Origin of the sequence: Micromonospora sp. NPDC049204 (genome assembly GCF_040647935.1) — a bacterium.
Classification (GTDB): domain Bacteria; phylum Actinomycetota; class Actinomycetes; order Mycobacteriales; family Micromonosporaceae; genus Micromonospora.
On the sequence record NZ_JBEZDC010000001.1, the window covers coordinates 111269 to 168453 of the forward strand.

Genomic DNA, 57185 nt, shown 5'->3' on the forward strand with positions numbered 1-57185 from the left:
GACGAGCTGACCGACACCTCCGAGGTGATCGACACCGGGGACGTGATGGTGCTGCTCGGAGACCGGTTCGCCATCACCGTGCGGCACGGCGCCGCCGGGGCGCTGCGCAGCGTCCGCGCCGACATCGAGCGTCGTCCCACGCTGCTGGCCGCCGGCCCCTGGGCGGTGGCGTACGCGGTCTGCGCCCGGATGGTCGACTCCTACCTGGAGGTGGCCGGGCACGTGGAGCGGGACCTGGAGCGGGTCGAGGAGGAGGTGTTCGCCCGCGACCGCAGCGCCGACATCCAGCACATCTACCAGCTCAAACGGGAGGTGGTGGAGTTCAAACGGGCGGTGTTGCCGTTGCAGGCGCCGATGCGGACGCTGCTCGACCCCGACGGGCCGCCACGCGCCCTGCACCGCTGGTTCGTCGACGTGGACGGCCGGTTGAGCCGGGCCGTCGACCGGGTCGCCGCGTACGACGATCTGCTCACCTCGATCGTGCAGTCCCGGCTGGCGCAGCTCGCCGTCGAGCAGAACAACGACATGCGCAAGATCGCGGCGTGGGCGGCCATCGCGGCCACCCAGACCGGCATCGCCGGCATCTACGGCATGAACTTCGACCACATGCCGGGGTTGGCCTGGCGGCACGGCTTCGCCGCCTCCCTGACCCTGATGGCCGTGGTCGCCCTGGCCCTGTACCGCCTGTTCCGCCGATCCGGCTGGCTCTGACCGCCTCGGGCGGCTCTGACCGACTCGGCCGGTCTGATCGACTCGGGTTCCTTGAAGTCGGGGTGTCGGACCCTTTCGGATACCGCGACTTCCAGGAAGTCGAGTGGATCAGGCAAGGGCCGCGCGCCACAGCGACCGGCGGGAGCCGTTGCCCGGCGATGGGGCAGGATGACGATGTGGGTAAGGGTGCGGGACGCCGACGGGCGAACACGACGACCGGGCGGGCCTGCCCGTGCGGCTCCGGCCGGGCGTACGCGGACTGCTGCGCCCCGGCGCACGGCGGCGACAGCCCGGCGGCGACGGCCGAGGCCCTGATGCGTTCCCGGTTCAGCGCCTTCGCCCTCGGCGACTCCGGTTACCTGCTGCGCAGCTGGCACTCGTCGACCCGGCCCGCCTCCCTGGACCTGGACCCCGGGCAGCGGTGGACCCGGCTGGAGATCGTGGACACCGAGCGGGGCGGCCTGCTCGACGCCGCCGGCACCGTGACGTTCCACGCCCACTACCGGGCTGCGGGGAGGCCCGGCACCCTGACCGAGCACAGCCGGTTCGTCCGCGAGGACGGCCGATGGGTCTACCTCGACGGTGACCAGACCTGACGGTCGAATTGGCGTAGGATCTCCTTGGCGTCGTCCTACGCCGCACCTCCCTCCCGGCGCTCACGCCGCCGGCCACGCGGAGGCAAAGGGGGCCTGGAGCCCTCGGGACGTGGTGCCACATGCCCCACTCCGGCGGGGTCGGCGGGAGCGTGAGTCCCGGTGACCGTGCCGTTGACCGGGAGCATGTGATGACCAACCAGAGATCGTTCAAGACCCGGGTCCGCACCCGGATGGAGAAGACCGGCGAGAGTTACACCGCCGCTCGTCGGCACCTGATCAACAAGGCCGCCGCGCCGGCCACCGAGGTGCCCGCGGCCCCATCTCCCGCGTCCGCCGCCGCGCAGACCGAGCGGATCACCGACGACCTGATCCGCGCCCGGACCGGCCGCGGCTGGGACGAGTGGTTCGCCCTGCTCGACGCCGTGGGCGCCACCGAACGGACGCACACCCAGATCGCCCGTCACCTGGTGGTCGAGCACGAGGTGCCGGGTTGGTGGGCACAGACCATCACCGTCGGGTACGAGCAGGCGCGCGGCCTGCGCGCGCCCGGTCAACGGCGCGGGGGCGGCTTCGAGGCCAGCGTCAGCCGGACGGTGGCGGTCCCGGCGACGCGGCTGTTCGCGGCTTTCGCCGACGAGACGGTACGCGCCCGTTGGCTGCCCGACGTCGAGGTGCGCGTCCGCACCGCCACCGCGCCGCGCAGTTTCCGGGCCGACTGGGCCGGTGGTCCCACCCGGATCGTGGTCGGCGTCGACGCGGTCGGCGAGTCGAAGGCCCGGGTCGCCGTCCTGCACGAGAAGCTGACCGCAGCCGAGCAGGCCGCCGAGCTGAAGGCGTACTGGCGGGAGCGGCTCACCGCGTTGAAGGCACTGCTCGAGTCGAACGGAGACCACCGATGACCATGACCTTCATCAACCTGCCGGTGCGCGACCTGACCACCGCCGCCGAGTTCTACCAGGCACTCGGCTTCACCAGCGACCAGGCCGAGCCGGACGGGGACTCCATGGTCCTCACCATCTCCGACAGCACCCGGCTCGTGCTGCACCTGCGCTCCGGTTTCGAGTCGTACACCGGGGTCGCCGCCACCGACACGGAGACCAGCCGGGAGGTCGTCGTCGGGCTGTCGGCGCAGAGCCGCGAGCAGGTCGACGAGCTGGTCGACAAGGCGACGGTCGCCGGCGGGCAGCCGCTCGGGCCGGGGATGGCCAACGGGCCGATGTACATGCGCGGCTTCCGCGACCTCGACGGCCACCAGTGGTCGTTCCTGCACCTGGCCGGCTGACCGTGCGGCCCGGCGGCGGCCTCCTCGGGCCGCCGCCGGGCACCTCGTCGATTCGGGGTGATCAGTCCGGCAGGTCGGCGGCCAACCGGGCGAGGCCGGGCAGGATCTTGTCCCGCCAGCCGGGCCCCATCCGCGCGAAGGCGTCTCGGGCCCGGGGGTCGTCGAGGTCGAATCCCGAGTGGTCCAGGAACAGTCGGGTGCCGTTGCCCTCGGGAACCAGCCGCCAGGTCAGCGTCCAGTTCTCGTTGAACGTGTAGACGAGACGCCGCTCGGGCTCGACCTCGGTGACCTCGCAGGCCACCGCTCCCCAACCGGGCATCTGTAGGTGGAAGCGGTGGCCGACGACGGCGGCGACGTCGCCCGGCACCCACCAGCGGGCGAGCAACTCCGGCTCGGTGAGGCTGCGCCAGACCTTCGACGGTGGCGCGGCGATGAACTGGTCCACGGCGATGGTGGCGGTATCTGTCATGGTCTCCTCCAGGAGCATGTCGGCGAGGGTACGGAGGCGGTGGCGCCAGAACCGCTCGAAGGGGTGGAGCCAGTCGCCCACCTGGGCGAGCGGCTCGGCGGTCAGGTGGTAGTGCCGTTGTCGCCCGGTGGGCTGGTCGTGCACGAGCCCGGCCCGCCGCAGGATCTGCAGGTGCTCCGCGACGGCAGGCCGGCTCAGCTCGAAGCTGGCGGCGAGGTCACCTGCCGTGCGGGGCCCGTCGCTCAGGATTTCCAGCAAACGTCGGCGGACCGGATTCGCCAGTGCGAGGAAGAGGTCGTCGTCGGGCACGTCAGGAATGATGCGTCGGAACCTCCCGACACGTCAAGAACTCCCGACATAACCGTACGTGACGGTGTCTCAGATCACTGCGACTCTCAGTCATCAGCACTTCCGGCACGGAGGGCGAGTTCGGCAGGCGACCGGCGGCGGGTCAGTAGCACCAGCGGCATCACGAGGTACGCCCCGGCGATCAGCGCGAACGCCACCGCATTGCCGGCCACCGTGGCGAGCAGACCGTAGACGGCGTACGTCACGATGATCAGCACGTCGGTGGCCATCCCGGCCAGGGAGGTGACGGTGGCGCGGCTGGTGCCCGTGATCCGAGCCTGGAGCCGCGCGTCGGCCAGCACGGTGGCCAACTGCGCGGCGCCGAAGGCCACCGCGAGCAGCACGAACCCCGCCGGGTGCCGAAGCAGGGCACCTCCGGCCAGCGCGACGCCGACCAGCCCCAACAGTGCGGCGTACCCTCGACGGCCCAGCCGCTCCCCCGCCGGGGCGAGCAGCCCGCCGACTGTCACCCCGGCCCAGAGCAGCAGGAGCAGCAGGGGTACGGCCCGCGCCCCGACGCCGGTGTCCAGGGCCAGCAGCGGTGTGTACTCGTCCAGGGCACCCCAGTCGGCGGCGACCACCGCCACCAGCAGCACGGCGGCCCGTACCGGCGGATGGGTGCGGACCTGCGCCACTCCGGCGCGCAGCGTGTCCCACCACCCCAGGTCACGATCGTCGTCCGGGTTCGCGGGTGGGGCGGTGTCCGGCTCGTCCGGTCGGAGCGGTGCGGCACCCACCGACCGAGCGGCCAGCGCCGACTCGGGGACCGGGACGGGCACGGCGGCCGGTGGACGGTGCTCCGGCATCCGGGCGGCGACGAGCGTGGCGAGTAGGCAGGCCAGCACGCTGGCCGCGCCGACCGCCGGATATCCGCCGGCGGCGAGCACCGGGCCGGCGAGCACTCCGGAGAGCACCACGCCCAGCACGCCCGCCGTCCGCGCGCGCCCGAGCACCCGGGCGTACCGGTCGACCGCGCCGAGCCGGTCCAACTCGGTCCACACCAACGCCTCCAGCGCACCGGAGACCAACGCTCCTCCGGCGCCCCAGAGCAGGAACCCGACCGCGAACGCCGGGTACGACGGCAGCAACACCCAGAGCGCGAAACCGGCGGCGGCCACCAGCGGCGCGAGGCACAGCAGCAACCGTCGGGACACCACGTCGGCCCACGCGCCGGAGGGCACCTCGAACAGGATGCCGGCCGCCGACCAGACGACGAAGAGCGACGAGATCTGCCCCACCGACAGCCCGGTGTCGGCGAAGAACACCACGTACAGCGGGTAGAGCAGCACGAGGTCACTGAGGAACGCGTACCCGTAGAGGGTGATCGTCAGCCGGCGGGCCGCCGGGTCGGGCACGCGTGCGGCGATGTGGATCATTAGGCCTTCCCGTGGGAGTGGAGACGGACACCGGACGTGCGGTGCCCGTGGCGGCCCACGGTTTCGGCCTACGGTGCGGGATCAATGTCGCCAGGTCATGCCGGCGATGCTAGCCGCGTCCCGCCGCGTCGGCGAGCGCTTTCGGCGTGCCGGGCGAGACACCGCGGGGTGGGGTCGCTTCCGGACCCCACCCCGCTGGCATCGTGGCGAATCAGCGGCGGTTCGGGTCGACCGGCGGGATGACCGTGGTGGTCTCGCTGTCGTCGCCGGCCCGCTGTCCGGGAACCGGGCCGCCGGCACCGGTGCCGACGACCTGGGTGGTGTCGGCGTCGCGGCTGACCACCTGGGTGGTGTCGGCGTCGGTCCGCGCCGATGGCAACCGCTCGGTGTCCAGGTCGGCCGGTCGGGTCACGATCTGGGTCGCCTCCGGGTCGGCCGAACGGGTCACGATCTGCGTAGCCTCCGGGTCGGTCGGGCGGGTCACGATCTGCGTGGCCTCCGGGTCGGCCGGGCGGGTCACCACCTGCGGATCGGCCGGCACGGTCACCACCTGGGTGGCCTCCGGATCGCTGACCGCCTTCGACGGGCGGACCGGGTCGGCGGTGGGGGTCGACCGCCGGGCCAGCTCGGCCTCGGCGTCGCGGCGACCAGCCCGGTAGGCGCGGGTGTGCGAGGCGATCACCTGCGACTCCTGCTCCGCACGGCTCAGCCACCCCTCCCAGCGGCTCTGCATCGGACGGATCAGGCCACCACCGACACCCACGACGAGGATCCCGCCGACGGTGGCCAGCACGGCGATCAGCACGGGCGTGGTGACCGCGGTGGCCACCCCGATCTGGTTCAGCGCGGCGATGACGCCGAGACCGAGAATGAACACCGAGGCGATGTTGGCCAGCACCCGGCCGTACGACAGCCCGCCGAGCGCGCCGCTGATGATGTCCTTGACGGCGTTGGCGATGGCGGCGGCGACCACGACGATGACGATCGCGACGAAGGCTCGGGGCAACCACGAGATCACCGCGGCGAGCAGGTCGGAGATCGGGTTCGGCCCCCAGATGCCGAAGGCGAGTTGGAGGGTGAACAGCAGCACCGCGTAGTAGACGAGCTTCGCGACGATGTCGCTGGCGTCGTACCGGGAGCGACTCAGCGCCCGACGGATGCCGCCGCGCTCGACGGCGCGGTCGAAGCCCACCCGCTCCAGGACCTTCTCCACGATCTTCAACACAGCCTTGGCGATCAGCCAACCAGCCACCAGGATCGCCAGGAAGGCGACGGCCTTGGGCAGGAAGAGCATCACCGAGCGGAGGGCGTCGCCCACCGCGTCGCTGACGTTGTCACTCATCTGGTCATTCCTCTACGCGCAGCCGGGGATGGTCAGTTCCCGACCTACCCTCGACCCGGCGTGGGGAAACGCCTGCCGCTGACGGCCCGACCGGCTGGATCATGGGCTCCGCCCTCTAGCGCGCGGGCAAGTCTTGGCAATATTCTCCGGAGTGCGTGCGGCCACTGGAGCTACTTTTCATCCCCGCCGTCGGCCGCAGGAGGAGATGTCAATGCACGTCGATCATTCCGAAGTGGACCGCCGGACACTGCTGCGCGCCGGTCTCGGCGCCGCCACGGTCGCCGTCGTCGGGAGCGAACTCGCCTTCCCCACCACGGCACAGGCCGCGCCCGGCACCGACCTGGACTGGATCATCAGCTGTGACGAGTGGGCCGCCCGCCCGCCGAAGGACCCGCTGTCGGTGAGCGCCATCGCCACCAACAAGATCATCGTGCATCACATGGCGTTCCCGAACGTCACGGACTACTCCCGCGAGCAGGCGGTCAAGCTGGCCCACGACTGCCAGGACCTGCACATGGACGGCAACGGCTGGTCGGACACCGGCCAGCACTTCACGGTGAGCCGCGGTGGCTACGTGCTGGAGGGCCGCCGGGGCAGCCTGGAGCGCCTCGAAGCCGGCGACCGGCAGATGGTCTCCGCCCACTGCCCGGGTGAGAACGGCCGGGCCATCGGCATCGAGAACGAGGGCACGTACGTCACCGAGACGCCGCCGAAGGCGCTGACCGACTCGCTGGTCACACTCTGCGTCGCCATCTGCCGGCAGTACGGGCTGCACGCGTACGACATCTTCGGCCACTGGGACTTCCGCACCACCGAGTGCCCGGGGGCGGCGTTCTACCGGCAGTTCCCCGAGCTGCGGCGACGCGTCCACGCCGCCCTGGGCACCAAGCTCGGTGACGTGCCGGCGCGCCGCTGGCCGGACCTGTGGCGCTTCGTCAACTCCCCCTCGGTGCGAGTGGTGCAGCACCTGCTCGCCCATCGGGGCTACGCGGTGACGGTCAGCGGCACGTTCGACGCCGCGACCGTGGCGGCCGTGCAGGACTGGCAGGCCCGAAACGGCATTGCGGTGGACGTGGACGCCACCCTCACCACGCCGACCTGGGAGACCCTCGCTCCGGAACTCGACCAGCACGCCACCGGCGCGCCGGTCACCGCGGTGCAGGAGATCCTCGCCACCAAGGGGTACGCGGTCACCGCGACCGGGGCGTACGACCACGCCACCCGGGCAGCCGTGCAGGACCTGCAGGCGCTGCACGGGCTTCCCCGCAACGGCAAGCTCAGCACGAGCACGTGGTGCGCGGTCGTCGGCGGGTCGGTCCGCCAGTCGTTCCAGCACCGCTGAGCGGTGGTGGCGGTGCGGGTACTCCCGCACCGCCACCCGGGCTGCCACCAGCGCGTTGCTTCGGCCGGGCGGTTTGGCGCACGGCGTGGCCGGAAAGACTGCCGGTATGAGATGGGCCCGTCGAGCCGTACCCGCCGTCGCCACCGCCGTCGCGGCGCTCGCCGCGCGGGATCTGATCCAGCGCGACCACGCGTTGCTGCGCAACTTCCCGGTGCTCGGCCGCGCCCGGTACCTGTTGGAGGCGATCGGGCCGGAGCTTCGGCAGTACATCGTGGCCGGCAACGACGAGGAGCGGCCGTTCACCCGTGACCAGCGCCGCTGGGTGTACGCGTCGGCGAAGCAGGAGAACAACTACTTCGGCTTCGGCACGGACAACGACATCGAACACACCCGCGGATACCCGATCATCAAGCACCGCACGTTCGGCCGGGCGGTGCCGCCGTCCACCCCGACCGCCGGGCACGACGTGCGGTTGCCCTGCGCGAAGGTGCTCGGCGCGGCCCGGGGGCGAGCCCGCGCCTTCCGCCCGGAGTCGGTGGTCAACATCTCCGGGATGAGCTTCGGCTCGCTCTCCGGCAACGCCATCACCGCGCTGAACAAGGGGGCCGCGCTCGCCGGTTGCCTACAGAACACCGGCGAGGGCGGCCTGTCGCCGTACCACCGCAACGGCGGGGAGTTGGTCTTCCAACTCGGCACGGCGTACTTCGGCTGCCGCGACGAGCACGGCCGGTTCAGCCTGGACCGACTGAAGGACCTGGTCGCCGGCGCGCCCGTGCGGGCCTTGGAGATCAAGCTGAGCCAGGGCGCCAAGCCGAGTCTCGGTGGGCTGCTGCCCGGGGCGAAGGTGTCCGCCGAGATCGCCGCCACCCGGGGCATCCCGGCTGGTGAGGACTGCGTCAGCCCCTCCCGGCACGCCGAGTTCTCCGACTGTGACAGCCTGCTCGACTGGGTGGAACTGTTGGCCGCCGAGACGGGCCTCCCGGTCGGCATCAAGTCGGCGGTCGGCGACCTCGGTTTCTGGCAGGAGCTGGCCACCCTGATGCGCGACACCGGCCGGGGCGTCGACTTCGTGACGATCGACGGCGGCGAGGGCGGCACCGGTGCCGCGCCGCTGATCTTCAGCGACTCCGTGTCGCTCCCGTTCCAGCAGGGCTTCTCCCGGGTCTACAAGGTCTTCGCCGAACACGATCTGCACGAGCGGGTGGTCTTCGTCGGCGCCGGCAAACTCGGCCTGCCGGACAACGCCGTCGTGGCGTTCGCGCTCGGCTGCGACATGGTCAACGTGGGTCGGGAGGCGATGCTGTCGATCGGCTGCATCCAGGCCCAGAAGTGCCACACCGACACCTGCCCCACCGGCGTGGCGACGCAGAACGCCTGGCTGGCCCGAGGCCTGGACCCGACGCTGAAGTCGGTCCGGGCGGCAAACTACCTGCGGACGTTGCGCCGCGACCTCACCAAGGTCGCCGAGGCCTGCGGGGTGGAACACCCCGGCCTGATCGGCACGGACGCCGTGGAGATCCTGGACGGCCGCACCGGCTCCACCCCACTGCACGAGGTGTACGGCTACCAGCCGGACTGGGGGATGCCCTCGCCGGCCGACCAGGCGGAGATCATTCGGCTGATGGCCCCCGAGGCGCCCAGGGGCGGCAGCGCCCCGCCCTCGGCCACCGCCGTCGGCTGAGCCGCGCCCACCCCGCCCGCGCCGATCTTGCACTTACCGTCGCGACAAACAGCGGCACTCTAGGCATATCGGCGACCGAAACTGCAAGATCGGCGCGGGCGGGGCGGGGTGGGGGTAAAGGCGTGGAGTCATTGTCTGGTGTGCCCGTATCGTGGCGCGGTGCTGATCAGACGCGAGACGTCCGCCGACGTCGATGCCATCCGGGCGGTACATGCCGCCGCCTTCGCCAAGGCCACGGGCGACGGCGCGGCGGTCGAGGCAACGCCCGACCAGGCCACGCCCACCCAGGCCACGCCCACCCAGGCCACGCCCGTCGAGGCGACGCTTGTCGACGCGCTGCGCGCCGACGAGGGCTGGCTGCCCGCGTACTCCCTGGTGGCGACCGATTCGGACGGCCGGGTGGTGGGGCACGTGGTGGCCACCCGCGGCCGGGTGGCCGGTGAGCCGGTCGCGTTGGGCCTGGGGCCGCTCGGGGTGCTGCCGGAATGGCAGCGGCGCGGCGTCGGCAGCGCGTTGATGCACGCGGTGCTCGGCGCGGCCGACGCCCGTGACGAGCCGCTCGTCGTGCTGCTCGGGCACCCCGACTACTACCCACGCTTCGGGTTCCGGCCGGCCGTCGAGCTGGGCGTCACCCCGCCCCAACCATGGGGGCCGCGATACTTCATGGCCCGACCGATGAACGCCTGGCGCGAGTCGATCCGGGGCGAGTTCCGCTACGCGTCCCCGTTCGACGACCTGTGATCCCACCGCGGATCCGCCGGCGGCGCGCCACCGACCTCGACGGATGTGTCGCTGCGCTCGCCGAGGTCCACCGGGTCGACAGGTACCCGCTGAACTGGCCCACCGACCCGCACCGCTGGCTGCGCGAACCACACCCGGCGCGCGCCTGGGTCGCCATCGCGGCTGACGCCACCGCCGAAGACGCCAACGCCAACGCCAACGCCAACGCCAACGCCGCAATTGTCGGGCACGTCTCGGTACACCGGCTGCCCGGCCCGGCGACCGGGCCGCCGGCCCGACCGACGGCCGCCCTCGCGCGTCTCTTCGTGGTGCCGGGCGCCCGAGGGCTGGCGCTGGGCAGCGCACTACTGGCGCGGGCACGCCAGTGGGCGAACGCCCGCGGAATCGATCTGGTGCTCGACGTGACCTGCGACGACGCCGCGGCCACCGCCCTCTACGAGCGCACCGGGTGGCGCTGCACCGGCACCAGCACCGCACCGTGGACCGCCCCGGACGGCAGCCCGGTGTCGCTGCGCCACTACGCGCTGCGCTCCGACACCGTCCCGGCCATCGCCGCGAGGCGGCGGGCCAGCAGGCCGGCGGCCTCGCGCAGCTCCGGCGGCTCCAACACCTCCACCTCGTAGTCCAGGCGGGCGAGGTGCGCGGCCAGCCAGTCCAGGCTCTCGCCGCCCACGACCAGCACACACCACCCGTCGCGGTCGTCCTCGACACGCCCCACCTGGGGCGGCACCAACGCCCGCACCCGGTCGGGCGGGGCGTGCACCCGCGCTCGGGCCACGTACCGGTACGGCGCCCCGGTCACCGACCGTTGCACGAAGGCGACCGGATCCGGGTGTTCGCGCGCCCGGAACCGCCAGGTCGTCGCCACCGCGGCACCCATCCGGTCCAGGCGGAACGTACGCCAGTCGTCGCGGTCGACGTCCCAGGCCATCAGATACCAGCGGCGACCCGTCGTGACCATCCGGACCGGCTCGACCGTCCGCTCCTCCTGCCCGCCGTCGCGGGCGGTGTAGCTGAACCGGACCCGCACGGCGTCACGACAGGCCCGTGCGAGAGTCACCAGTAACTCCGCGTCGATCGCGGCCACCGGACCGATAAGTGTCTCCGTGGCACCGTGCACGGCGCGTACCTCGGCGCGCAGCCGCGACGGCATCACCTGGTCGAGCTTCGCGAGCGCCCGCAACGCCGCCTCGCCCGCCCCGGCGACCGTGCCGCCCGAGGCCAGCCGCAGGGAGACCGCAGTCGCGATCGCCTCCTCGTCGTCCAGGAGCAGCGGCGGCAGCCGGGTGCCCGCGCCGAGTTGGTAGCCGCCGCCGACGCCCGCCGTCGCGTACACGGGGTAGCCCAGCACACGCAGACGCTGCACGTCACGGCGCACACAACGGCTGGTGACCCCCAGCTCGGCGGCGAGCTCGGCGGCCGTCCAGGATGGCCGCCGTTGCAGCAGCGCCAACAGCCGAAGGACCCGCTCGGTGGTCGCCTCGACACGCATGCGCCGATCGTTGCACGGATAGCGGAACGATCCTGTCCGCTATCCGCGAGAGGCTACAGATCATGACCGACCAGACAAGGACACAAGGAGCTGACATGGCCCGCGACATACAGATCACGTTCGACTGTGCCGATCCGGCGGCGCTGGCGACGTTCTGGGCCGAGGCCCTCCGCTACCAGGTGCAGGCGCCACCCGGAGACTTCGAAACGTGGGACCAGGCGCTCGAAGCGATGGGAGTGCCGCCGGAGCACCGCAACGACGCGTCCGCGGTGGTCGACCCCGACGGCTCGGGGCCTCGGCTGTTCTTCCAGAAAGTGCCGGAGCCCAAGCGGGTCAAGAACCGCGTACACGTCGATGTGCGGGCCGCGCCCGGCCTGGCGGGCGACGAGCGGATGGCGGCCCTGGAGGAGGAGGCGGATCGGCTCGTCGCGCACGGCGCCACCCGGCTCGATCGGCACGAGCCCGCTCCCCCGCTGGGCGCCGGTCACCTCATCATGGCCGACCCCGAGGGCAACGAGTTCTGCCTGGACTGACCCGGGCGTTCACCCAGCTCACCGCCGTCGCCGCCGGACGCCATGCGAACATGTGTACGTGTCGTCCGGCGCCCACATCCTGCATGCCGACCTGGACGCGTTCTACGCGTCGGTCGAGCAGCGTGACGACCCGCGCCTGCGCGGGCGGCCGGTCATCGTCGGCGGAGGCGTGGTCCTCGCGGCCAGCTACGAGGCGAAGGCGCGGGGCGTACGCAGCGCGATGGGCGGCCAGCAGGCGCGCCGGCTGTGTCCCGACGCGATCGTGGTGCCGCCCCGGATGTCGGCGTACACGGAGGCGAGCCGCGCGGTCTTCGAGATCTTCCGACAGACCACACCGCTGGTCGAGGGGCTCTCCATCGACGAGGCGTTCCTGGACGTGGGAGGCCTGTGGCGGCTGGTCGGGCCACCGGCCGAGATCGCCGAGCGGCTGCGCCAGGAGGTCCGGGCACGAGTCCGCCTGCCGATCACGGTGGGGGTGGCCCGCACGAAGTTCCTGGCGAAGGTGGCCAGTGGGGTGGCGAAACCAGACGGGCTGCTGGAGGTCGCACCGGACGCCGAGTTGGCGTTCCTGCACCCGCTGCCGGTCGAGCGGTTGTGGGGCGTCGGCCCGGTCACCTCGGCGAAGTTGCGCGAGCACCGGATCCGTACCGTCGGCGAGGTGGCCCGACTGGGCGAGGCCGCGTTGGTGTCCCTGCTCGGGTCGGGCGCCGGGCGGCACCTGCACGCGTTGGCGCACAACCGCGACCCCCGCTCGGTGCAGGTCGGGCGCCGACGCGGTTCGATGGGCGCGCAGCACGCGCTGAGCCGTACCCCGCATGCCCCGGCGGAGTTGGATGCCATCCTCGCCGGCCTGGTCGATCGGGTCTCCCGGCGGATGCGGGCGGCGGGGCGGGCCGGACGCACGGTGATGCTGCGGCTACGTTTCGGCGACTACACCCGGGCGACCCGCTCGCACACCGTGGGCAAGGCGACCGCCGACACGACGCCGCTGCTCGCCGCCGCGCGGGCACTGCTTCGGGCCGCACTGACCGAGATCGATCGCCGTGGTGTGACATTGATCGGTGTCTCGGTGGGCAATCTGGACGACAGTCCGGTGCAGCCGGAGCTGCCGTTCCACCGCGACCCGGGCGCCGAGCTGGATGCCGCGGTGGACGCGGTCCGCGACCGGTTCGGATCGGCGGCGCTCACCCGCGCGGTGCTGCTCGGCCGGGACCCGGGAGTGGAGATGCCACTGCTGCCGGATTGACCGATCTGCGTGCCGCGTCCCGGCGACCGCTGCGACCGGAGACACATCACAGCAGGTCGGCGGTTTAACCCACGGCTGACGGGTGACCCTTGTGGGGTACAGCCTGACAAGGGGGGACCCACAATGTCCGACGACGACACCAGCAACCGACCGAGTCGCCGCGCCGAGCGCCCGCACGACGTGACCGATCCTCTGCTGTGGCAGCTGGCGATCGACGTGCTGAGCGCCCACGAGCCGGACGACGAGGGTCACTGCCGCAACCTCCAGTGCGCCGGGCAGTCCTGGCCGTGCGCGGCCCGCAACGGCGCCGAGCAGTCGCTGCGACTGGCCCGCAGCACCCCCAACGCGGTCGAGATGACCATCGACGGCGACGAGGGCGGGACGGGCTGGTCCGGGGAGAGCGCCGCACCGGCCCCCCGATGGGGTTGGAATGCCGGCCCGGCCGCGTCGCACCGAGGGTCGAAGGCGTCCGCCTCCGCTGCGTGACCGCAGCACCCAAGGGGTACGACGCTCGGGCTGAGCACACCACACGCACGAACGCTCGGCCGGTGACCCGGCCGAGCGTTCGGCAGTGACAGCGCAGCCACGCTGCTCAGCTCTCGTGGCGCAGCCACGCCGTGCTGCGGCGCAGCAACTCCACGTGCGCCGGCGACTCGTACGACCGGGCGTCGTGACCGAGTGCGTCGTAGACGATCCGGCTGCTTCCGACCGTGCGCGCCCAGACCAGTGGGTGGGTGGCGCCCCCCTCGTCGTGGACGTAGAGAGTCTCGACGTCGACGCCGTCGATCAACTCCAGGTCGGTGTAGCGCTCGTCGTGCACCTCGAAGTCCGCGAGACCGGCGGTGATCGGGTGCGCGACGTCGGTGCGTCGGATGAGGCTCGACCCGATCGGCGGGTGGAAGGTCCGGCCGTGGTCCCAGGCGGCGCCGACCGTGGACCGCCAGGTCGCGAGCTGGGGAAACGCGATCGTCGCGCTGTGCAGCGCGAGCAGGCTGCCGCCACCGGCCAGGAAGTCGTCGAGGACCCGGCCGAACTCCTCGTCCTCCGGGATCGGGGCCGTGCGGTCGGCGCTGGCGTTCACCACGAGCAGGCGGGCGCCGTCGAGTGCGGCCGCGAGGTGGTCGACGGTGGTCACGATCGCCACCTGGCCCGCGTCGCCGACGAGTTTGGCGATCGCCGCGCTGGTCTCCGCCAACGGATGCCAGGGATCGGCGTGCGGTCCCTCCCCGCTGAAGATCACCGTGTCAATCGACATGATCATGCTCCGCTCATCATTTGGACGATTTTCGAAATCACGAAACCAAAGCTAGCATGGCGTCCATGAGAGCCCTCCATCATCCCGATCTCGCCTCGGTCGACCTCGCCACCGTGCTCGGCGCCCTCGCCGACCCGGTGCGCCTGAGTGTCGTACGACAGCTGGCGCAGGCCGGTGGCGTCGTCTGCGGACAATTCGACGCGTTGTCCGAGGTGAGCATCTCCACGCTGTCGCACCACCTGAAGGTGCTGCGGGCAGCCGGCGTCCTCCGCGTCATGCCGAACGGCAGCTTCCGCCGGCACGAACTGCGTGCCGATGAGATCAATGACCGGTTTCCCGGTCTCCTTGCCGCGATCATCGCCAACCTCGACGTACCCCAACGAGTGGGAGTCCCCGCATGAGCGACACCGGACCGGCCGGGCGGAGCGGACCGCCAACCCTGGGCCTGTCCGCCGACGAGGTCCTGAGCACGACCCGCGCCGTCCGCAAGCGTCTCGACCTGGGACGCCCCGTCCCCCGTGACGTGATCGAGGACTGCCTGCGTATCGCGCTCCAGGCACCCAGCGGCCGCAACCGGCAGCGCTGGGACTTCATCTTCGTCGAGGATCCGCAGACCCGGGCGGCCGTCGCCCGACTGTGGCGACTCGGCCTGATGACGCCGCCACCGGCGTCGGGCGGCACCGGGCCGGCCTTCAGTCGGATGAACTTCGCCTCCGAGCAGTGGGGCCGGATCGCCGGCAGCCTGCAACACCTCGCGGACCACCTGCACGAGGTCCCGTTGCTGCTCATCCCCTGTCTGCGGGTCGAGTCCCGCGCCGAGTTGGCCACGGCGCGCGGGCAGGCCGGGGCCTGGGGTTCGGTCATCCCGGCGTTCTGGAGTTTCATGCTGGCCGCCCGGGAACGCGGGCTCGGCACCGCGTGGACCACGAGCCATCTCAGCTACGAACAGGAGATGGCCGACCTGCTCGGCATCCCCTACGACACCGTCGTGCAGGTGGCGCTCACGCCGGTGGCATACACCCTGGGCACGGACTTCAAGCCCGGTCCGCGGGCCGACGCGGACGGGTTCGCCCACTGGAACCGCTGGTAGCGGACCGCCGCCGCACGCCACCGACAGCGACGACCAACAGGGCCACGGACAGCAACGGGAACCAGTCTCCGGTACGCGAATAGACCGTGCCCCATCCCCTGGTCGGAGCGCTGGCGACCAGCAACTCGGCGTCACCGGCCCGGTCCTCACCCCACAGCCTGCCACCGGCGTCGGAAACCGTCAGCCGGCCGGACGCGGCGGCGCGGACCACGGTGAGCCCGTTCTCCACACCCCGAACCAGGGCGATGCGGCTGTGCAGCCAGCCGTCGGAGGTGAAGTCCAGGGCGGGAACGAGCAGCACCGACGCGCCGGCCGCCCGATACCGCCGGACCAGGTCGGGGTAGTCCAGGTCCTTGCAGATCGCGACGCCGAACCGCCCCTGCACGATCACCTCGTCGTCACCAGGCGTCAGCCACTCCTCCAGGCCCGGGATCAGGTGCTGTTTGTCGTACGTGGTGATCGCTCCGGACGGGTCCACCACCAGCGCGACGTTGCTCGCCGTGCCAGCCCGCCGCAGCACCGCGCCGACGACGACCTGAGCTCCGGTCTGCCGCAGCGCGTCCACGAGCAGGGGCAACGTCGTATCCGTCACCGCGAACACCTTCTCCGGCAGCACGACGACGCGTGCCCCCCGATCGACCAGGCCCGCGACCCGCGCACCGTAGCGGGCGAGCAGGTCCCGGCCGACCGGCTCGTCGATCGGGAGCCCGTCCTCGGGCTGCCGCAGGGCGACCAGGCCGACGGCCAGCGGCGCGGCCCGCTCCGGGGACCGGTGCAGCGACCAGGCCGACCACGTGCCGACGCCGACCAGGAGGGCGAGCAGGCACGCGAGGGCGGGGCCTGGACCGCCGAGCCGGCAGGCGAGGGCGGGGCGTGGACTGTCGCGCCGGCCGCCGCGGGTCGGTCGTGCGCCGCCGAGCAGTGCGGCGAGGGCGATCGGGACGGCGAGCAGCAGGTAGGTGACGCCCCAGACGCCGGCGAGGGCGGTCACCTGGATGACCGGACGGACGTCGGCCTGCGTGTAGGCGAGGCTCCACCACGCGCCGTGCGGGAACAGGTGGGACGCGGCGTACTCGCCCAGCACCCAGAGGGACGGCACGGTGAGGACGGCGGTCACGGTCCGCCCGCGCAGCAGCACCTCCCGGGCGAGCAGGACCGTGCCGCCCGCCAGGCCGAGGCCGAGGCCGAGCACACCGGCCACCCCGGGGACCGGTAGGCGCAGGGTGTCGAGGTAGTACCCCACCATGCCGAGCTGGCCGATCGACCAGCCGAGGATCGTCGCGCCGAGCGCGGTCCGCGGGCCTACCCGCAGCGAGGCGAGGAGCAGCGGAATCGGGGCGAGCCAGGTCAGCGCGGCGACGGGGTGCAGCCCGGTACCACCGAGCCAGAGCAGGCCGCTCAGCAGCGCGGCGACGATCGTCATCATGCGTCGATCGTGCGGCCGGAGCGGCGGCGGCGGATCGCCGTACGGACCGGGTGCGATCTGGTCCCGTGGAGGGAGGCGCGGGAGCGCCGGGCCGGACGATACTGCCGACGTGAAGCGGTACGTCAATCTCGCCGTCACCGTGGCCGCCGTCGCCGCGACCGTGCTGCCCGCGCTGGCCGGCGGACCACGCGCCTGGTGGGTGCTGCCCCTCGCGGTCCTGTCGTCCGTCCCGGTGCTGTGGCGCGACCGCGCGCTGGTTGCCGTCGCCGTCGTCGTGGGCGTCGCCACGACCGTCTCGGCCGCGCTCGGTGCACCCCCGCTGCTGCCGGTCGGTCCGCTCGTCTGCCTCTACACGTTCGCGGCGCGGTCCTCCCTGCCGATCCGCCTGCTCGGCCTCGTGCTCACCGCGGCCGGGCTGGTGGTGTCGCTGCTCCATCCACACCCGGACGTGGAGGTGCTGCGGTACCTGTCGGTCGCCTACCTCTTCGCGTACGCCCTGGGCACCAGCACCCGCGCCCGCCGCACCCAGGCCACCGCCCTCGCCGAACGCGACCGTCGTGTCGCTGGTGAGCGGGCAGCGGCCGTGCTGCGCGAACGCGCCCGCATCGCCCACGACCTGCACGACATCCTCACCCACGCGGTCGGTGTCATGATCGTCCAGGCGGAGGCGGGGCCGCTGCTGGTCCGGCCGCACCCGGACCGCGCCGACGCCACGTTCGCCACGATCGCCGCCACCGGCCGGGACGCGGTCGTCCAACTCCGCCGTGCGGTCGGCGGCCTGCGCGAACCCGCCGACCACCCACTCGACCAGCCGGGCCTGGCGCACCTCACCGCCCTCGTCGCACGCGTGCGTGCCACCGGGCTGGACGCCGTCCTCACCGTCGCGTCCGGACCGGCGGAGTCCGTCGGCGGAGCGCGGCCCACGCCGCCGGCCGGGCAGGCCGGTGTGGTGCTCGTCGAGCCGCCCGCGGACGTCGGGGTCGCCGCCTACCGGATCGTGCAGGAGTCCCTGACCAATGTGGTTCGCCATGCCGGGGCAGCATCGGTCCGCGTCCTGCTGACCGCCAGCGTGCAGGAGTTGACCGTGTCGATCACGGATGACGGCCACGGCGGCCGGGTCGCCGGCGCGGAGGGGCCGGGCTACGGGATCCTCGGCATGCGCGAGCGCGCCCAGGCCTGCGGCGGTACCCTGCACGCCGGTCCCGCCGCGGACGGCCACGGCTTCACCGTCACCGCCACCCTGCCGATGCGGGCACCGGCGGTGGCCTGATGGGGGCAGTCGCCGCCGCCCGGCACCCGACGTCGGGGTGGTGCTGATGCTGCGTGTCGTGCTCGCCGACGACCAGGACCTGTTCCGGGCCGGGTTCGCGACGATCCTCGGGGCCGAGCCGGACATCGAGGTGGTCGCCGAGGCCGCCGACGGTGCGGGCGCCGTGCGTGCCGCCCTCGACCACCGACCCGACGTCGTCCTGATGGACATGCGGATGCCCGTCCTCGACGGGGTCGCCGCGACCCGCCAGGTGTGCGCCCGTACGCCGAGCCGGGTCCTCGCCCTGACCATGTTCGACACCGACGACTACCTGTACGCGGCGCTGCGGGCCGGGGCCAGCGGCTTCCTGCTGAAGGACGCTCCCCGAGCCGAGTTGGTGAACGCGGTCCGCGTGGTCGCCGCTGGCGACGCGTTGCTCGCCCCCGGCGTCACCGCCCGGGTGATCGGCGAACTGCACCGGCGCGGTCACCCGGATCCGGCCCGGGCGGCGGCGGTGACCGCCCTGACCGCTCGCGAGACGGACGTCCTGCGCCTGATCGCGGCCGGCCTGTCCAACGCCGAGATCGCCGCTCACCACCACCTGAGCGAGCACACGGTGAAGACGCACGTCGGCAACCTGTTCGCCAAACTGAACCTGCGTGACCGGGCTCAGGCGGTGATGGTCGCCTACGAGTCCGGTCTGGTGGTCCCCGGCCACTGACGTGACCGGCCGGCGGGTCCGCGGTGCGGGAGGCCCGCCGGCCGGAGGGTGACGCCGGTTACAGGGTGCGCGCCAGCCGGTCGGCGAGCGTCCGGGTGAAGCGGGCCGGGTCGGTCAGCTCACCGCCCTCGGCGAGCACCGCCAGGCCGTAGAGCAGCTCGGCGGTCTCGGTCAGGGCGGTGGGATCGGTGCCCTGCTCGTGGGCCTTGCGCAGCCCGGAGACGAGCGGGTGGCCGGGGTTGATCTCCAGGATCCGCTTGGTCGCGGGAACCTCGTGCCCCATCGCCCGGTACATCTTCTCCAGGGTCGGAGTGAGGTCGTGGGCGTCGCCGACGACGCAGGCCGGTGAGGTGGTCAGCCGCGACGACAGACGGACCTCCCGGACACTGTCGGTCAGGGTGGTGCCCAGCCAGTCGAGCAGCCCGGCGAACTCCTGTCGCTGCTGCTCGCGCTCAGCCTCGGCCTGCTGCTTCTCCTCGTCGGTGTCCAGGTCGATCTCGCCCTTGGCGATCGAGCGCAGCGTCCGGCCGTCGTACGTGCCGACCCGCTCGACCCACACCTCGTCGACCTGGTCGGTGAGCAGCAGCACCTCGTGGCCCTTGGCCCGGAACGCCTCCAGGTGCGGGGAGTTCTCGATGGCGGCCCGCGACTCGCCGGTGGCGTACCAGATGTCGCTCTGGCCGTCCTTCATCCGCGACACGTAGCCGGCCAGGTCGGTGGGCTCGGCCGGGTCGTGGGTGGAGGCCACCGACAGGATGTCCAGCAGGGTGTCCCGGTTGTCGGTGTCGTCGATCAGCCCTTCCTTGACCACCGCGCCGAACTCGGTCCAGAAGGTGCGGTAGCGCTCGGCGTGGTTGGCCTTCAGGTCCTTGACGGTGGAGAGGATCTTCTTGACCAGGCGACGACGGACGATCTGGATCTGCCGGTCCTGCTGCAGGATCTCCCGGGAGATGTTCAGCGACAGGTCGTGCGCGTCGACCACACCCTTGACGAAGCGCAGGTAGGTGGGGATCAACGCCTCGCAGTCGTCCATGATGAACACGCGCTTGACGTAGAGCTGGACGCCCCGGCGGCCCTGCGGGGAGAACAGGTCGAGCGGGGCGTGGCTGGGCAGGAACAGCAGCGCCTCGTACTCGAAGGTGCCCTCGCCCTTCATGTGCACGACCTCGAGCGGGTCGGCCCAGTCGTGGCTGACGTGCTTGTAGAACTCGTTGTACTCGGTGGCGTCGACCTCGTCGCGGGGCCGCGCCCAGAGCGCCTTCATCGAGTTGAGCGTCTGCACCTCGCTGGTGGCGGGGGCGTCGTCGGTGCCGGGGCGCTCGACGGTCATCCGGATCGGCCAGGCGATGAAGTCGGAGTAGCGCTTGACGATCTCGCGGATCGTCCACTCGGCGGTGTAGTCGTGCAGGTTGTCCTCGGTGTCGACCGGCTTGAGGTGCAGCGTCACCGTGGTGCCCTGCGGCGCCTCGTCGACTCCCTCGATCGAGTAGGTGCCCTCGCCGGTGGACTCCCAGCGGGTGCCGCCGGTCTCGCCGGCCTTGCGGGTCAGCAGGGTGACCCGGTCGGCGACCATGAACGCGGCGTAGAAGCCGACGCCGAACTGGCCGATGAGGTCCTGCTTGGCGTGGGTGTCGGCGGACTCGCGCAGCTGGCGCAGCAGTTCGGCGGTGCCGGACTTGGCGATGGTGCCGATCAGCGCGACCACCTCGTCGCGGGTCATCCCGATGCCGTTGTCCCGCACGGTGAGGGTACGGGCGTCCCGGTCGATCTCCAGGGCGACGTGCAGGTCGTCGGTGTCGGCGACGAGGTCCTTGTCGACGAGCGTGGCCAGCCTCAGCTTGTCCAGCGCGTCGGACGCGTTCGAGATGAGTTCCCGCAGGAAGACGTCCTTGTTCGAGTAGATCGAGTGGACCACCAACTGAAGCAGCTGACGCGCCTCGGCTTGGAACTCCAACGTCTCGGCCTGATTGCTCACACCGTCTCCCTTCTCGGCTCGTGCGCAGGTTCGCGGAAAGGATACGAGTCGTCACCGGCCGCGTGGCGACCGCATCCCGGTCGTATTCCCGATCGGGACGGGCCGTCGGCGTGACATGGCTGACTTTGGCACACAGAAGTCAGGTGGGATAGCGTCACCACCATGAAGATCGCAGGAAGCACCGCCCTCGTCACCGGCGCCAACCGTGGCCTCGGCCGACACCTGGCCGCCGAACTCCTCGCCCGGGGCGCCACCGTCTACGCCGGCGCCCGCAACCCCGACAGCGTCGACCTGCCCGGCGTGACGCCGGTGCGCCTCGACATCACCGACCCCGCCTCGGTGGCCGCCGCCGCCGAGCTGGCCGGCGGCGTGAACCTGCTGATCAACAACGCCGGCATCGACACCCGGACCGACCTCCTCGACGGCGACCTGGACCTCGTCCGGCTGGAGTTGGAGACCCACTACGTCGGCACCCTGTCGACGATCCGGGCCTTCGCGCCGGTGATCGCCGGCAACGGCGGCGGAACGATCCTCAACGTGCTCTCCGTGCTGTCCTGGTTCGGCTCCCCGACCCACGCGGCCTACAGCGCCGCCAAGTCCGCCGAGTGGGCGATGACGAACGTGCTGCGCGTCCAACTGGCCGAGCGGGGCGTCCGGGTCGCCGGCCTGCACGTCGGCTACCTGGACACCGACATGGCCGCGGACATCACCGGCCCGAAGTCCGACCCGGCGGCGGTCGCCCGGATCGGCGTGGACGGCATCGAGGCCGACTCGTACGAGATCCTCGCCGACGACCTCAGCCGTCAGGTGCAGGCCGGGCTGGCCGGCGGCGTCGCCGCGCTCTACCCGCAGCTCCCCTGACCCACGACGCGACGGGCCGCCACCGGAGACAACCGGTGGCGGCCCCTTTGCTCTGGTACGCGGTCAGCTCGCCTGCAACGTCACGTCGTCGAGCACGAAGGTGGTCTGCAACGACGAGTCCTCGGTGCCGGTGAACCGCAGCGTCACCGTCTGCCCGGCGAACCCGGCCACGTTGAGGCTGCGCTGCACGTAACCGGCCGCGGCGTTGAGGTTCGAGTACGTGGCCAGTGTTGTCGAACCCACCTGCACGGCGAGCCGGTCGTACGCCGTGGAGCCGGTGGTCTCGGCGGTGTCGATGTGCAGCCAGAACGACAGCGTGTACGTGGCGCAGCCGGCCGGCAGGGTCACCGACTGGTACAGGCTCTCGGTGCGGGTGCTGCCGTACCCGTTGAGCCACGCCTTGTACGACCCGGTCCGGGCCGGCTGGCCGCTGGCGTTGGTGATCACGCCGGAGGACGCGGTCCACGGCGAGCTGCCGTTCTCGAAGCCACCGTTGCCGACCACCTGACCGCCGGTACAGGTCGGGGTGCCGCCGCTCACGGCGAGCTGCCACAGCGCGTACGCGACGCCGTCGGCCGCCCGGTTCAGCACGGTGGCGCTGACGTTGGCGGTGGTGTCGCAGGACCGGTGGTAGCAGGGGTCGTACGCGGAGTTGGCGGTGCCACCCCACTTGGCCGCCTGGGCACTGGTCTTGCGGGCGCTGGCGCCGGCGGCGTAACCCGAGGTGGGGATGCCGGCCTGCTGGAAGTAGTAGTCGTCGGAGCGGCCCTGACCCTCGACGTTCTCCTCCGGCTGAAGGCCCAACGAGTCCCAGTACGCCTTCAGCGGCGCTGCCGTGGTCGAGCTGACCCGGTTGATGAAGTAACCGCCGTTGACCGAGCCGACCATGTCGAAGTTGTAGTAGCCCTTGAGGTAGCCGCGCTGGGTGGCGTTGAGCGAGTTGACGTAGAACCGGGAGCCGTTGAGCCCCTGCTCCTCGTCGGTCCACCAGGCGAACCGCACCCTCTTCGTCATTGTCGGGTTCTGCGCGGCCAGGACCAGCGCGTTCTCCAGCAGGGTCGCCGAGCCGGTGGCGTTGTCGTTGATGCCCGGACCGGCCGACACGCCGTCCAGGTGCGCCCCGAACATGACCACCTGGTCGGCCGGGCCGCCGGGCCACTCCGCGATCAGGTTGTTCGAGGGGTACCGGCAGTTGGAGCAGTACTGCTCGGTGACGGTGTAGCCGGCCGACTGGAGCCTCGTCTTGACGTAGTTGAGTGAGGCGGTGTAGCCGGCGGAGCCGGCCCGTCGGTTGCCACCGTTGCTGGTGGCGATGGTGTTGAACTGGGTCAGGTGCGCCTGGACGTTGGTGATGGAGATGTCCGGTGCGGCCAACGCGGCGGCGGCCGCGGCGATCGGCCGGGTCACTGTCGCGGTCGAAGGTGACGCGGTCGCCGGCTGGGTGGCCAGCGTCACCGTCATCCCGGCGAACACGGCGAGCGCGACACCCGCGCTCAGCGTTCTGCCTCTCATGGGGGCTCCTCGGGGTTGGAGAGATACCCGAGACACTTACAGATGTCGATGCCACAAGCATCGGTCGTTCGTGCCGAACCGCCACCGCTTCGACGGTAGGTACCGGCGTCGGCACAGGTGAGTAGAGGTGCCAGGATGGGTAGGTAACGCCAGCAGGGGTCGTCGGGCCCGGAACGGGGGCTTGCGATGGGGTCGGATCAAGCGTGACAGGACCCGACACCGACCTGTTCAGCGGCGGTGGTGACACCGGCCGGCTGATGGCGGAGCTGAACTGGGCGCGCACCCCGCTCGGCCCGGTGACCAGTTGGCCGCAGAGCCTGCGCGCCGCGGTCCGGACGGTGCTCTCGTCCCGCTACCCCATGCTGCTGCTCTGGGGAGAGGACTTCTCCCAGCTCTACAACGACGCGTACTCCGCGCTGATCGGCGACAAACACCCCGCGGCGCTCGGCGACGACGTCCGGGTGACCCTGGCCGAGGGCTGGGACGTCCTCGGCCCGCTCATCGACCAGGCCACGGCCACCGGAGTGGCCAGTTGGGTCCCCGCCCTCCGGCTGCTGCTGGAGCGGGCCGGCTACCGCGAGGAGGCATACTTCAGCGTCTCGCACGCGCCGGTCCGCGACGACGACGGCCGCACCGTCGGCGTCCTCACCGTGTGCAGCGAAGTCACCGAGCAGGTGGTCGGCGAACGTCGGCTGCGACTGCTGCGCGACCTGTCCGTTCTCGGCGACGGACGCACCGTCGACGCGCACGCCACCAGCGCCCGGCTGACCGACGCGATCCAGGGCCACCCGCTGGACGTGCCGTTCACCGCCATCTACCTGCGCGACGGCACGATCCTGCGGCTCGTCGCCTGCACCGGCGGCGACCAGGGGTACGCGCGGGCACTACCGGACACCGTCGAGCTGGCCGACCCCGACCCGGCCGCGAACGCCTGGGGGCTGGCGGACGCCGCGCAGGGCCGACCGACCGCGGTGCCCGACGTCGCCGACCGGCTGCCCCTGCCCGGCGGCCCGTGGGGCGACCCGGTCCGGACCGCGCTGGCACTGCCGCTGCCCTCGGGCGGCGAGGAACAGCCACTCGGCGTCCTGCTGGCCGGGGTCAGCCCCAGCCGGGGGCTGGACGAGGCGTACCGGTCCTTCTACCAACTCCTGGCCCAGCAGATCGCCGTGGCGCTGCGCAACGCCCAGGAGTACGAGCAGGAGCGACGCCGGGTCGAGGCGCTCGCCGAACTGGACCGGGTGAAGACCGACTTCTTCGCCAACGTCAGCCACGAGTTCCGCACTCCCCTGACCCTGATCCTCGGCCCGCTCGCCGACGCCCTCACCGACGCCACCGCGCCGTTGCCCCTGGTGCAGCGGGAGCGGGTGGAAACCTCCTGGCGTAACGCCACCCGACTGTTGACGCTTGTCAACAGCCTGCTCACCTTCTCCAGCCTGGAAGCCGGGCGGGCCCGCAGCGACGCCCGCGTGGTCGACCTGTCGGCGCTCACCGCCGAACTGGCCGGCGTGTTCCGGGCCGCCGTCGAGCGGGCCGGGCTCACGCTTGAGGTGGTCTGCCCGCCGCTGCCCCGGCCGGTCACCGTCGACCCGGTCAACTGGGAACGCATCGTCACGAACCTGCTGTCCAACGCCCTGAAGTACACGTTCATCGGCCGGATCCGGGTGGCCCTGGAAGCCGACGACGAGGAGGTCCGCCTCACCGTCGCGGACACCGGCATCGGCATCGCCGAAGCGGACCTGCCGAAACTCTTCGAACGCTTCCACCGGGTCCGCGGTGCCCGCGCCCGCAGCCACGAGGGCACCGGCATCGGCCTGGCCCTGGCGTACGAGCTGGCCCGGCTGGAGGGCGGCGCGATCCGGGTGACGAGCAGCGTGGGTGTCGGCAGCACGTTCACCGTGGCGCTGCCCTGGTCGACGGCGGGCCGCACGGCGGGGACCGGGCCGTCGCCGGTCGGACGGGGCGACGCGGCCCGGGCCACCGTCGAGGAGGCGATGGGCTGGCTCAGCGAGTCGGGCGGCGATCCGACGGAGCCCGGCAACGTCTCCGGCCCGGCCGTGGACGAGTTGGCCGGCGCACGGATCCTCGTCGCCGACGACAACGCCGACATGCGGGCGTACCTCAGCCGGCTGCTCACCGGTCAGGGCTGGCGGGTGCGGGCCGTCACCGACGGCCGGCAGGCCCTCGACGAGGTCCACCGCGAACCGCCGGACCTGGTCCTCACCGACGTGATGATGCCGGTGCTGGACGGCTTCGACCTGGTCCGGCGGCTCCGCGCGGACCCGGCGACCCGGTCCCTGCCGGTGCTGGTGCTCTCCGCCCGGGCCGGCGGGCGGGCCAGCGTGGAGGGCCTCAACCTGGGCGCCGACGACTACCTGGTGAAGCCGTTCGCCGCGGCTGAGCTGATCGCCCGGGTCCGGGCCGGGATCCGGCGGGCCCGCAGCCACCCGACCGGCGACGCCACCGCACCGACTGTCGACGCGGCGCCGCCGCGGCCCGACCCGGTCACCGCCGTCGCGCCACCCCGGACTGTCGCAGCCGGGCTCGACGCGCCAGGGCTGGCGCAGGGCCCGACCGACCCGAGCGGGCTGGGCGACACCCTGGATGCCGGGTGGACCTACCCGTCCGCGCCCACCTCGGCCGCGGCCATGCGTCGCGACGTCCGGCTGACGCTCGACGACCTCGACGTCGACCCGGACGTGTTGGAGGATCTCCTGCTCGCCGCGTCCGAGGCGATGAACAACGCGGTCGAGCACGCGCAGCGGCCCAGCCGTCCGGAGGTGCGGGTCCGACTCCAGGTGGGCGGCGGGCGGGTCCGGATCTCGGTGCGGGACTTCGGCACCTGGCGCGACCGCCGCCCGGCGATGGACCGGGGACGCGGCGCGTTGCTGATGAACGCCTACGGCGACGTGCGGCTGGTCTCCACCGCCGAGGGGACGACGGTGACGATCGAGCGCCGGCTGGCCGACCCGGCCTGAGCGGTCTCGTTGACCGGTCCGGCCGGCCGGCGCGTCAAAGTCGGCGGCCGGAGGCGTCCCGGGCGATGATGCCGTCGAGCCGATCCCCCGGGGTCAACACGGCCGGCTCGAACCAGAAGATCACCACCTGCTTGTCGAGACTCCAGCGGGCCAGTCGGGCGTGGACCTGCCGGCCGTCCACCGTGCCGGTGATCTGCTGGGCGGGGCCGACGAAGTAACCGAAGGTCGGCGCCGGCGCGGTCGACGAGCTTTCGTCATAGCCGATCTGGTGGAACCCGGGCCTGCGGTCGGACCCCTCGACGTCGTTGACCAGGATGTCCGTGGTCAGTGCGCCGTCCGGAGACTGGCGACCGGCGGCCAGCCCGATGGTCACCTTGGGCGCACCGGGCAGGGTCACCGGGACGAAGTAGTAGATCCGCCGGTCGGCGCCGTGCCGTATCCCGCTGTCCACGAACTGACCGAGGGGCTTCGGTGGCGGCTCGTCGCGGCCCGCCGTCGGCGGTGGCGTGGAGTCCGCCGACTTCTGCGCCCACGGCGAGGCACCGACCGACGGCGGCGCGACGGCGACCGGCGGCGGGTGCTCGGTCGGCGCCGGATCGCCCGGCCCGGACGCGCCGACCGCCACCACGACCACGGCGGCCAGGCCGGTCGCGAGCGTCGCCGCCCCGACTCCGGCGACGCGCCGACGGGTACGCAACCGACGCCCCTGGCGCAGCACGGTGTCCAGATCGAGCACGGCGTCGGGACGCTCGGTCGCCCGCATGGCCTGGCGGAGCCGTTCCAGCTCGCTCATCGGCGCGCCCTCTCGTCGGCTGTGTGGGGCGCGGCGGTACGCAGCTTCTCCAGGGCTCGCGAGCTGGTGCTCTTGACCGTGCCCACGGATACGGCCAGTTCCCGAGCCACCTGCGCCTCCGGAAGGTCGAAGTAGTAGCGCAGCACGACGATGGCCCGCTCACGAGGGCTGAGCGCGCCGAGGATGGTGATCAACCAGCGCCGGGTGGCCACGTCGTCGGCCACGTCGTCGCGCCGCTGCTCCGGCACCTCGTCGGTCGGATACTCCCGCATCGGTCGTCGCCACCCGTCGACCAGGTGGTTGACCAGGGTGCGGCGGGCGTACCCGTAGGCGTCGTCGTCGTGGACCCGCGACCAGGACGCGTAGGTGCGGACCAGCGCGGTCTGCGCGGCGTCCTCGGCCTGATGGTGGTCGCCGGTCATGAGGAACGCCGCATGCACCAGTCGCGCGGACGCCGCTTTCGCGAACTCGACGAACTCCGCGTCACCCCGCGCCACCCCGAACCCTCCCCCGTGCCACACCGCTAGGGACGGGCGAGGCCGGGAAAAGGTTGAGTCGACGTCACAGCAACTTTTCCCAGTGGTCGCCCGTCTTCTCCTCCGCGCCGCCGACCGGCGCGCGAGGGGAGAGACATGTCGACGAAGGTTACCCGCCCATGGCGTACCGCCTCAGCGGCGTTACTGCTGGTGGTGGTGCTGCTCACCGGGTGCGGTCTGCCGGCCGGAGGGCAACCCGGCACCGGTCCCGTCGCCGCTGAGCCGCAGCCCAGCCGGCCGGCCACGGTCACCGCCTCCGGTCGGCCGACCGGAGTCACCGGTGTCCCGCCCAGTTCCGCGCCGACCGTCGACGTCACCTACCCCGCCACCGGCGGCAACCGCTGGACGACGGCACCCGCCGAGGCGGCAACCACGGGAGCGACCGGCGGTCGGTTGCTGCGCTACCGGATCGTCGTGGAACGCGACATCCGGGGCCTGCCGGTGGGCGACGTCGCGACCGCCATCTCCACGACGCTGAACGACCCCCGCGGGTGGACGGCCGGCGGGACGTGGCGGCTACGCCGGGTGGGCGCCGGCGGGCCGGCCGACTTCACCATCTACCTGGCGACCCCCGGCACCCGCGACACGCTCTGCCAGGACGTGCCCGACGCCTACACCTCCTGCCGCAACGGTGGTCGGGTGGTGCTCAACGTGGCGCGCTGGGTCAAGGGGGTGCCCGGTTACGGTGCGAGTCTGACCACCTACCGGGAGTACATGGTCAACCACGAGGTGGGGCACAAACTCGGGTTCGGTCACGAGCGGTGCCCCCGGCGGGGCCGACCGGCACCGGTCATGCAGCAGCAGACGTTGGGCCTGCACGGCTGCACCGCGAACGCCTGGCCGTACCCGACGGGCACGGACCGCTACAGCGGGCCGGTCGGGGCGTACGACGACGACATCCCGAGACGCGAGGGTGCGTACCCGGCAGCCTGAGGCCGACGGCTCGCGGGTCACCCTCCGGTTCGCGGGAGGCGCTCCTGGTCGTATCGCAGCGTGGGATGGCGTGGGTGACACCGGGGCGGGGGCGCGTCTGGCGCTCGCCCCCGCCCACGATGTCGCCGACGGTCAGACGGGCAGGCCACCGACCTGGGTGGAGATCCACGAGCGGATCGACGGCAGGTCGACGTAGATGGACGGGCCGGTGGCGCAGGTGGAGTTGTTGTTGCCGGCCCGACTCGTCGCGCCGATCAGGTTCCACACTCCGCTGACCCGGCGCACCTGCGGCCCACCCGAGTCGCCGTAGCAGGCGCCGGAGTTGCCGTTGGTGTTGTTGGTGCAGATCTCGTACGCGCCGTTGATACCGGAGCACCGGCTGTCGGCCACGATGGACGTGTCGAGTTCGTTGGCCACGGTCGGAGCCGATCCACAGCCCCGCGGGGCGCAGGTCTGGCCCCAGCCGATGATCCGGGTGGCGGTGCCGACCGCGCCGGAGGTGCTCGGGATCGGGGCCGGCGCGTACGGGACCGAGCTGGCCAGTTGCAGCAGCTTGACGTCGACGTTCGGGTGGTTCACCGCACGGGTCACCCGCACCACGGTCCCGCCGCTGGTGCGGTTGGTGCTGCCCACCCGCACGGAGGACGGGGTCGAACAGTGCTTGGCGGTGACCGCCCAGTTGCCCTTGATCAGGGTGCCGGTGCAGCCGGAGACGTACACCAGGAAGGGGTAGTTCTCGGAGGCCGGCCGGCCACCGACCACCAGCGGGCCGACGTCGGATGCGCCGTTCCAGGTGTATGCCGTACTGGCCGGCGCGGCCAGGGTGCCGGTGAACAGCGAGTTCACCCGGCTCGCCTCGGCCGCGCTGGGGTTCGCGTTGCGGCAGGAGACCGGTGCGCTGCTGCCGGACATCAGGTCGGAGCAGAGGCCGGTGCGCCGGTCCGGCAGACCCAGGATGTGGCCGACCTCGTGGGTGGCGATGCGGGTGCGGTCGTAGCCCTGGTTGACGGCCGTGCGGCCCATCCAGATCCGGCCCGAACCGAGGCCGGTCGACTGCGCGCGGGGCCAGCCGTCGTCGACGTAGATGGTGATGCTGGCCGGGGTGCCGGCCAGGAGTCGGACGGTGCTGACCCGACTGTTCCAGATCTGCGCCGCCTGGTCGAAGTTGGTGCGGAACTCGCCGGTCCGGCTCGCGTCGTAGTAGACGGTCCGGACGGCGGCGGCCGGCGTGCCGGTGGCAAGCTGCATCCCGGCTGCCGCCAGGATCGCCACCAGCATGGCCAGCGCGGCGCGTCTCAGTTGTCCTCGGAACATCGGGCACTCCCCTGCGCTCGTCGGCGGCCACCGGCCACCATCTCATCGATGCACGTAGATGTTAATGTGACGGCGATCGATACTGGGCATAGCGGAAGCGTCATACCGACGAGCCGGTCGGTCAGACGTGCAGGGTGGGGCGGTAGACGAGTTCCTGGGAGCGACCGTCGAGGGTCCGGCTCTCGACCAGTTCCAGGTCGAAGTCGGCCGCCCCCGAGAAGATCGGCTTCCGTCCGGTCTGACCGGTGACGACCGGGAAGATCGTCACCTGGACGAGGTCGACCAGACCGGCGGCCATCAGCGCCCGGTTCATCGACAGGCTCCCGTGCGATCGCAGGGGCACGTCGGATTCCTCCTTGAGCCGGGCGACGACGTCCACGGCGTCACCGGCTACGACTGTCGCGTCCGGCCAGTCGAGCGGGCCTTGCAGGGTGTTCGACACCACCGTCGCCGGGAGGCTCCTCATCCGCGTGACCCAGGCGTCCCGTACCTCGGATTCCTCGGTGCTCGCGGCCAGCATCTGCGCGAACTCCTGGTACGTGCGGGCCCCGAAGACCATGCGCTGCTCCTCGCCGTAGACGGCCAGGCGGTGGGCGAGCAGCTCGGGGCCCTGTTTGCCCCAGTAGCCGCCCCAGTTGCCGCTGGTGCTGCCGAAGCCGTCGAGGCTGGAGAAGACGTCGACGGTGTAGGTGGCGGTCATGATGTGCTCCGTTCAGAGGTGAGTGCGGCACGACGGGCCCGCAGGTGGGACCGCTCGGTGTCGTTGGTGGCCAGCTCCATGGCCTGGTCGTAGGCGGCTCGGGCCTCCTCGTCGCGGCCGAGCCGGACCAGCAGCTCCGCGCGGGTGGCCGGCAGCCGGTGGTAGCCCGGCAGGTCGAGGTCCGCCAACCCGGCGAGGGCCTGCGCCGGTCCGTGCACCTCGGCGACGGCAACCGCACGGTTGAGCGCGACGACCGGGCTCGGCCGGAGCGCGAGAAGCTGGTCGTACAGTGCCAGGACCTGCGGCCAGTCGGTGGCGGCGCCGTCGGTGTGCACCGCGCCGATCGCGGCCTGGATCTGGTACGGGCCGGGCTGGTTACGCCGCAGGCAACGCCGGACCAGGTCGTGCCCCTCGGTGATGAGCGCCCGGTTCCACAGCGACCGGTCCTGGTCGGCCAGCAGCACCAGCTCGCCGGACGGGTCGAGCCGGGCCGGCCGGCGCGCCTCGGTCAGCAGCAGCAGGGCGAGCAGGCCGAGCACCTCGGGCTCGTCGGGCATCAAGGCGGCGAGCTCGCGGGCGAGCCGGATCGCCTCGGCGCACAGGTCCGTTCTGATCAACGGTCCGGCGGTGGACGCGTAGCCCTCGTTGAACATCAGGTAGAGCACGGTGAGCACGTACGGCAGTCGGTCCGGCAGCTCGTGTTCGGCGGGCACCCGGTAGGGGATGCCGGCGTCCCGGATCTTCTTCTTCGCGCGCACGATGCGCTGCGCGACCGTCGACTCCTGGATCAGGTAGGCGCGGGCGATCTCGGGTACGTCGAGACCGCCGAGCAGGCGGAGCGTGAGGGCGGTCCGCGCGTCCGGACCGAGCGCGGGGTGGCAGCAGGTGAAGATGAGGCGCAGCTGGTCGTCTTTCACCGGTCCCACCTCTCGGGGCTCGTCCTGGTGGTGCAGCAGCAGAGCCTGGGCGTGCCGCGCCTCGCGGGTCGACTCCCGGCGGAGCCGGTCCACCGCCCGGTTGCGGGCGGTGGTCACGATCCAGGCACCCGGGTTCGGCGGCGGGGTCTGCCACTTCTGGAGCGCCGTGGTGAAGGCGTCCTGGACCGCCTCCTCGGCGAGGTTGAGGTCACCGAGGATGCGGGCCAGGGTGGCGACGCAGCGGCCGTACTCCGCGCGGTAGATGCTCCCCAGGTCCATGTCGGTCGGCCGGCTCCCGGTCAGGCCTGGGACAGGTCGTCGAAGGGGCGCACCTCGACCGGGCCGCAGGCCGCCGCGCACTTCTCGGCCCAGGCCAGCGCCTGGTCCAGGTCCGCGCACCTGATGACCCAGAAGCCGGCGATGTGCTCCTTCGTCTCGACGAACGGCCCGTCGCTCATGGTGGTGTCGCCGTTCTCGATCCGTACGACGGTGGCGCTGTCCGGCGACCGGAGCCCTCCGCCGAAGACCCAGGCGCCCGCGGCCTGCATCTCGTCGTTGATCCGGCCGGTCTCCCGGAACATGGTCTGTGTCTCCTCGTCGGAGGGGTCCGGCTCCCCCTCGACGGCGTGCACGGACAGCAGGTACTGCTTCATGACGGTCCTCCAACCGTTCGATGGTGCGATGGCGACAGGTCAGGCGGCCAGGCGGCGCGCGACAGCGGGGATGACGATCACGGCCGCGACCAGGTGAGCGACCATCAGCAGCGCCTTGGTGGCCGCCTCCGCGTCGACGATCACGTCCGGCACCAGCGACAGGAGCGTCAACACCACAGTGGTACGGACGAACGCGAACCGGGGACGCCTGGCGAAACGAGACAGCACCGCGGCGAGGATCACCCCGACCAGCGAGAGTACGGCGGTCAGCACACCGAAACCCGTCACCGGAATGGGCGAGTCGGCCACGTCGAGGCTGATCCCCGCCGCGCGTCCGACGGCGGCGACGGCCATGGTGGCGGCGCTCGCGGCGAGCGTGGCGGCGACACCGGTCCGGATCAGCGCACCGACGGTCGAGGTGATGGCGGGCGTGGTGGTCGCTGTGGTGGTCATCGTGCCCTCCCGTGGGTGTGGCCCGCCGCGGTGGCGGGCTCTCACCAGGGCTACGAATGGACCAGGTCCCAATCGACAGGCACGCCCACGTTCTTGTCGACGACTTTCGTGGACCTCAGAGCGTGCGCTGGTATTCCTCCCAGGTCCGCTTCGGGCTGACCGCTGGGCCATCATCGACGCCCCGGTTGGCCAGGCCGTTACGACCGAGGTAGTAGTCGCCGGCCTGGTTCTGCGCACCTGTCGACTGGTCGGTGTCGGAGAGCGCGATGGCGTGGATGTGGTAGCCCCAGTCCCCCTGGGCCGGGGTCCGTAGCCACGCGGCAAAGCCCACCGTGCGCAGTCGACGCAGCACGTCGGTCCGGACCGACGAGGAGAGACCGCTGACCGAGAGGTCGAGCGCGCCGCCGCCGTCGTGCGTGCCGGCGGAGGCGCCCACACCGCTGCTGTACGAGCCCTGCGTGATGCCGAGCTGGCGGCCAAGTAGGCGTTCGGCCTCGATCAGCATCGACCTGGTGCGCGTGTTGACCTGCACACCGCGCAGGGTAACCACGCTGCCGGGTGAGATCGCCCGGACCACGGTGTACCGTCCCTCGCCGAGCGACCGCAGTGACGACGGGCCGGGTAGACCTGTCGCGTCGAGACCGGCGTAGCCGAGGGACCGCTGGTACGCGGCGTACGCGGCGATCGTGCTGGTGCCGAAGTGACCGTCGACGTACGCCGACGAGAGCAGCCCTCTCGCCTGGAGTGCGCGCTCCACAAGCAGGACGCTGTCCTTGGCACCCTCGGTCAGCGCGGTGTCCGGCCGACGCGGGTCGATCTGGGCTGCCTTGACCAGCGCCTCCATGTCCAGCTGAGGCAACGCGGCCGTGGCCGAGCCAGCCAGCGGTACGGCGCCGACCACAGCCGCACCGGCGGCGACGAGCAGGTTCCTTCTCGTAAGCACGCTTCCTCCGTAGGATATTGACCAATCCACATGAACGGATGAAGCTAGTCTTCAATGCGCGAGCCGAGTTGTCACCCCGTTGGAGCGTACAAACCTCCAACGGTGACCGTTGGCCACCTTCGCGGGGGCGGACGCGGTAGTGAGCGGTATGCCGCAGATTCATCATCATGACTTTGCGACATACCGCTCAACACTCACTCGTCTAGTTGACGGAGCCCTGCTGGGTCGGGTCGGGTGCCTGCGCGACCGCCTCGTCGTCCAGGTGCCAGATCTCGCGCATCGGGGCCCACCAGTCTCCCGAGCCGGGCTCGGCGATCGACTCCTGGCACGGGTCGGTCAGCTTCCACCACTCCTGCGTCTGCGGGTCCGCGGCGATCAGCCGCGAGTCGGCCTCGTAGTCGTCGCCGACGTACTCGTAGTAGCCGAAGAGCAGGTCGTCGTGCAGGAAGATGGTGTAGTTGCGGAAGTTCGCCTCGCGCAGCGTCTGCTCGACGCTGGGCCAGACGTCGGCGTGGAGCCGCAGGTAGGTTTCCCGCTGCTCGGGGCGGAGCCGGATCACGCAGCCATGACGTTTCACGTCGTGCCCTTTCGTGTGAACTGGTTCAGGGGTGCCGAAAGCACCTGACCGTAGCGGTTGAGGGGTGCCGGGCAGGGGCCGGCCGCCGGCGATGTCGACCGGTGGTCCTCCTGCCCGGACTACCGACCGCCAGGTTCACCCGCCGGACGCCTGTCGGAAACGCAATCGTTTCGTGAACTCGGTGCGACGCAACTCACGAAACCCTGCACCTTCACCAATCCGGAACTACTGTGAGTACGACATCGTTTCGCGGGGGGTTGGGATGCTGGGTGGTCAGCAGGTGGGCGCGGGCGCCGGGGTGCCGGCCGCCCGGGTTCCCCGGTGCACCGACAGCGACCTGTTCGGTGTGGTCATCGACCTGCTGCGCGAGGTCGGCTTCGACCGGATGACCATCGACGCCGTCGCCGCCCGCGCCCACGTCAGCAAGGCCACCATCTACCGGCGCTGGGACGGCAAGGCCGAGCTGGTCGTCGCCGCCCTGCGCGACCGGCACGTCGGCGTGCACAACCCGCCCGACACCGGCAGCCTGCGCGGTGACCTGATCGAGCTGCTGCGGGCCACGGCAGCGATCTGCGTGGCCGACTGCGACCTGATGCAGGCGCTGACCTTCGCCATGCGGACCAACCCCGAGCTGGAACGCCTGGTACGTCACCAGGTGCTGCCGGCCGGGCGGGTGGCCAGCACCGCCATCCTGGTCCGGGCCGCCGCCCGGGGGGAGATCCCGCCGGAGGCCGGCGAACGGGAGCTGTTCCACGATCTCGCGCCCGCGCTCACCCTGTCCCGCATCGTCGCGCACGGCCTGCCCGCCGACGACGCGTTCCTCATCCAGGTCGTCGACCAGGTGCTGATCCCGGTCCTCCGCTACCAGCCCGACCGCCCGTCACCGGCCTGACCCACCGACATCCGCAACACGGAAGGCTTCACCATGCCCGGAACCACCTCGACCGCACCTGGCGCATCCGGCGCCGGGGCGTCGACAAGCACGCCGCACCCGCGGCGTTGGATCGCGCTGGCGGTCATCGCGGTCTCGCAGCTGATGGTCGTCCTGGACGCCACCATCGTGAACATCGCACTGCCGAAGGCCCAGGCCGACCTGGGGATCACCGACGCGAACCGGCAGTGGGTGATCACCGCCTACACGCTGGCCTTCGGCGGGCTGCTGCTGCTCGGCGGTCGCATCGCCGACTACTGGGGGCGCAAGCGCACCTTTATCGTCGGCATGACCGGTTTCGCGCTCGCCTCCGCCCTGGGCGGTCTGGCCACCACCGGCGGGATGCTCTTCGCCGCCCGCGCGTTGCAGGGCGCCTTCGGTGCGCTGCTCGCCCCGGCCGCGCTGGCGCTGCTCACCGTGCTGTTCACCGAGGCCACCGAACGGGCCAAGGCGTTCGCCGTGTACGGCGCGATCGCCGGCGGCGGATCTGCGGTCGGCCTGCTGCTCGGTGGGGTGCTCACCGAGTACGCCAACTGGCGCTGGTGCCTGCTGGTCAACATCCCGGTCGCCGCGATCGCCATCGCGTTCGCGCTCCCGCTGGTGCCGGAGAGCCGGGCCAAGGGCAACACCCGCTACGACGTACCGGGCGCGGTCGTGGTGACCGCCGGCCTGGTCTCCCTGGTGTACGGCTTCACCAAGGCCGCCGAGGACGGCTGGGACGCCACCGCGACGCTCGGCTTCATCGCCGCGGGCGTGGTGCTGCTCGCCGCCTTCGTGGTGATCGAGCTGCGCTCCAGCCACCCGCTGCTGCCGCTGCGGATCGTGCTGGACCGCAACCGGGGCGGGGCGTTCCTCACCTCGACGCTGATCGGCGCCGGCCTGTTCGGGGCGTTCCTCTTCCTGACCTTCTACTTCCAGGTGGTGCTGCAGTACAAGCCCCTGGAGGCGGGTCTCGCGTCGCTGCCGGTCACCGCCGGTGTGCTCATCGCCGCCGGTGGCGCCAGCCAGTTGATGCCGCGACTGGGCGCCAAGCCGCTGATGGTCGCCGGTGCCGTGCTCGCCGCCCTGGGCATGCTGGTGCTGACCCAGATCGACGCGGACACCTCGTTCCTCACCCACCTGCTGCCCGCGCAGGTCATCCTGGGCCTGGGGCTGGGCTTCACCTTCGTCCCGCTGTCCAGCCTCGCCCTGGTCGGGGTGCCGGAGCACGACGCCGGCGCGGCCAGCGCGACGCTCAACGCCACCCAGCAGATCGGTGGCTCGCTCGGCACCGCCCTGCTGAACACCTTCTACACCAGCGCGGTCGCCGCCTACCTGGTGGGCCGGGCGCCGAACCCGGTCACCCAGGTCGAGGCGCTGGTGCACGGTTACCGGGTGGCCTTCGCCTGGGGCGCGGCGCTGATCGTGCTCGCCGGCCTGGCCACCCTGGTCCTGGTGAAGGTCCGCAAGGAGGACGTCCCCACCGGCACCACCGTGCACATGGGCTGAGCTGACCGATGTGGCCGCCGGCCGGAGCGCCCCGAGCGTGGGGTGGACCGGCCGGCGGCCACGTCCGGTAACGTCCCGACCATCGTCGAAAATCCGTTTGAGGAGATCCATGTCGACCCCTGCTGACCAGATCATCACAGCTCTGCGCGCGGGCCACGAGGAGCTCGCCGCGCTCGTGCGGGACCTCAAGGAGGACGACCTGCTCCGGCCGTCGGGGGCCAGCGAGTGGCAGGTCTCCCAGGTGCTGAGTCACCTGGGCAGCGGCGCCGAGATCAACCTGGCGACGCTGGACGCCGCCCGCACCGGCGCACCCGGCCCGGACGGGGACTTCAACCGTGGCGTCTGGGCACGCTGGGACGCGATGGCCCCGGCCGAGCACGCCGCCGGGTTCCTCGCCGCCAACGAGCGGCTGGTCGAGGCGTACGAGGCGCTGGACGCCGAGACCCGCTCCTCGATGCGAATCGACCTCGGTTTCCTGCCGGAGCCGGTGGACGTGGCCACCGCGGCCCGGTTCCGGCTCAGCGAGTTCGCCCTGCACCAGTGGGACACCGAGGTGGCGTTCAACCCGTTCGCGGCGGTGACGCCGGGCGCGGTGGCGCTGCTGCTCGACCAGATCGGCGGCATGCTGGCCTGGACCAGCCGACCGCAGGAACTGGGCGGGCGGGAGGCCACGCTGCTGGTCCGGGTGCACGCGCCCGAGCGGACGTTCGGGCTGCGGCTGGGCGAGAAGGTCGAGGTCGTCGACGCGCCGGAGCGTCCCGACGGCGAGCTGGAGGCCCCGGCCGAGGCGTGGCTGCGGCTGGCCACCGGACGGCTGGGCACCCAGCACACCCCGGACGGGGTGCGGGCGACCGGTTCGGTGACCCTCGACGACCTGCGCCGGGTCTTCGTCGGCTTCTGACCAGCGGCCGTGGGGGGGGGGGGGGGGGGCGCGCCCCCCCCCCCCCCCCCCCCCGCCCCCCCCCCCGCGGGTCGGGGGGGGCCCCACCCCCCGGGGCGGGCGGGGGGGGGGGGCGGGCGGGCGGGTCGGGTTGGGGGCTAGGGGTCGGGTCCCCTCCGCCCACCGGCGGGGTGATTTCGTGGTATTCTCACCCGGGGCGGTGCGGGCCGGTCAACCCGGCCCGCACGGCACGTCAGCCCTTCACGCAGACCACCTGCTTGAGGTGCGCGACCACCTCGACCAGGTCCTCCTGCTGGGCCATCACCTCGGTGATGTCCTTGTACGCGCCGGGGATCTCGTCGACCACCCCGGCGTCCTTGCGGCACTCCACCCCGGCGGTCTGCGCGGCCAGGTCCTCGGTGCTGAACGTCCGCTTGGCCTGCGCCCGCGACATCCGGCGCCCGGCCCCGTGCGACGCCGAGCAGTACGCGTCCGGGTTACCCCGGCCCCGCACGATGTACGACCCGGTGCCCATCGACCCGGGGATGATGCCCAGGTCACCCCGGCCGGCCCGGATGGCCCCCTTGCGCGTCACCAGCACGTCCACCCCGTCGTAGCTCTCCTCGGACACGTAGTTGTGGTGGCAGCTGATCGACTCGTCGTAGGCGACCTGCGGGAACTGCTCCCGCACCACCCCGCAGAGCAGGGCCAGCATGACCGCCCGGTTGCGCCGCGCGTACTCCTGCGCCCACCACAGATCCCGCCGGTACGCGTCCATCTCCGGCGTCCCGGTGAGGAACACGGCCAGGTCCCGGTCCGGCAGGTCGGCGTTGTGCGGCAGCCCCCGGGCCACCCCGATGTGCCGCTCGGCCAGTTCCTTGCCGATGTTGCGGGACCCGGAGTGCAGCATCAGCCAGACCCGCCCCTCGTCGGCGCCGCCCTGCTCCAGGCAGACCTCGATGAAGTGGTTGCCCCCGCCGAGGGTGCCGAGCTGCCGCCGCGCCCGCGTCTCCAACTGTGCCACCCGCCGGTCCAGGCCGGCGAACCGGCCCCAGAAGTCGTCCCAGCCGGCCTGCTCCAGACCCCGGATCCGACGCGTGTCGACCGAGTCCTCGCGCTGGGTGAAGCCGACCGGGATGGTGGCCTCGATCGCGGAGCGCAGCCCGGCCAGGTCGTCGGGCAGGTCGGCGGCGGTCAGCGAGGTACGCACCGCCGACATCCCGCAGCCGATGTCGACGCCGACCGCGGCCGGCGAGACGGCCTGCCGCATCGCGATCACCGAACCGACCGTGGCGCCCTTGCCGAAGTGCACGTCGGGCATGACGGCGACACCCTGCACCCAGGGCAACGCACCGATGTTGCGCAGCTGCTTGGCGGCCTGCGGCTCGATCGCGTAGGGGTCGGTCCAGACCCGGACCGGAGCCCGGGTACCGGCGAGAGGGGTGAATCCCATCGTGGTCTCCTCGTGTCGTGCGATGACCGTTGATGATCAGGTATGAGCGCGGCGGCGGTGCGCGGATACGAAACGGCCGCCCGATCCCGGTGGGATGGGCGGCCGGCGGACGCGTCAGCGTCGCGTCAGTCGCGCCACCCCGGCTCGTTGCGCCGCAGCGCCGGGTACGCACAGGCTCTGGTGGTGCCGAGCAGAGACCCGCCGGCAGGGAGCAGCCGGGCGGCATCGGTGCGGATGCGTCGTGGCACGGCGTACTCCCTTCGGGGTGTGGCTCGGTCGACCTTGCACCGACGAGCCTAGGAGGGCTGCGGGGCGTCCGCAATGGATATCGCCGTTACCGGCCGCCGACCCGGCGGGCGACCGCCAGCAGATACCCCTTGCGATCCAGCGGGTCGTTGTCCCAGCGGGGCCGGGTGGGGCTGGGACCGGGCACCGGGCGGTACCTGTCGAACTCGGTCTCCAACACACCCTCGCCCCGGGTCAGCGCGGGCAGGCGACGCTCCAGCGCGTGCACCCGGCCCGCCGGGATCTCGCCCCGCACCAGGTACGACGTGCCCCGCCCGATGGTGTCGGTCGGCACCGCGTCCAGTCGCGTGAGCGCCGGCAGCAGCGTGCCGAGGACGTCACCGGGCACCTCCAACCGGAAGCGGTGCACCGGCTCGTGGACCCGCGTACGGGCACGGGTGAGCGCGGCCATCAGCACCAACGGGGTGAGATTGCGGAAATCCCCGGCGGTGCTGGACATGCTCTTGTCGAAGCTGCCGTGCGAGTGGCTCTGCCGCGCCCAGTAGCCGGCGTGGGTCATCGTCACCTCGCAGTCGGGGACCTCCCACCCGTGCAGACCCTGGCGCAGGGTCCGACGCACGGACTCCTCCACGGCGGCGAAGAAGGCGGGTGGCATCGAACCCAGCTCGACGCCGAGGTGGAAACTCACACCGGCCCCGGTCGGCGCCGGGCCGATCCGCAGCCCGACGGTGGCCAGGAAGGGGTTGGGCGCCACCGCGATCGCCTCGACCGCCTCGCCGACGCCGCACACCCGCTCCACGTGCACCACGCTGGTCTCCCGGAACGTCACCGGCACGCCGAAGTCGTCGGCCAGGGTGGCCTGGATGACCTCCTTCTGCACCTCGCCGTAGAGCGACACGCTGATCTCGTGCCGCCGGTCGTCCTGCCGCAGGTTGATCAGCGGGTCCTGTTCGGCGAGTTGGCTCAGCGCCGCGTGGAGCGCGGCCCGGTCGACGGGGCGCTCCGGCACCACCACCGTCTCCAGCGTGGGTGGCGCGAAGTGGCGGTCCGCGCCGGCACGTTCCGGGGGTACGCCGACCGGGTCGCCGATCCGCGCGTCCGGCACACCCCACAGCCGGGCGATGTGGCCGGCACCGACCGACGGCGCCACCACGTCGGCCCCCTGGCTGGCGACACGTATCGCCGTGACCAGCGCGGCGTCGGCCGTACCGACGCGAACCCGGTCGCGGACCCGGATCGTGCCGGCGAAGAGGCGGACCAGGGCGATCCTCTCCCCCGCCGATCCCCGCTCGATGGCGAACACGGTGCCGGAGACCGGGGCGTCCAGGTCACCCTGACCGGTCGGCAGCAGTTCGGTGATGCCGGCGATCAGCGCGCCCACGCCGGTGCCGGTGATCGCCGAGCCGGCGTACACGGGCTGCACCAGCGCCCGGCGGGTCCGCGTCGCCAACACCCGGCGCAGTCGCGGGTACGGCACCGCCGACGGGTCCGCCACCCAGTCGGCGAGCAACCCGTCGTCCTGCCCCGCGAGCACGTCGAGCAGCCGGTCGGTGAACCCCACGTCGGCGGGGCCGTACGGCGAGCAGTGCGCGCCGCGAGTCCCCGGCGCCGCCACCGAGCCCATCGCCACCACGGTCGGAGTGAGCTTCTCCGCGACGGCCCGCACGACCCGCTCGGGGTCCGCCCCGGCCCGGTCGACCTTGTTGACGAAGATCAGTGTCGGGATGCGCAGCCGCCGCAGGGTCCGCATCAGCACGCGGGTCTGCGGTTGTATCCCCTCCACCGCGGAGATCACCAGCACCGCGCCGTCGAGCACGCCGAGCACCCGCTCGACCTCGGCGATGAAGTCCGGGTGACCGGGCGTGTCGATCAGGTTGACGGTCACGTCGTCCAGCACGAAGGAGACGACGGCCGAGCGGATGGTGATCCCGCGTTGCCGTTCCAGAGCCAGGGAGTCCGTACGGGTGCTGCCCGCGTCGACACTGCCGAGCTGGTCGGTCACGCCAACGTCGTGCAACAGCCGCTCGGTCAGGCTGGTCTTACCGGCATCGACGTGAGCCAGGATGCCGAGGTTCAGAGTCTTCACGCAGCGTCAGGTCCTTCAGGTAGGCGACAGATCCCCTCTGGTCGGACATCGACGCAGCGCGCATGGTGACTCCCTGGCTGTTGGTGGCGGTTTCGGGTAGTTCAGCAGGCCGTCGCGGCTCGGACAACCGATTTAGCCGGCGCTCCCGTTCACGTACCGTCCGGCTCCGCGACGCGGCGTGCTCACCTGACGCGGCTAGGTTCGCGCGGCACTGTCCGCCCCTGTCCCGGGAGAACCACCATCACCGCCACCTGGCCGTCGCACCATGTCGGCACCGTCGCCACCGCACCGGACCTGCCGTCGGCGGACGCGGATCGGGAACCGCGCGACACCCGGTCCGGCTGGGCGGTGGCGGGTTGGGTGCTCCCCGCCCTTGTCGCGCTGGTGCTGGGCCGGTGGCGGCTGACCGGTCCGGCCCTCTGGGCCGACGAGTTGGCCACCTGGGGCGCGGTCCGGTTGAGCTGGTCGCAGCTGTGGCAACTCGCCGGTTCGGTGGACGCGGTCCTGACTCCCTACTACGCCCTGATGAAGGTGTACGTCGCCGTGGCCGGCACGTCCACGGCCGCGTTGCGGCTGCCCTCGGTCGCCGCCAGCACCGTCGCCACGGTGGTGGTGACCGCGCTCGGACGTCGACTCGGCGGCCCCGGGACCGGCCTGCTGGCGGGGCTGCTCTTCGCGATCCTGCCGGTGACCTCCCGGTACGCGCAGGAGGCCCGGTCCTACGCCCCGGTGATCCTCGGTGCCGCTGTCGCCGTGTGGTGCCTGATCAGCCTGCTGGAGGAGCCCACGCGTCGCCGCCTCGCCGGGTACGCCGCCGCCGTCGGCGTCGTCGGGCTGCTGCATCCGCTCAACGGCCTGCTGATGCTCGCGGGTCACGCCGTCGCGGTCGGCTGGTGGCAGCTCCCCCGCCGAGCCGAGGGCTGGCGGACCGTACGCGGGTGGGTGACGGCCGCCGGCGTGGGTGTGCTGCCGGCGCTCGCGCTGTCGGTCTGGGGTCGGGGGCAGACCGGCCAGGTGTCCTGGATCGCGCTCGTCGACCTGGGTGCCCTCCAGGCGTTCCCGGAGCGGCTCTTCCACTCCGCGGCCGTCGGCGGGCTCGTCCTCGTCCTCGCGGTCCTCGGCGCGCGCCGCGCCCCGGCGTACGTGTGTCTGGCCGGCGCGGCGTTCGTCCCGATGGCGCTGCTGTTGCTCGCCGGCACCCAGCTACACGTCTGGGTGGCCCGCTACGTGCTTGTCGTGCTGCCGGCGCTGGCCGTCCTCGCGGCGTCCGCCCTGGCCCGCGTCGGACGGTCGTCGGCCGTCGTCGCGGTCGCCCTGGCGGTCGTCCTGGCCCTCCCCGCACACGTCGCCATTCGCGCCCACGCCGGTCACAGCCAGGACTCGTACCGGATCGCGGCGGTCATCGGTCCCCACTACCGACCCGGCGACGTCGTGGTGTTTCCGGACAGCCACCCGAGCATCCCCTGGTCACCGCGCGACATCTACGAGCGCTACCTGCCGGCCCCACGCCCACCGGACGTGCTGCGCGTCGCCCCGCAGCGCAGCGACGGCCGGTTCCTGGCGACGGAGTGCCCGGACGCCACCTGCCTCGGCACACCACCGCGCATCTGGGTCGTCGGGGCCGATCCCGCGGCCGACCCGCTCCGGGACATGACGCCCGGCAAACGGGAACGGATCAGCGCCGGCTACCGGGAGGCACAGCGCTGGCGGTACCCGCTGCTCAGCATCACCCTCCTGGAGCGCACGGCCTGAGGGACCCGGCAGCAGTAGCCGACCGGGGCGATCGCGGAAGGAGAGCTTCCGCGATGACTGGCAGACTCGCGGGCATGGTGGAGACCTCGGTGCGGCTGCTGCGGCTGCTGACCCTCCTGCAGGTTCGCCGGGAGTGGTCCGGCCCGGAACTGGCCGAACGGCTGGCGGTCACCACCCGCACCGTGCGCACCGATGTGGAGCGCCTGCGGGTGCTGGGCTACCAGATCGAGTCCCACCCGGGGGTCGCCGGAGGCTACCGGCTCGGCGCCGGATCGGCCCTGCCGCCGCTGCTGCTCGACGACGACGAGGCCGTGGCGGTGGCCGTCGGGCTGCGGGCAGCTGCCGGCGGTTCGGTGACCGGAATCGAGGAGACGTCGCTGCGGGCGCTTGCGAAGCTGGAGCAGTCGCTGCCGTCGCGGTTACGGCACCGGGTGGACGCCCTGCGGGCCGCGACGGTCTCCGCCGCCGGCGGCGGCCCGACCGTGGACGCCGACACGCTCACCGCCGTCTCGACGGCGGTGCACCGGGCCGAGCGCCTGCGCTTCGACTACGCCGGGCATGACGGTACGGCCACCGTGCGCGACGTCGAGCCGTACCGGCTGGTCTACACCGGTCGGCGCTGGTACCTGTTGGGCTGGGACACCGACCGGGCCGACTGGCGCACCTTCCGCGCCGACCGGATCCGGCCCCGGGTGCCGACCGGCCCACGCTTCACCCCGCGGGAGCCGCCCGGCGGCGACGCGGTCGCGCACGTGCTGCGCGGCGTCGGTTCCACCGCCTGGCCGCACCCCGCCCGGGTACGCCTGCACGCGTCGGCCGACCAGGTGGCCCAGCGGATCCCCAGCACGGCGGGCCTGCTGGAGGCGATCGACGAGCGGACCTGCCTGCTGCACACCGGTGGGGAGTCGCTGAGCAATCTGGCCGCCTTCCTCAGCACCATCGGGGTCGACTTCGACGTGCTCGACCCGCCGGAGCTGCGCGACGTCGTGCGTGCCGTCGCCGCCCGGTTCGGTCGGGCCGCTCAGGCGTCGTAGCGGCCCTGGCGTCGCCGGTAGTAGGCGTAGGCGACCGCGGCGAGCAGTGGTCCCCACAGCAGCAGCGGCAGGTAGCAGGCGTAGAAGATCGCGGCCTCCCCCTCACCGCGCTGCGTGGGGAAGTCCGCCGGGAGCGGCGTGCCCCGCATGGTGACCCCGGCGAATATCTGGATGAAGGCGCTGGTCCACAGGACGGTGAGGACCGTCGCGCCGAGCGTCGCGGGTATGAGCGCGGCCGGCGTCGGCACCCGGCGGCCACCCAGCCCGGGAATCCAGCGCGGGAACCGCTCTCCCCAGCCGGCGACGAGACCGACGGCGGTGAACGCGATCAGCTCCGCCACGATCGAGAGGCAGACGACGTATACCCGCCCGTCGAACCCGACGCCGTCGCGGAACGCGACCGGAAGCCGCCAGAGGCCGGAGGGCAGCACGGTGAACGGGATGACGTAGGCGGCGACCCGCGCCCAGCGGGGCACTCCCGCCACCGGGGCGTGGGCCTTACGCCACGCCACGCGTAGCCGCGATTCTCCGCTTTCGGCGACCATCGGTGGCGACGTCGAGGGTTTGGGGGCATCGAGGCGATCAGGTGTTCTCATGCCGCTCACGCTAGGAACCGAGCAGGCCGGGCCACCTCCCTCTCGCGAGGGAGTGCACCACCCGGTCGGTCGACCACCGTCGGTCATCGTGCGGCGCCAGGTCTCCCGAGCCGTCCGAGCCGGACGTCACCAACCGCCCGGGGGTGACCTCTGGCCGCTGGCGACACCTGTCGGCTTCGGCTCCGCCACCATCGTGTCGTGGTGACGGAGCCGAAGCGCCGACCCCTTGGTCGTGCCGGCCGATGAGGCGGGCGGCAGACGGGCTGGTCGGGCCGGGCAGCTAGGACTGCGGCACCAGCCGGAAGGACTGCGCGGCGGTGCCGTTGCAGGTGTACTGGATGAGTTGGACGCTGTCCGCCGTGGACGCTCCCGGCACGTCGAGGCACTTGCCGCTTTGCCGGTTGACCAGGCGGTAGTAGCCGCCGCCCTCCGATTCGGCACGCCACTGCTGGTTGTTGCCACCGCTGTAGGACCAGAGCTGGATCGGCGCCGAGTCGGCTGTCGACCGGTCGGTCACGTCGAGCACCTGGGCGGCGTTGGTGCGGTTGTTGACCCGCAGGTAGCCGCCGCTGGTCGGCGCGAACTGGTACTGCTGCGCGGCGCTGCCGTTGCAGGCGTACTGCTGGATGGCCGTGCCGTTCGCGCTGGCGGCGGCGCGCGCGTCCACGCACTTGCCGTTGCCCCGGTTGACCACCGTGTGCCAGGCGGTCGGTGAGATCATGCCGCCGGTCGGCGGAGGCGTGGTCGGGGTGGTGGTGCCGGCGCCGGCGAGCCAGTGCAGCCCGTCGATCAGCAGCTGGTTCTGCTGCGCGCTGTCGAACGTCGACGACAGCCCGGTGTTGGTGCTGTAGTTCATGGCGTTGTGCCCGAAGTTGGCGTAGAGCATCTTGTACTGCCGGTTGCTCCACACCAGCGGGTAGTACCCGCCGTACCAGGACTGGTTGGGGTCGGTGCCGACCGGGAAGCTGGACGCGTCGACCGAGGCGAGGATGTCGATGTTCGGGTTCTGCCGCAGGTCGTTGCTCCAGGAGTACCACTCGCTGATCGACGACGGGAAGGTCGCCGGGAGGTTCCGGGTGGCCGGGTGGGTGCGGTTGTCGGCGCGCATGGTGACCCGGGTGGGTCCCCAGGTGTTGGTCTGGAACGAGCCGGTGCCGAGGAAGGTGTTGTAGTACCAGCTCCAGCTCGACGGGTTGTCGGTCCACGCGCTGACGTGGAAGCCGAACCACGCCCCGCCGTTCTGCATGTACTGCTGGAACGCGGCCCGCTGCGCGGTGGGCGGCGCGTCGTCCAGGAACATGACCACCTTGTACTGGGCCAGGTTCGCGGTGTTCAGCAGACCCCAGTTGTTGGTGGCCTCCCAGGAGAAGCCGTGCTGCGCGGCGGCCTGCGGGAACCAGGCCCGGGCGTCCCGGACGAAGTCGATGTGCGCGGCGTCCCAGGTGCCGTTGTAGAAGGCCAGGACCTTGAACGTCGGCGCGGCCTGCGCGGACCGCGAGGAGTTGACCGCCAGGCCGGCGCTCAGCGCGACCAGCAGAGCGACGAACACCGACAAGATTCGTCTGGTACGGGAGGAGAGTTCTGCGATCACCTGATCGTCCCTTCGGTGGGGACGCGCGCCGCCGCGTCGACCTGCATCTGTTCACAAGGTTTACAGATAGACGAAAGGTTATGCGGTGGCACCGGCGGCGTCAATCATGGGTCGGCTGAACGGGTGGGATTCCGGTGCCAGCGGGTACTCCGGCCCGATGACCAGCCCGGACGCCGTCGACGTCGACACGCCCCTCGCCGTCGACCTGCCCGCCGCGCCGCACGACGCCAGCGGCGAGTGGGTGCCGACCCGTGACCTCGCCGGGCTCGCACCCGCGGCCCGGCCGGCCCGCCGCTGGACCCCGCGCCGGGTGGTGGCCACCCCGGCGGCGCTGGAGCACCCGCACGGCCAGCGGATCGTCGAGCTGGTGCAGGCACAGGGCATCGAGGTGGAACACCTGCGAGCCAACCGGCTCACCGGGGTACGCGGACAAACCGACCGGGAGACGTACGCGCGGGCGAAGGCCACCATGGCGATCGTGGTCAGCCCACCCTCGCGGCGCACCCTGCAACCCATCGCGCCCAGCGCCGACTGGCGGGTCGACCTCGCCGAGGGCTGCCCGGCGCACTGCCAGTACTGCTACCTCGCCGGTTCGCTGTCCGGCCCGCCGGTGACCCGGGTGTACGCGGACCTCGACGACATCCTGGACGGGCTGGCCGCTTACGCCGGGCGTGGGACGGTGACCAGCCGCAACGCGCGACGCGCCGACGAGGGCACCACCTTCGAGGCGTCCTGCTACACCGACCCGCTCGCGCTGGAGCACCTCACCGGCAGTTGGCGGCGGGCGGTGCAGCACTTCGCCGCCTGGGACGCGCCCGTGCAACTGCGCTGGACCACCAAGTACGCCGACGTGGACACCTTCGTCGGGCTGCCGCACGCCGGCCGTACCCGGGTCCGGTTCAGCGTCAACTGCGCACCGGTGAGTGAACGGTTCGAGGGCGGCACCGCCCGGGTGCCGGAGCGGCTGGCCGCGCTGCGCCGGCTCGCGCTCGACGGCTACCCGGTCGGGCTGACCATCGCCCCGATCATCGCGCTGCCCGACTGGCGGGAAAGCTACGGCGAGTTGCTCGACCAGGTCCGCGCGGCGGTCGACGGGGTGCCGGAGCTGGACCTGACCGCCGAGCTGATCACCCACCGGTTCACCCCGGGCAGCAAGGAGGTGCTGCTGGGCTGGTACCCGCGCACCCGGCTGGAGATGGACGAGGAGTCGCGCAGCCGCAAACACGGCAAGTTCGGCGCGGTGAAGTACGTCTACCCGCGCGACACCATGGCCGAGCTGCGCGGCTGGTTCACCGCCGAGCTCGCCTCGCGGGTGCCGGCCTGCCGGATCCTCTACTGGACCTGAGCCGTCCCCGGCATGTTTCGGAAAACTTTCGCGAACCTCGCCGTCGTCGCTTGACGGCAACCTTCTCATCCACCACAGTCGATGCGGGTGTAGGTAGGCGTGCCGTCGGGAGCTCGGCCGCCAGCGGGGCATTGAGCGATGTGGTGTCGGGTGCGATGGGCAGCACCTGTTAGCGCTCACACTGTGCCGCACCGCTGTCCTGGCCACGGTGGCGGCGTGGCCCGACAGCGATCTGTCATGGCAACGCGGCACTTCGCGTGTTCACGCCCCCGATCATCAGGAGAATGGTCCATGAGAAGACCCAGAGTTATCCGGGCCGCCGCGGTGTCCGCCGGCGCGGTGCTTGTGGCATCGACGGCGATCGCCGTGGCGATGCCGGCCGGGGCAGCGGCCGCTGGCTGTTCGGTGGATTACAGCGTGTCGTCGCAGTGGCAGGGCGGGTTCGGCGCCAACGTCGCCATCACCAATCTCGGTGATCCGGTCAGCATCTGGACGTTGGCCTGGTCCTACAGCGCCGGCCAGACCGTCACGCAGGCGTGGAACACGACACTGACCCAGAGCGGCGCGGCGGTCACCGCCAGGAACGTCAGTTACAACGGGGCGATCGCCACCAACGGCACCGTCTCGTTCGGCTTCAACGGCTCGTGGACCGGCAGCAACCCCGCGCCGGCCAGCTTCACGCTCAACGGGGTGGCCTGCACCGGCGAACCGGCACCGACCACGCCACCGCCGACCAGCGCACCGCCGACGACCCCGCCACCAACCACCCCACCGCCGACGACCCCACCGCCGACCACTCCGCCGCCGAACGGGCCGGCGGACATCACGGTGAACAGCGCGACCAGATACCAGACAGTCGACGGGTTCGGGGCCGCGCAGTCGATCTGGGGTAGCGCCTGGTCGACGACGGACACCCAGACGCTCGTCGGGCTGGGCGCCAACCAGTTGGGGCTGTCCATCGTGCGGACCGGCCTGTCGCCGGTGTCCAGCGAGTGGGCGACGCACGTGGACTCGCTGAAGACGGCGGAGTCGTACGGGTCGAACGTGAAGATCCTCGCCTCGCCGTGGACCGCACCGGCGGCGTGGAAGACGAACAACAGCCGGGTCAACGGCGGCAAGCTGAGGACCGACTACTACGACGACTACGCGAACCATCTGAACAGCTACGTGCAGTACATGCGTGGCCAGGGCGTGAACATCGACGTCACCTCGGTGCAGAACGAGCCGGACTGGCACCCGGATTACGACTCGATGGACTGGAGCGGCACCGAGCTGCGCAATTTCGTCCGGGACCAGGGCACGAAGGTGCAGAACACCAAGCTGATGGTCGCCGAGGCGGTCAACCTCAACTACAACTTCACCGATCCGACCCTGAACGACACCACCGCCCGCAACAACATCGGCTACATCGGCGGGCACCTGTACGGCACCGAGGAGTCCGGCCGGCTCAAGCCGTATCCCCTGGCCGCGCAGTACAACAAGCCGGTGTGGATGACCGAGTGGAACCTGCACGCCGCCGACGGTGGCGGCTCCAACATCTGGGGCAACCCCGCCAACGGCACGGTCTGGAACGAGACGCTCGACGACATCATGCGCACCGTGCACCGGTCGATGGAGGCGAACTGGAGCGCCTACATCTGGTGGTACGGCAAGCGCTACTACTCCTTCATCGGCGACGGTGAGTCGGCGTTCGGCACCGTCGCGGGCGCTCCGCTCAAGCGCGGGTACGCGTTCTCGCAGTACGCCAAGTACGTCCGCCCCGGCTACCAGCGGGTCGCCCTGACCAAGAGCTCCAAGGCCTCGCCCCTGGAGGTGACCGCCTACCAGGGCGACGGCAAGGTCACCCTGGTGATCCTCAACCGCTCGACCAGCGCGGTCACCAACGCCGTGGTCCAGGCGCCGCAGAACGTCACGCGGGCCGAGCACTACCTCACCTCGCAGAACGCCAACGCGGCCAGCCAACCGACAAGCGTCAACGGCGGTCAGGCCACCATCAACGTCGCCGCCCGCAGCATCTCCACGCTCGTGTTCACCCTCTGAGGGCCGCACCGCCCGTAGGTGGGCGTGTGGGTGTTGGATCGCGGATCCGCACCCACACGCCCCACCGGCCGCCCCCGGTCGGAGCGGACGCGGTATCGACCGGCCGGGTCAGCCAACGCGCGTGCCGGACGGCGGCGCGTCAGCCGACCGACGAGCGGGCGACCGGCGCGGCGAAGAACGTGTCCGGGTACGGCTCGTCGCGCAGGCTGTAGTGCCACCACTCACGGTCGTAGTTGACGAAGCCGGCGTCGGTCATCAGCCGCTGCAACAACCGCCGGTTGTCTCGCGCCGTCCCGGTGATGCGGGGGTCGGCGGTGTGCGCCCGGGAGTCGAAGCAGTCGAAGCCCGTACCCATGTCGACGCTGTTGTCGGCGAAGCGCCGCCCCGGGGGCGCGGTGCAGGCGACGAGCGGCTGCCCAGGCCGGTACGCGGGCTGGTCGGCGGCGGGGTCGTCCACAAGCGTCAGGTCCATGGTGCTGCCCCGGCTGTGCGCGGTGGGCGCCCCGATGTAGCCCTCGGCGAAGAGCCGATCCTTGGCCAGGTCCGGGTAGAACTCGGCCTTGGTCTGCTGCTCGCCGGGGCGCTTCGACCAGGCGACGAAGTCGTCCACCGCCGGCTGCGGGCGGTAGCAGTCGTACACCTTGAGGCTGCGCCCGCCGGCCAGGGCGGCGTCCTGCACCCGGCGCAGCGCCTCGGCGGCCTGCCGGGTGAGCAGGCACAGCGGCTCCGGGTAGCCGGCGATCGGGCGGCCCACGAAGTTGTGCGCCGTGGCGTAGCGGATGTCGGCGTGGATGCGCGGGTCGACGTCACTCAGGTCCACGAATCCGGGCAGCCGGGCGGCCGCGGAGCTGGACGTCGCGGGGGTGGGCGTCGCGGAGGTGGGCCGGGGGGTGGGACTCACCGGCGTCGACGGGGGCGCGGCCGGCGCGGGGCGGGGCTCCGGCCGCGAGCAACCGCCGAGCAGCACGGCGACCACGAGCGCGACGGCGATCCGGTGACCCACCTCTCCTGTCTATCAGCCGGGCCGGCGGCGCGGGCCGGATGCACCCGTTCCGGGTCGGCCCCGCTGGGCACGTGGCCCGGTCAGCTCTCGGTCAGGTGTGCGCGCAGGAAGACCAGCGCCGACTCGTCGTCGTCGATCCCGCCGGCCTCGTGGCCGTTGTAGCGCCACACCGCCAACTCGCTCGGCCCGGCGTGGGCGTTGGCCGCCGCGTAGACCGTCGACGGCGGGACGATCTCGTCCATCAACGCCACCGAGTACCGCGCCGGACGGCGGCAGCGGCGGGCGAAGTTGACCCCGTCGACGTACGCGAGGGTGGTCAGCACCCGCTCCTCGGCGTACCGGTGGATCGCCAGGTAGTCGCGGATCTCCCGGTAGGGGCGGGCGGCGGTGGTCACCACCGCGCGCGGAATGTCGCAGAGGAACGGCACGAACGCGACCACCGCCCGTACCCCGGGTGCCAACGCGCCGGCCGCGAGCGCCAGCCCTCCGCCCTGGCTGTGCCCGAGCACCGCCACCCGGGTCGGATCGACGAGCGGCAGGGTCCGGACGGCGTCCACCGCCCGGACGGCGTCGGTGATCAGCCGCCGGTAGTAGTAGGTCTTCGGATCGGCGATGCCCCGGGTGGTGACGCCGGGCGCCTCCGGCCCGGCCGCGCCGAGGTCCGGGGTGTCGCCCCGGCTCCAGCCCGAGCCCTGCCCCCGGGTGTCCATCTGCAGGTGCGCGAACCCGGCGGCGGCCCAGAGCAGGTTCTCCAGCGGGTGCCCGCGCCCGCCGCCGTAGCCGGCGAACTGGACCACCGTCGGCAACGCCGTGTCGGCGCCGCGGGGCACCCGCAGCCAGGCCCGCACGGACTGGCCGGCGAAACCCGCGAAGGTCACGTCGAACACGTCGATGCTGTCCAACTCGGTCGCGACCGGCTCGGCCCGCACCGGCCAGCCGGCACGCCGGGCCTCGGTCAGGGTGTCGGCCCAGAAGTCGTCGAAGTCCGCCGGCTCCGTGACGACGCCGCGGTAGTCCCGCAGCTGTTCCTCAGGTAGATCGGTGTACATGCCGTCCCCGGTCGACGAAGTTCCGGAAAGATTCCGTAACTTCGCCGAACGCTAGAACCGACCTGGCATGTCGTCAACCCCCGTCGGTGAGGCAAGATGACGCGTGGAACGGGCACACCGTTCCGGGATCCTCGGTTGACGACGTCTCGTGGTCGTTCTTCCGGCACGGTGAAGGAGACGCGGGTGGGCGCGGACGACGGACGCAGGGTGACCATCACCGCGATCGCACGGGAAGCCGGGGTGTCGGTGCCGACCGTGTCACGGGTCCTCAACGGTCGCTCCGATGTAGCACCGGACACCCGGGAGCGGGTCGAGGAGTTGCTGCGCCACCACGGCTACCGGCGACGCACCAGCCGCAGCGTTCGCCGCGCCGGCCTCGTCGACCTGGTCTTCAACGACCTGGACAGCCCCTGGGCCGTGGAAATCATCCGGGGCGTGGAGGATGTCGGGCACGGCGCGGGAGTCGGCACGGTGGTCTCCGCGATCCACCGGCAGCCCACCGCCGCCCGGCAGTGGCTGCAGAACCTGCGCACCCGGGCCACCGACGGGGTCATCTTCGTGACCTCGCACCTCAGCCCGCCGCTGCACGCGCAACTGCGCCGCCTCAACGTGCCGGTGGTGGTCGTCGACCCGGCCGGTGTCCCGGCCATGGACGTGCCGACGATCGGTGCCACCAACTGGGCCGGCGGAATGGCCGCGACCGAGCACCTGCTGGCGATCGGGCACCGGCGCATCGGCCTGGTGGCGGGGCCGACGCACCTGCTGTGCAGCCGGGCGCGGCTCGACGGTTACCGGGCCGGGTTGGAGAGCGCCGGAGTGCCGGTGGACGACGAGCTGATCTACCCGGGCGACTTCTACCACGCCTCCGGGTTCTCCGGCGCGACCGCGCTGCTCGACCTCGCCGACCCGCCGACCGGCATCTTCGCCGCGAGTGACCAGATGGCCTTCGGCGTCTACGAGGCCATCCGGCGGCGCGGGCTGCGGGTGCCGGACGACGTGAGCGTCGTCGGCTTCGACGACCTGCCGGAGGCCCGCTGGGCATCGCCACCGCTGACCACGGTGCGGCAGCCGTTGGTCGAGATGGGACGGTTGGCGGCCCGGACCGTGCTGCGCCTGGCCCAGGGTGAGGGCATCGACTCGCCACGTGTGGAACTCGCCACGGAACTTGTCGTCCGCGACAGCACCGCCCCGCCGTCCGGGTCGCCCGGCCCGTCGTGAGGCCGGAACTGGGTCGGTAACCGGTCGGACCAGTTCCGATCCGCTTCCGAGAATTTCGGTCGCCGGGCTTCCCCCCGGCTGGCGCTCCCGCTGGCGCGGTGAGCGGCAGACGCCGCCCACCGCGCCGCCTGCTCAGTGGTGGTGGTGCGCGCGGACGGCCTTTCGAATGGTCACCGGCAGCGCGGGCGCGCCGTCGACCGGCGCCGGGTCCTCGGCGGTCGGCGCCACTCCCCCGGCCGCGATCCGGTCCAGGGTGGCCAACCCGGCCGCGTCGACCTCGCCGAAGATCGTGTAGTTGGGGCGCAGCGCCGAGTTGGCGTAGACCAGGAAGAACTGGCTGCCGTTGGTGTCCGGCCCCGCGTTGGCCATCGCCAGCACGCCCCGGGCGTACACCCGGCGTTCCCCGGTCGGGTCGGTGGGCGCCGGCGGCAGGTCGGTCGGCAGTTCGTCGCGGTACCGGTAGCCCGGGCCGCCCTCGCCGGTGCCCGACGGGTCACCGCACTGCAGCACGCTCAGCGTCGGGTACGCGGTGAGCCGGTGGCACGGGGTGCGGTCGTAGAAACGCTTGCCGACCAGGTGCAGGAAGCTCTGTACGGTGCACGGTGCGGCGGCCCGGTCCAGCGTCAGCCCGATCGGTCCGTGGTTGGTCGACAGGGTCACCCGGACACTGCCCCGGGCCGGGGTGCGCCGTGGGTCGGGCGGCAGCGGCACCGGCCGGGCCGCGGGCTCGTCGGGTGTCTCGGTGTACGCGCACGGGCCGTGGGTGGTGCGCGGCGGTCGGGTGGCGGCGTCCGCGGCGGTGGAAGCGCCCTCGGCGGCGGCGGTCGCGGCGACCGCGCTCGGGGACGCCCCGACGACGAGCGCCCCGGCGAGCGCGGTCACCCCCGCGAGGCGGGACAGGATGTGCACCGGCCGGCGGGGTGCCGCCACGCCGCGGTGCGGTTCGAGTTCACTCGACACGGTGATCCTCCTGGACTCGTGGTGCCAGAAAGACCGGAGTCTATGGAGGCCAGCGCCCGATGTCGATCCGTCCGGCCAGTCAGCGGCTCAGGGCAGCCGACGGCGACGCCGCCACAGCAGCCCGCCCAACAGCGCCAGCACCCCCGCGCCACTCACCGCGGTCACCGACCACAACCATCCCGAGCCGGTCCGCGCGGGTCCGCTGGCCGCCGCCGGCCGGGGCGCACCGGGTGCGGCCAGCGCGGACGGCGCCGCCGACGGCGTGACGGTCAGTTCGCCCGGCTCGACCAGCCGGCCGACGGACGCGTCCCGGGGCAGCGTGAAACCCCAGTCCAGCAGGGCCGCGCCCTGCTCCCAGCCGCGCTTCGGCGCCGGTTCGGCACCCAACAGGGTGACCACCAGCCGTCGGCCGTTGCGTTCGGCGGCGCCCACGTAGGTGTGCCGGGCCAGGTCGGTGAAGCCGGTCTTGCCGCCGAGCGCGCCCGGGTACCGGTAGATGAGTTGGTTCTCGTTCTGGATCTGGAAACCCTTGGTGCGCTGCGCCGGCTGGGTGGGAATCTGCGTCTGCTCGGTCAGCGCGTACCGGCGGAAGGTCGGGTCGGCGAAGCAGGCCCGGGCGATCAGCGCCAGGTCGTACGCGCTGGTGAACTGCCCCTTGCCGTCCAGCCCCGACGGGGTGACCGCGTGGGTCTGCAGCGCGCCCAGGTGGTGGGCCTGCTCGTTCATCGCGCGTACGCCGGCGGCGCTGTCCGTCCCGCTGCCGAGCCGGGCCAGCGCGTTGGCGGCCTCGTTGCCGGAGTTGAGCAGCAGCCCGAGCCAGATGGTCTCGATGGTGTACCGACCGCCCGCGACGAGTCCCACGGCGGAGGAGCCGGGCTCGATGTGCATGTCGTCCTCGGTGACGGTCACCATCTGCTTCGGGTCCAACCGAGGCAGCATCGTGGCCGCCAACAGGAGCTTCTGCACGCTGGCCGGGGTGCCGTACTCGTGTGGGCCGCACCCGCCGAGCACCTGGCCGCTGTCCAGGTCGGCGACCAGCCACGACGTGGCGGTGATCGCCGGTGGCGCGGGGGCGTCGGCCGGCACGACCAGGCCGGTCGTGTCCAGGGCCGCGCCGCCGACCACCCGCTGCGCGGGAACGGCGGGCGGGGGTGCGGGGCGGGGCGGGCGGGACACCGCCGGGGCCGGCACCCGCGGGCACCGCACGGTTGCCCCGGCGGACGCTCCCGCGGCGGCGACCGGCGCGGGAGCGAGCAGGATGGCGGACGCCGTGGCCGCCAGCAGCGCAGCTCTCATGTGCCCGACCCTAGCCAACAAGATCGCTCGGTGGGACGGGTCGGTCAACCCGCCTCGCCGCCACCGCGCAGGTAGTCGTGCAGGGCGGCCGTGCCCCGCAGCCGGCGCAGGCTGCGAATGTGCAGGTCCTGCTCGCGGCGGGCCAGTTCGGCGCGGACGCGCTGGGGGCTGCCGGTGGTCCGCAGTTCCTCCAGCACCGCCTCGATGATCTCGAACGGGTACGCGCCTCGGCGCAGCAACGCGATGACCTGCGCGGCGCGTAGTTCCACCTCGTCGTACACCCGGTAGTTGGTGCCCGGAGCGCGACCCGGGCGCAGCAGCTCGCGCTGCTCCCAGAGCCGGAGCTGGGAGGTTCGCACCCCGACCAGGGCGGCGACCTCGCCGATGCGGGCGGCGCGGCGTGGTGCGGGCCGCGCCAACGGTGGGCTGGCCAGCACGGTCACGAAGGCGCCGAGCACCCGGCGGATCTCGGCGCGTTCCCGGTCCAGCTCGGCGTGACCGCCGTCGAGCGCGGCCAGGGCCGCCGGCAGGTCGCCCCGATGCACCGCCGCCATGATCTCCCGGGCGCGGCTCCAGCCGTGCCCCTCGGCCAGCCGTCGCGCGACGCTCAGCGCCCGGGCATGCGCGGTCGTGAAGATCCGGTAGCCGCTCTCGGTCCGCCGCGCCGGGGGCAGCACACCCTGCTCGACGTAGTTGCGCACCTGCTGCACCGAGATCCCGACGGTGGCCGCCAGGTCCACGGCCCGGAGTCGATCCTTCGGGGAGACGTCCACGCGAGCCACCGTACCGCTTACGACGTGATTTGAGACTTTCCCGGACGTGCTGCTGCCTCCTGCGCTTGGTTCTCCACGAAAGTCTCTACATGGGGATGAATGAGACAATGGAACCCGCCAGCATCGGCGGGGCACAGTCCCGCCACGACTCCGTGAAGGGTTCGCATGTCGCAGCCAGCATGGTCCGCCGCCGACAGCCACGACATGATCGAGGTACGCGGGGCGCGGGAGAACAATCTCGCCGACGTCTCGGTCGACATCCCCAAACGCCGGTTGACCGTCTTCACCGGCGTCTCGGGCTCGGGCAAGTCGTCGCTGGTCTTCGGCACCATCGCCGCCGAGTCCCAGCGCATGATCAATGAGACCTACAGCGCGTTCCTCCAGTCGTTCATGCCGAACCTCAACCGACCGGACGTCGACTCGCTGCGCAACCTCAGCGCGGCCATCGTCGTCGACCAGGAGCGGATGGGCGTCAACTCCCGCTCCACCGTCGGCACCGCCACCGACGCGTACGCCATGCTGCGGATCCTCTTCAGCAGGCTCGGCCAGCCGTCCATCGGCGGTGCCGGGGCGTTCAGCTTCAACCTGCCCGAGGGCATGTGCCCCACCTGCGAGGGGCTGGGCCGCGTCTCCGACCTCGACATCAACGAACTGGTGGACGTCGAGCGCTCCCTCAACGACGGCGCCATCACCGTGCCGAACTTCGCCGTCGACTCCTGGTACTGGCAGACGATGGCCGGCTCCGGCCTGTTCGACCCGGACGTCAAACTCCAGGACTTCACCCCGCAACAGTGGGAGGACTTCCTCCACAAGCCGTCCACGAAGATCAAGGTGGGCAGCAACAACTGGACGTACGAGGGCCTGGTGGTCAAGGTCAAGCGTCTCTACCTGGCCAAGGACCGCGAGTCGATGCAACCGCACATCCGCGCATTCGTCGACCGGGCGGTCACCTTCACCACCTGCGGCGACTGCGGCGGCACCCGACTCAACGCGGCGGCCCTGTCGTCGCGGATCGCCGGACGCACCATCGCCGACTGCTCGGCGATGCAGATCAGCGACCTGGCGACGGTCGTGCGCGGCATCGACGACCCGGGGGTCGCACCACTGATCGCCAACCTGCGTGACCTGCTGGACTCCCTGGTCGAGATCGGTCTGGGCTATCTCAGCCTGGACCGGGAGTCGGCCACCCTCTCCGGCGGTGAGGCGCAACGGGTCAAGATGGTCCGGCACCTCGGCTCCAGCCTCTCCGACGTCACCTACGTCTTCGACGAACCCACCGTCGGCCTGCACCCGCACGACATCGCCCGGATGAACGACCTGCTACTGCGACTGCGCGACAAGGGCAACACGGTGCTGGTGGTCGAGCACAAGCCGGAGACCATCGCCATCGCCGACCACGTCG

At 72.0% G+C, this 57185-nt stretch carries 54 protein-coding genes and 1 pseudogene (2 of these 55 running past the window's edge); 27 read left to right on the plus strand and 28 right to left on the minus strand.

All coding sequences use genetic code 11. From position 1 onward, the window contains the following. From AB0A90_RS00570 to AB0A90_RS00585, 4 genes are all read left to right on the plus strand, one after another. Positions 1-711, plus strand: the 3' portion of a protein-coding gene (locus AB0A90_RS00570) for a magnesium and cobalt transport protein CorA (protein ID WP_357239311.1). 390 nt of this gene lie to the left of the window's left edge; only the last 711 of its 1101 coding nucleotides appear in the window; the start codon falls outside the window, past its left edge; its stop codon occupies positions 709-711. Between the two features lie 176 nt (positions 712-887). Next, positions 888-1307, plus strand: coding sequence for a YchJ family metal-binding protein (locus AB0A90_RS00575; RefSeq protein ID WP_357239313.1), 420 nt, complete (start codon positions 888-890; stop codon positions 1305-1307). A 188-nt stretch (positions 1308-1495) separates the two neighbouring features. Next, the gene (locus AB0A90_RS00580) at positions 1496-2206 is read left to right on the plus strand and encodes a hypothetical protein (RefSeq protein WP_357239316.1); all 711 of its coding nucleotides are present in this window, start codon (positions 1496-1498) and stop codon (positions 2204-2206) included. Further along, positions 2203-2589, plus strand: coding sequence for a VOC family protein (locus tag AB0A90_RS00585; protein WP_357239319.1), 387 nt, complete (start codon positions 2203-2205; stop codon positions 2587-2589). Before AB0A90_RS00580 ends, AB0A90_RS00585 begins: the two co-directional genes overlap by 4 nt. Before the next feature lie 61 nt (positions 2590-2650). On the opposite strand, the gene AB0A90_RS00590 is transcribed toward AB0A90_RS00585, so the two are convergent. The 3 genes from AB0A90_RS00590 to AB0A90_RS00600 form a co-directional block, all read right to left on the minus strand. Then, on the minus strand, positions 2651-3367 hold the full coding sequence (locus tag AB0A90_RS00590; RefSeq protein WP_357239322.1) for a metalloregulator ArsR/SmtB family transcription factor: 717 nt from the start codon (positions 3365-3367) through the stop codon (positions 2651-2653). A gap of 86 nt (positions 3368-3453) precedes the next feature. Further along, positions 3454-4782, minus strand: a complete 1329-nt coding sequence (locus AB0A90_RS00595; protein WP_357239325.1) for an MFS transporter — start codon at positions 4780-4782, stop codon at positions 3454-3456. 211 nt (positions 4783-4993) lie between these two features. After that, positions 4994-6124: a hypothetical protein gene (locus AB0A90_RS00600; protein WP_357239327.1), complete on the minus strand. Its 1131-nt coding sequence runs from the start codon at positions 6122-6124 to the stop codon at positions 4994-4996. 232 nt (positions 6125-6356) lie between these two features. Between AB0A90_RS00600 and AB0A90_RS00605 the strand changes: the two genes are divergently transcribed. The 4 genes from AB0A90_RS00605 to AB0A90_RS00620 all read left to right on the plus strand — a co-directional run bounded on the left by AB0A90_RS00605 (position 6357) and on the right by AB0A90_RS00620 (position 10511). Then, entirely contained in the window at positions 6357-7466 is a 1110-nt protein-coding gene (locus AB0A90_RS00605) for an N-acetylmuramoyl-L-alanine amidase (protein ID WP_357239330.1), read from the plus strand. A gap of 106 nt (positions 7467-7572) precedes the next feature. Beyond that, positions 7573-9147 (plus strand): FMN-binding glutamate synthase family protein, encoded by a 1575-nt coding sequence (locus AB0A90_RS00610; protein ID WP_357239333.1) that lies wholly within the window; start codon positions 7573-7575, stop codon positions 9145-9147. 159 nt (positions 9148-9306) lie between these two features. Then, entirely contained in the window at positions 9307-9888 is a 582-nt protein-coding gene (locus AB0A90_RS00615; protein ID WP_357239336.1) for an N-acetyltransferase, read from the plus strand. Further along, positions 9885-10511, plus strand: coding sequence for a GNAT family N-acetyltransferase (locus AB0A90_RS00620; RefSeq protein ID WP_357239339.1), 627 nt, complete (start codon positions 9885-9887; stop codon positions 10509-10511). Before AB0A90_RS00615 ends, AB0A90_RS00620 begins: the two co-directional genes overlap by 4 nt. Here AB0A90_RS00620 and AB0A90_RS00625 read toward each other — a convergent pair. Next, positions 10406-11380, minus strand: coding sequence for a YafY family protein (locus tag AB0A90_RS00625; RefSeq protein WP_357239342.1), 975 nt, complete (start codon positions 11378-11380; stop codon positions 10406-10408). The two genes, AB0A90_RS00620 and AB0A90_RS00625, sit on opposite strands and share 106 nt — an antisense overlap. A 95-nt stretch (positions 11381-11475) precedes the next feature. Here AB0A90_RS00625 and AB0A90_RS00630 point away from each other — a divergent pair, with 95 nt between their 5' ends. The 3 genes from AB0A90_RS00630 to AB0A90_RS00640 all read left to right on the plus strand — a co-directional run bounded on the left by AB0A90_RS00630 (position 11476) and on the right by AB0A90_RS00640 (position 13645). Beyond that, the gene (locus tag AB0A90_RS00630) at positions 11476-11913 is read left to right on the plus strand and encodes a VOC family protein (RefSeq protein WP_357239345.1); all 438 of its coding nucleotides are present in this window, start codon (positions 11476-11478) and stop codon (positions 11911-11913) included. Positions 11914-11971: 58 nt separating this feature from the next. After that, positions 11972-13159, plus strand: a complete 1188-nt coding sequence (dinB, locus tag AB0A90_RS00635; protein ID WP_357239348.1) for a DNA polymerase IV — start codon at positions 11972-11974, stop codon at positions 13157-13159. A 123-nt stretch (positions 13160-13282) separates the two neighbouring features. Next, positions 13283-13645 carry a hypothetical protein gene (locus AB0A90_RS00640; RefSeq protein ID WP_357239351.1) on the plus strand — a complete coding sequence of 121 codons (363 nt, stop codon included), beginning with the start codon at positions 13283-13285 and terminating at the stop codon, positions 13643-13645. Positions 13646-13751: 106 nt separating this feature from the next. Here the strand turns inward: AB0A90_RS00640 and AB0A90_RS00645 are convergent, their stop codons facing one another. Continuing rightward, positions 13752-14414 (minus strand): ThuA domain-containing protein, encoded by a 663-nt coding sequence (locus AB0A90_RS00645; protein WP_357239354.1) that lies wholly within the window; start codon positions 14412-14414, stop codon positions 13752-13754. Between the two features lie 65 nt (positions 14415-14479). On the opposite strand from AB0A90_RS00645, the gene AB0A90_RS00650 reads away from it, so the two are divergent. Together AB0A90_RS00650 and AB0A90_RS00655 are read left to right on the plus strand one after the other, a co-directional pair. Then, complete coding sequence (locus AB0A90_RS00650; RefSeq protein WP_357239357.1) at positions 14480-14815, plus strand: helix-turn-helix domain-containing protein; 336 nt, start codon at positions 14480-14482, stop codon at positions 14813-14815. Then, positions 14812-15504 carry a nitroreductase family protein gene (locus tag AB0A90_RS00655; protein ID WP_357239360.1) on the plus strand — a complete coding sequence of 231 codons (693 nt, stop codon included), beginning with the start codon at positions 14812-14814 and terminating at the stop codon, positions 15502-15504. The genes AB0A90_RS00650 and AB0A90_RS00655 overlap by 4 nt, the downstream gene beginning before the upstream one ends. Here the strand turns inward: AB0A90_RS00655 and AB0A90_RS00660 are convergent. Continuing rightward, a complete protein-coding gene (locus tag AB0A90_RS00660; RefSeq protein WP_357239363.1) occupies positions 15449-16930 on the minus strand; it encodes a nitrilase-related carbon-nitrogen hydrolase in 1482 nt (493 codons plus the stop codon). The two genes, AB0A90_RS00655 and AB0A90_RS00660, sit on opposite strands and share 56 nt — an antisense overlap. A gap of 109 nt (positions 16931-17039) precedes the next feature. Here AB0A90_RS00660 and AB0A90_RS00665 point away from each other — a divergent pair, with 109 nt between their 5' ends. After that, positions 17040-18200, plus strand: a complete 1161-nt coding sequence (locus tag AB0A90_RS00665; RefSeq protein WP_357239367.1) for a sensor histidine kinase — start codon at positions 17040-17042, stop codon at positions 18198-18200. Positions 18201-18246: 46 nt separating this feature from the next. Beyond that, positions 18247-18900, plus strand: a complete 654-nt coding sequence (locus AB0A90_RS00670; RefSeq protein WP_357239370.1) for a response regulator transcription factor — start codon at positions 18247-18249, stop codon at positions 18898-18900. Positions 18901-18958: 58 nt separating this feature from the next. Here the strand turns inward: AB0A90_RS00670 and htpG are convergent, their stop codons facing one another. After that, positions 18959-20875 (minus strand): molecular chaperone HtpG, encoded by a 1917-nt coding sequence (gene htpG / locus AB0A90_RS00675; RefSeq protein ID WP_357239373.1) that lies wholly within the window; start codon positions 20873-20875, stop codon positions 18959-18961. Between the two features lie 162 nt (positions 20876-21037). On the opposite strand from htpG, the gene AB0A90_RS00680 reads away from it, so the two are divergent. Then, complete coding sequence (locus AB0A90_RS00680) at positions 21038-21736, plus strand: SDR family oxidoreductase (protein WP_357239376.1); 699 nt, start codon at positions 21038-21040, stop codon at positions 21734-21736. A 63-nt stretch (positions 21737-21799) separates the two neighbouring features. On the opposite strand, the gene AB0A90_RS00685 is transcribed toward AB0A90_RS00680, so the two are convergent. Continuing rightward, positions 21800-23248, minus strand: coding sequence for a M28 family peptidase (locus AB0A90_RS00685; protein WP_357239380.1), 1449 nt, complete (start codon positions 23246-23248; stop codon positions 21800-21802). A 203-nt stretch (positions 23249-23451) separates the two neighbouring features. Here AB0A90_RS00685 and AB0A90_RS00690 point away from each other — a divergent pair, with 203 nt between their 5' ends. Further along, positions 23452-26223, plus strand: coding sequence for an ATP-binding protein (locus AB0A90_RS00690; protein ID WP_357239383.1), 2772 nt, complete (start codon positions 23452-23454; stop codon positions 26221-26223). A 34-nt stretch (positions 26224-26257) separates the two neighbouring features. Here AB0A90_RS00690 and AB0A90_RS00695 read toward each other — a convergent pair whose 3' ends face one another. Then, a complete protein-coding gene (locus AB0A90_RS00695) occupies positions 26258-27016 on the minus strand; it encodes a hypothetical protein (RefSeq protein WP_357239386.1) in 759 nt (252 codons plus the stop codon). After that, the gene (locus AB0A90_RS00700) at positions 27013-27513 is read right to left on the minus strand and encodes a SigE family RNA polymerase sigma factor (protein ID WP_357239389.1); all 501 of its coding nucleotides are present in this window, start codon (positions 27511-27513) and stop codon (positions 27013-27015) included. The genes AB0A90_RS00695 and AB0A90_RS00700 overlap by 4 nt, the downstream gene beginning before the upstream one ends. A 135-nt stretch (positions 27514-27648) precedes the next feature. Between AB0A90_RS00700 and AB0A90_RS00705 the strand changes: the two genes are divergently transcribed. Then, complete coding sequence (locus tag AB0A90_RS00705) at positions 27649-28485, plus strand: DUF3152 domain-containing protein (protein WP_357239392.1); 837 nt, start codon at positions 27649-27651, stop codon at positions 28483-28485. A gap of 132 nt (positions 28486-28617) precedes the next feature. On the opposite strand, the gene AB0A90_RS00710 is transcribed toward AB0A90_RS00705, so the two are convergent. The 8 genes and pseudogenes from AB0A90_RS00710 to AB0A90_RS00745 all read right to left on the minus strand — a co-directional run bounded on the left by AB0A90_RS00710 (position 28618) and on the right by AB0A90_RS00745 (position 34042). Then, positions 28618-29322: a trypsin-like serine protease gene (locus tag AB0A90_RS00710; RefSeq protein WP_357240637.1), complete on the minus strand. Its 705-nt coding sequence runs from the start codon at positions 29320-29322 to the stop codon at positions 28618-28620. Between the two features lie 3 nt (positions 29323-29325). Then, positions 29326-29733 (minus strand): annotated as a pseudogene (locus tag AB0A90_RS00715) (snapalysin family zinc-dependent metalloprotease); the annotation flags it as partial. Between the two features lie 187 nt (positions 29734-29920). Next, positions 29921-30499 carry a dihydrofolate reductase family protein gene (locus AB0A90_RS00720; RefSeq protein ID WP_357239396.1) on the minus strand — a complete coding sequence of 193 codons (579 nt, stop codon included), beginning with the start codon at positions 30497-30499 and terminating at the stop codon, positions 29921-29923. Further along, entirely contained in the window at positions 30496-31695 is a 1200-nt protein-coding gene (locus AB0A90_RS00725; RefSeq protein WP_357239399.1) for an RNA polymerase sigma factor, read from the minus strand. Before AB0A90_RS00725 ends, AB0A90_RS00720 begins: the two co-directional genes overlap by 4 nt. 20 nt (positions 31696-31715) lie before the next feature. Next, positions 31716-32069 carry a YciI family protein gene (locus tag AB0A90_RS00730; protein WP_357239402.1) on the minus strand — a complete coding sequence of 118 codons (354 nt, stop codon included), beginning with the start codon at positions 32067-32069 and terminating at the stop codon, positions 31716-31718. 39 nt (positions 32070-32108) lie between these two features. After that, entirely contained in the window at positions 32109-32522 is a 414-nt protein-coding gene (locus AB0A90_RS00735) for a DUF6069 family protein (RefSeq protein WP_357239405.1), read from the minus strand. Between the two features lie 115 nt (positions 32523-32637). Next, positions 32638-33465, minus strand: coding sequence for a peptidoglycan-binding domain-containing protein (locus AB0A90_RS00740; RefSeq protein WP_357239408.1), 828 nt, complete (start codon positions 33463-33465; stop codon positions 32638-32640). Positions 33466-33667: 202 nt separating this feature from the next. Further along, positions 33668-34042 carry an L-rhamnose mutarotase gene (locus AB0A90_RS00745; protein ID WP_357239411.1) on the minus strand — a complete coding sequence of 125 codons (375 nt, stop codon included), beginning with the start codon at positions 34040-34042 and terminating at the stop codon, positions 33668-33670. Between the two features lie 262 nt (positions 34043-34304). On the opposite strand from AB0A90_RS00745, the gene AB0A90_RS00750 reads away from it, so the two are divergent. The 3 genes from AB0A90_RS00750 to AB0A90_RS00760 all read left to right on the plus strand — a co-directional run bounded on the left by AB0A90_RS00750 (position 34305) and on the right by AB0A90_RS00760 (position 37362). Beyond that, positions 34305-34934 carry a TetR/AcrR family transcriptional regulator gene (locus tag AB0A90_RS00750; RefSeq protein WP_357239414.1) on the plus strand — a complete coding sequence of 210 codons (630 nt, stop codon included), beginning with the start codon at positions 34305-34307 and terminating at the stop codon, positions 34932-34934. A gap of 33 nt (positions 34935-34967) precedes the next feature. After that, positions 34968-36461 carry an MFS transporter gene (locus AB0A90_RS00755; RefSeq protein ID WP_357239417.1) on the plus strand — a complete coding sequence of 498 codons (1494 nt, stop codon included), beginning with the start codon at positions 34968-34970 and terminating at the stop codon, positions 36459-36461. A gap of 109 nt (positions 36462-36570) precedes the next feature. Then, positions 36571-37362 (plus strand): maleylpyruvate isomerase family mycothiol-dependent enzyme, encoded by a 792-nt coding sequence (locus AB0A90_RS00760; protein WP_357239420.1) that lies wholly within the window; start codon positions 36571-36573, stop codon positions 37360-37362. Positions 37363-37594: 232 nt separating this feature from the next. Here the strand turns inward: AB0A90_RS00760 and AB0A90_RS00765 are convergent, their stop codons facing one another. From AB0A90_RS00765 to AB0A90_RS00775, 3 genes are all read right to left on the minus strand, one after another. After that, positions 37595-38794: an RtcB family protein gene (locus tag AB0A90_RS00765; protein ID WP_357239423.1), complete on the minus strand. Its 1200-nt coding sequence runs from the start codon at positions 38792-38794 to the stop codon at positions 37595-37597. A 125-nt stretch (positions 38795-38919) separates the two neighbouring features. After that, positions 38920-39042 carry a hypothetical protein gene (locus AB0A90_RS00770; RefSeq protein WP_357239426.1) on the minus strand — a complete coding sequence of 41 codons (123 nt, stop codon included), beginning with the start codon at positions 39040-39042 and terminating at the stop codon, positions 38920-38922. A gap of 86 nt (positions 39043-39128) precedes the next feature. After that, positions 39129-41126: a translation factor GTPase family protein gene (locus AB0A90_RS00775; RefSeq protein WP_357239428.1), complete on the minus strand. Its 1998-nt coding sequence runs from the start codon at positions 41124-41126 to the stop codon at positions 39129-39131. 360 nt (positions 41127-41486) lie between these two features. Here AB0A90_RS00775 and AB0A90_RS00780 point away from each other — a divergent pair, with 360 nt between their 5' ends. Both AB0A90_RS00780 and AB0A90_RS00785 read left to right on the plus strand, forming a co-directional pair. Then, on the plus strand, positions 41487-42878 hold the full coding sequence (locus AB0A90_RS00780; RefSeq protein ID WP_357239431.1) for a glycosyltransferase family 39 protein: 1392 nt from the start codon (positions 41487-41489) through the stop codon (positions 42876-42878). Between the two features lie 74 nt (positions 42879-42952). Then, complete coding sequence (locus AB0A90_RS00785; RefSeq protein ID WP_357240640.1) at positions 42953-43912, plus strand: YafY family protein; 960 nt, start codon at positions 42953-42955, stop codon at positions 43910-43912. On the opposite strand, the gene AB0A90_RS00790 is transcribed toward AB0A90_RS00785, so the two are convergent. Continuing rightward, the gene (locus tag AB0A90_RS00790) at positions 43900-44508 is read right to left on the minus strand and encodes a hypothetical protein (protein WP_357239434.1); all 609 of its coding nucleotides are present in this window, start codon (positions 44506-44508) and stop codon (positions 43900-43902) included. The genes AB0A90_RS00785 and AB0A90_RS00790 overlap by 13 nt on opposite strands. Positions 44509-44788: 280 nt before the next feature. Then, positions 44789-46057, minus strand: coding sequence for an RICIN domain-containing protein (locus AB0A90_RS00795; protein ID WP_357240643.1), 1269 nt, complete (start codon positions 46055-46057; stop codon positions 44789-44791). A gap of 199 nt (positions 46058-46256) precedes the next feature. Here AB0A90_RS00795 and AB0A90_RS00800 point away from each other — a divergent pair, with 199 nt between their 5' ends. Together AB0A90_RS00800 and AB0A90_RS00805 are read left to right on the plus strand one after the other, a co-directional pair. Continuing rightward, complete coding sequence (locus AB0A90_RS00800; RefSeq protein ID WP_357239437.1) at positions 46257-47444, plus strand: spore photoproduct lyase family protein; 1188 nt, start codon at positions 46257-46259, stop codon at positions 47442-47444. Between the two features lie 291 nt (positions 47445-47735). Next, a complete protein-coding gene (locus AB0A90_RS00805) occupies positions 47736-49484 on the plus strand; it encodes a cellulose binding domain-containing protein (RefSeq protein WP_357239440.1) in 1749 nt (582 codons plus the stop codon). A gap of 139 nt (positions 49485-49623) precedes the next feature. On the opposite strand, the gene AB0A90_RS00810 is transcribed toward AB0A90_RS00805, so the two are convergent. Further along, positions 49624-50487: a M15 family metallopeptidase gene (locus AB0A90_RS00810; protein WP_357239443.1), complete on the minus strand. Its 864-nt coding sequence runs from the start codon at positions 50485-50487 to the stop codon at positions 49624-49626. Positions 50488-50567: 80 nt separating this feature from the next. After that, positions 50568-51536 (minus strand): acetylxylan esterase, encoded by a 969-nt coding sequence (locus AB0A90_RS00815; protein ID WP_357239446.1) that lies wholly within the window; start codon positions 51534-51536, stop codon positions 50568-50570. 183 nt (positions 51537-51719) lie between these two features. On the opposite strand from AB0A90_RS00815, the gene AB0A90_RS00820 reads away from it, so the two are divergent. Beyond that, entirely contained in the window at positions 51720-52754 is a 1035-nt protein-coding gene (locus AB0A90_RS00820) for a LacI family DNA-binding transcriptional regulator (protein ID WP_357239448.1), read from the plus strand. 132 nt (positions 52755-52886) lie between these two features. Here the strand turns inward: AB0A90_RS00820 and AB0A90_RS00825 are convergent, their stop codons facing one another. From AB0A90_RS00825 to AB0A90_RS00835, 3 genes are all read right to left on the minus strand, one after another. Next, the gene (locus AB0A90_RS00825; RefSeq protein WP_357239451.1) at positions 52887-53714 is read right to left on the minus strand and encodes a peptidylprolyl isomerase; all 828 of its coding nucleotides are present in this window, start codon (positions 53712-53714) and stop codon (positions 52887-52889) included. An 87-nt stretch (positions 53715-53801) separates the two neighbouring features. Then, entirely contained in the window at positions 53802-55010 is a 1209-nt protein-coding gene (locus AB0A90_RS00830; RefSeq protein ID WP_357239454.1) for a D-alanyl-D-alanine carboxypeptidase, read from the minus strand. Positions 55011-55054: 44 nt separating this feature from the next. Next, on the minus strand, positions 55055-55783 hold the full coding sequence (locus AB0A90_RS00835; RefSeq protein WP_357239457.1) for a MerR family transcriptional regulator: 729 nt from the start codon (positions 55781-55783) through the stop codon (positions 55055-55057). A gap of 165 nt (positions 55784-55948) precedes the next feature. Between AB0A90_RS00835 and AB0A90_RS00840 the strand changes: the two genes are divergently transcribed. Next, a protein-coding gene (locus AB0A90_RS00840; RefSeq protein ID WP_357239460.1) for an excinuclease ABC subunit UvrA crosses the window boundary here: on the plus strand, positions 55949-57185 show its 5' portion. 1058 nt of this gene lie beyond the right edge of the window; 1237 of the gene's 2295 nt are visible here — the first part of the coding sequence; its start codon is at positions 55949-55951; its stop codon lies beyond the right edge, outside the window.

Coding starts and splice junctions, on each gene's coding strand:
- AB0A90_RS00730 (WP_357239402.1), bottom strand. CDS start 32,069: ATGAAGCAGTACCTGCTGTCCGTGCACGCCGTCGAGGGGGAGCCGGAC.
- AB0A90_RS00580 (WP_357239316.1), top strand. CDS start 1,496: ATGACCAACCAGAGATCGTTCAAGACCCGGGTCCGCACCCGGATGGAG.
- AB0A90_RS00760 (WP_357239420.1), top strand. CDS start 36,571: ATGTCGACCCCTGCTGACCAGATCATCACAGCTCTGCGCGCGGGCCAC.
- AB0A90_RS00680 (WP_357239376.1), top strand. CDS start 21,038: ATGAAGATCGCAGGAAGCACCGCCCTCGTCACCGGCGCCAACCGTGGC.
- AB0A90_RS00720 (WP_357239396.1), bottom strand. CDS start 30,499: ATGACCGCCACCTACACCGTCGACGTCTTCTCCAGCCTCGACGGCTTC.
- AB0A90_RS00670 (WP_357239370.1), top strand. CDS start 18,247: ATGCTGCGTGTCGTGCTCGCCGACGACCAGGACCTGTTCCGGGCCGGG.
- AB0A90_RS00785 (WP_357240640.1), top strand. CDS start 42,953: ATGGTGGAGACCTCGGTGCGGCTGCTGCGGCTGCTGACCCTCCTGCAG.
- AB0A90_RS00800 (WP_357239437.1), top strand. CDS start 46,257: ATGACCAGCCCGGACGCCGTCGACGTCGACACGCCCCTCGCCGTCGAC.
- AB0A90_RS00630 (WP_357239345.1), top strand. CDS start 11,476: ATGGCCCGCGACATACAGATCACGTTCGACTGTGCCGATCCGGCGGCG.
- AB0A90_RS00805 (WP_357239440.1), top strand. CDS start 47,736: ATGAGAAGACCCAGAGTTATCCGGGCCGCCGCGGTGTCCGCCGGCGCG.
- AB0A90_RS00645 (WP_357239354.1), bottom strand. CDS start 14,414: ATGTCGATTGACACGGTGATCTTCAGCGGGGAGGGACCGCACGCCGAT.
- AB0A90_RS00625 (WP_357239342.1), bottom strand. CDS start 11,380: ATGCGTGTCGAGGCGACCACCGAGCGGGTCCTTCGGCTGTTGGCGCTG.
- AB0A90_RS00765 (WP_357239423.1), bottom strand. CDS start 38,794: ATGGGATTCACCCCTCTCGCCGGTACCCGGGCTCCGGTCCGGGTCTGG.
- AB0A90_RS00685 (WP_357239380.1), bottom strand. CDS start 23,248: ATGAGAGGCAGAACGCTGAGCGCGGGTGTCGCGCTCGCCGTGTTCGCC.
- AB0A90_RS00830 (WP_357239454.1), bottom strand. CDS start 55,010: ATGAGAGCTGCGCTGCTGGCGGCCACGGCGTCCGCCATCCTGCTCGCT.
- AB0A90_RS00705 (WP_357239392.1), top strand. CDS start 27,649: ATGTCGACGAAGGTTACCCGCCCATGGCGTACCGCCTCAGCGGCGTTA.
- AB0A90_RS00585 (WP_357239319.1), top strand. CDS start 2,203: ATGACCATGACCTTCATCAACCTGCCGGTGCGCGACCTGACCACCGCC.
- AB0A90_RS00750 (WP_357239414.1), top strand. CDS start 34,305: ATGCTGGGTGGTCAGCAGGTGGGCGCGGGCGCCGGGGTGCCGGCCGCC.
- AB0A90_RS00695 (WP_357239386.1), bottom strand. CDS start 27,016: ATGAGCGAGCTGGAACGGCTCCGCCAGGCCATGCGGGCGACCGAGCGT.
- AB0A90_RS00735 (WP_357239405.1), bottom strand. CDS start 32,522: ATGACCACCACAGCGACCACCACGCCCGCCATCACCTCGACCGTCGGT.
- AB0A90_RS00660 (WP_357239363.1), bottom strand. CDS start 16,930: ATGATGACGATCGTCGCCGCGCTGCTGAGCGGCCTGCTCTGGCTCGGT.
- AB0A90_RS00595 (WP_357239325.1), bottom strand. CDS start 4,782: ATGATCCACATCGCCGCACGCGTGCCCGACCCGGCGGCCCGCCGGCTG.
- AB0A90_RS00725 (WP_357239399.1), bottom strand. CDS start 31,695: ATGGACCTGGGGAGCATCTACCGCGCGGAGTACGGCCGCTGCGTCGCC.
- AB0A90_RS00755 (WP_357239417.1), top strand. CDS start 34,968: ATGCCCGGAACCACCTCGACCGCACCTGGCGCATCCGGCGCCGGGGCG.
- AB0A90_RS00815 (WP_357239446.1), bottom strand. CDS start 51,536: ATGTACACCGATCTACCTGAGGAACAGCTGCGGGACTACCGCGGCGTC.
- AB0A90_RS00655 (WP_357239360.1), top strand. CDS start 14,812: ATGAGCGACACCGGACCGGCCGGGCGGAGCGGACCGCCAACCCTGGGC.
- AB0A90_RS00600 (WP_357239327.1), bottom strand. CDS start 6,124: ATGAGTGACAACGTCAGCGACGCGGTGGGCGACGCCCTCCGCTCGGTG.
- AB0A90_RS00650 (WP_357239357.1), top strand. CDS start 14,480: ATGAGAGCCCTCCATCATCCCGATCTCGCCTCGGTCGACCTCGCCACC.
- AB0A90_RS00790 (WP_357239434.1), bottom strand. CDS start 44,508: ATGAGAACACCTGATCGCCTCGATGCCCCCAAACCCTCGACGTCGCCA.
- AB0A90_RS00610 (WP_357239333.1), top strand. CDS start 7,573: ATGAGATGGGCCCGTCGAGCCGTACCCGCCGTCGCCACCGCCGTCGCG.
- AB0A90_RS00640 (WP_357239351.1), top strand. CDS start 13,283: ATGTCCGACGACGACACCAGCAACCGACCGAGTCGCCGCGCCGAGCGC.